This window comes from Kitasatospora sp. NPDC101235 (genome assembly GCF_044767505.1).
GTDB lineage: Bacteria > Actinomycetota > Actinomycetes > Streptomycetales > Streptomycetaceae > Kitasatospora.
Map to the genome: position 1 here is coordinate 112,096 of NZ_JBIWNZ010000009.1, position 54,582 is coordinate 166,677.

Consider the following 54,582-nt stretch of genomic DNA (forward strand, 5'->3'; position numbering starts at 1 on the left):
GCCTGGTCCGGTGCGTACTCCCGCACCCATGGCGAGTTCCCACCACTGGCCCCCGCCGCCGAGATCCGCTCCCGGGAGATGACCGCCCGGGAGCGGGCCGCGTACGAGCAGTCGCTCAAGGGCCACATCGCGGGCACCCCGGAGCATGCCGCCGCCGAGCTGGCGGCGCTGGTCGAGCGCAGCGGGGCGGACGAGTTCCTGGTCACCACCAGCACCTACGACCGCACCGCGCTGCTCGACTCCTACCGGCTCCTCGCCGAAGCCGTCGGCCAGGCCTGAGCGGGCGGAGGAGGAGCCTGGCCGTCGCCAGGGATCGGCCGTCACCGGGGCCGGGCCGTCACCGGCCCCGGGCCCGGTTCGTCACATCCGGCGCCGTGTGTCACCGGGCCGCGTGCCGCCGATCAGCCCGCGTCGACCTCGGTCGTCCCGAGCCGCGCGTAGACCTCCGGCCGCCGGGCCCGCAGCCGCAGGGCGATCCCGACGCCGGTCAGGAACACCACCGGCACGATCGCGACCAGCGGCCAGTTGACCTCCGGGCCGGCGCCGGTGAACAGGTCGAGCCGCCACACCACCAGCGCCGTGGCCCCGCACAGCAGCACGGTGGCGGCGAGCGGCGCCACGACGGTACGGAACACCCCGGTGCTCGCGGCGGCCGCCCGGTTGCGGCGGAAGAAGGCGAACACGGCGAGACCGGCCAGCGCCTGGAGCACCAGGATGCCAACCACCCCGGGTGAGTTCACCCAGAGGAAGAACTGGTTGTACGGGTCCGCCCCGATCAGCGCCGCCACCCCGACGGCCGCCGCCGCCAGCACCGACTGCGCGATGCCGCCGATCCACGGCGAACCGTGGCGCGGGTGGATCCGGCCGAGCGCGGCCGGAGCGGCCTGCTCGGTGGCCAGCGCGTAGCCGTACCGGGTGATGGTGTTGTGGAAGGCGAGCAGCGCCGCGAGCAGGCTGGTGACGATCAGCACCCGCTGCACGTCCGTCGCCCAGCCGCCGACGTAGTCGGTCATCGCGGTGAAGAACATCCCGGCCGGGTCGGCGGTGGCGGTCGCGACGGCTTCGGTGTCACCGAAGGCCTGCACGATCATCCAGGTGACGAAGGTGTAGAAGAGGCCGAGGAAGGCGATCGCGGCGTAGGTCGCGCGCGGCACGGTGCGGTGCGGCTGCCGGGCCTCCTCGCGGTAGATCGCGGTGGCCTCGAAACCGATGAAGGCGGCGAAGGAGAGCCCCAGCACCCCGCCCATCCCACCGGAGAACACGTGCTCCGGGGCGAACGAGGACAGGCTCAGCCCGTGCGCCCCGCCCTTGACCAGCACCGCCACCGCGAGCAGCAGCAGGATTCCGGTCTCGGCGATCAGCAGCGCCCCGAGCACCTTGGCACCGAGGTCTATCGAGCGGAAGCCGAGGAACCAGACCACCGCGACCCCGAGCAGCGCCCAGACCGGCCAGGGCAGGTCCAGCCCGAGCAGATCGGCGGCCGTCGTGTGGGCGAAGAACCCGAAGGCCCCGAACATGCCGATCTGGATCGCGTTGTACGAGAGCACCGCGAGCAGCGCCGTGCCCAGCCCGGCCGCCCGGCCGAGGCCGCGGGTGACGTAGGCGTAGAAGGCACCGGCGTTGCGGACGTGTGCGGTCATGGCGGTGAACCCGACCGCGAAGAGCGCCAGCACCACGCCGGTGGCCAGGTAGGCGACCGGCGCGCCGATGCCGCCGAAGGAGATCGCGAACGGCGCCACGCCGGCCATCACGGTCAGCGGTGCGGCGGCGGCCACGACGAAGAAGACGATGTCACCGGTGCCCAGCACACCGCGTCCCAGACCGCCGGAGGAGCCCGGGGCGGCCGGGGCGGCCGGGGCGGCCGGGGAAGCCGAGGAGCCCGGGGAGGCGGCAGGACCGGCAGCAGCGGCGGAGCCGGGGGCGCGGTCGGGGGGACGGAGGGCGGAGGAGGAGGCCGCGTCGGAGGGCAGGTTCATGGGGGAGCTCTCCTGGGGTCGTACGAACGAGGGTGGGGCGGTCGGCGGCGGACACGCGTCGGCCACTGACCGGGGGAACGAGGCACGGCCGCCGTGGGGGACGGCCGGAACGGGCCGGGAAGTCCGTCAGGGCGGGCAGTCGCGTCGCTTCAGCGCGTCGAGCGGTCGCCGCCACCGGGCGGGCCACCGTGGGTGCGCCGCCCGCCGAGCCAGGTGCCGGCCACCTCGATCGAGGCCAGTTCACCGGCCGGCACCGCGTACGGATCGGTGGCCAGGTGCACCAGATCGGCGCGCATGCCCGGCCGCAGCACACCCCACTCGGCCTCCTCGAAGGCCTGGTGCGCCACGCCCGCCGAGTACGCCGCCAGCGCCTCGGTGAGCCCGATCCGTTCCTCGGGCAGCCAGCCGCCGTCCGGCAGGCCGTCCGCGGTCTGCCGGGTGACGGCGGTGGCCAGCCCGGCCAGCGGCTCGTAGCGGGTGACCGGCCAGTCGCTGCCGAAGGAGACCCGGGCGCCACCGCGCAGCAGGGCGGCGATCCGGTACTGCCGGGAGCCGCGCTCCGGGCCGATCCGGGGCAGGGTGAGCTCGGTCATCAGGGGGTCGGTCTGCGCCCACAGCGGCTCGAAGTTGGCGATCACGCCGAGCTCGGCGAAGCGCGGCAGGTCGTCCGGGTGGACCAGCTGGACGTGCGCGATCACCGGCCGGCGGGGGCGCGCCCCGTTGCGACGGGTAGCGGCCTCGACGGCGTCCAGCGCGATCCGCACGCCGCGGTCGCCGATGGCGTGGATGTGCGGCTGGAAACCCAGCGCGTCGACGGCGGTGACGGCCTCCGCCAGTTCGGCGCCGGTCCAGTTGGCGACGCCGTGGGAGTGCGGGCAGTCGCTGTACGGCTCCAGCAGCGCGGCCGTCCCGGACTCGATGACGCCGTCGGCGAAGAACTTGACCGCCCGTGCGCTGAGCCGCCCGCGCCCGGCGGCCGCGACCCGGTCGCGGTCGGCGGCCAGCCGGGGGAGCCGCGCGCGCCAGCCGTCCGGTTCGAGCAGCAGGGCGAGCCCGGCCCGGACCGGCAGGTCCTCCTCGGCGACGGCCGCCAGCCAGGTGTCCACCTGCGCGGCCTCGACCCAGGCGTCCTGGAGCCAGGTGAGCCCGGCGGCCGCGAGCGCGGCGGTGCTCTCCCGCAGCGCGGCGACCTGTCCGGCCAACGGCGGCGGCGGGACGAGTGCGAGGACGGGGTTGAGCGCACCGAACTCGCGCAGGGTGCCGAGCGGGCTGCCGTCCGGCCGGCGGACGATCTCACCGCCCACCGGCTCGGGCGTGTCCGGCCCGTACCCGGCCCGGCGCAGCGCCTCGCTGTTGGCCCAGCCGGTGTGGTGGTCCATGGTGCGCAGCAGCACCGGCCGGTCCGGGACGGCGGCGTCGAGCAGCCGGGCGTCGAACAGCCCGCCCTCGGCCAGCCACGGGTTCACGGCGTCGCCGGTGATCCACTCGGCCTCGGGGTGCCGCTGCGCCCAGTCGCGGACGGCCGCCACGACCTGCTCCAGGCTGGTGCAGTCGCGTACCGGCACGCCGCGCAGGCCGATGCCGCCGAGCAGCGGGTGGACGTGGCCGTCGCCGAAGGAGGGCAGCAGGGCGCCGCCGTCGAGGTCGACGGTCTCGGTGCCTCCGTCGCGCAGGGCGAGGGCGGCGTCGCCGAGGGCGGCGATCCGCCCCGCGCTGACAGCGAGGGCGTGGGTGCGGGGGAGGGCGGGGTCTCCGGTGTGGATCCGGCCGCCGGTGAAGATCGTTTCGGCGCGCATACGGGGGTGTGCGTCCTCTCCGGGGCAGGGCAGGCCGACGGGTGCGCGGCCTGCCTAACCGAATGGGGTTCGGTTACCGTAGGCGCGGCACCGGCGGGTGCGGAAGAGTTTTACTGAAAGCCGTTCAGTAACGCTTGGATAACGACGATCTTGGTCTGTCGGGGCCGACGGGCCGCTCGGCGACCCGAAGGTGAGGAGCCGGGCATGCCCAGGCCGCGCACACCCCTACTGGACCGGCAGCGCATCGTGGACACCGCGTTGCGGCTGGTCGACGAGGCGGGGGACCTCACCATCCCCGCCCTGGCCGGTGCGCTCAAGGTAAGCCCCTCCGCGCTCTACCACCACGTGGCCGGCCGGGCCGAGATCGTCGCCCTGATGCGCGCCGAGCTGGTGCGCACGATCGGTGAGCAGTCGATGTGGGACCAGTCCTGGGACGCGGCGCTGTGCACCTGGGCGCACGCCTACCGGGACGCCTTTGCCGAACACCCCGGCATCGTCCGGCTGCTCGCCACCGCGCCGCTTGCCGAATCGTTCATGCACGAGCTGTACGAGCGGGCCGTCGCCACCCTGGAGGACGCGGGCTTCGCCGCGCAGGACGTGATGGGCCTGATCACCGCCCTGGAGAGCTTCATCCTGGGCTCGGCGCTGGACCTGGTCGCCCCGGACGTCATGGTCGACGCCGTCGACCGCGCCGTCACCCCGCGGCTGGCCGACGCCCTGGACGCCGTCCCCGCCGGGCGCGAGCGTGCCGACCGGGCCTTCGGGCTCGGGCTCACCGCCCTGATCGAGGGCTACCGGGCGTTGCTGGGCTGACCGTCCCGGTCCGTTCCGGGGCTCCGGCCGCGATTTCTGACCAGGCGTGATGACCTGCTAGTGTTCTTCGTGTCGAGAGGAAGTGATCTTCCGGGAAACGGAATCTCGAACAGGCGTCAGCGGTGCTACCAGAGCACGCCCTACTTTCAGTAGGGAGAGTCCGTGCGACCCGGGCCTGGCGCTCCAACCGAAGGGGCTCGTTCCATCCAGTGGAACGGGCCCCTTCGTCGTGTCCGGACTCCGCACCTGCCGCCGGTGCCGGCCCCCGCCGTCCATGGCTGCGCCCTCATATCGCACATCCGGTCCCGAAACCCTCCTGCACGGCCCGGTATCGGCCAAGGTCTCGTGCCAGGTGGCCGGTGAACGCCACTCCAACCCTCCTGGTCCGCCGGTGGCACTGCCGGGTCCTCGGGGCTGATGCACCGTCATAGATTGGCTGGAACTGGGCGCCATTGGTGTGAATATGCCATTGGAGTGTTCGTCATATGGAATGCGGCAGTAGCCTTCCGTGTCGACCTAGCCACTGCTGGTGGTGAACCGGTCGGCGTCGCGCTGCGTCCGACCGCCCAGACCCCGCGAAGGAGCCGGTGTGCCCGGTATCGACGAATGCCTCTCCGGAGCGATGGCGATCGCCGGGGCCCGAGCCGCGAGCCTGGTCGACTGGAGCAGCGGGCTCGCCCTCGGCAGCCTCGGAGACAGTCCGACCGGAGAGCACGAGACCTCCGCCGCCGAGGCAACCGACCTGGTGCGGGCGGCCGTTGAGAGCCAGACCTTCACCGTGGCGGAGGACCGGCGGGCCCCGCTGGAGGACATCATCGTCACCGCCGGCCGCAGTTACCACCTGATCCGCTTCATCGACACCGTCTTCGACAGCAGGCTCGTCCTGCACCTCTGGCTGGACCGCGAGCAGGGCAACCTCGCCGTCGCCCGCTTCCGCCTCCAGGCGCTCGCCGAGGAACTGGTGCTGGGGTGAGCGCGTGACCGCCGCAACCGGCACCGCGCCTCCGCCCCCGGCGGGGGCCGCCACCCCGAGGACCCCGGGCGAGGCGCTCGCCCTGCTCGCCGACCGGCGCGCCACCGGCGCCCTGCACGGACCGCTCGGCAGCCTCCACCTGGTTGACGGACAGGTGACCGCCGCCGAGTCCTCCCGGGCGCCCGGCCTGGCCGACCTGCTCATCGGCTGCGGCCGGATCGCCCCCGAGGACTGGGCGGAGCTGCTCCGGGTCCACGGCCCGCGGTCGGAGGTCGGCGAGGCGCTGGTCGAACGTCGGCTGATCACCCGGGGAGAGCTCGAACTCGGCCACCTGGGAACGCTGTTCGATGCCGCGTTCTTCGTCCTCGCCGACCCGTCCGGCGGTGTCTGGAGGTTCGAGGCCGGGGCCCGGCACTGGCTCGGACCGGTCGCGGAGGTCGACCCGGCCCGGATCCGCCGCGAGGTCGAACGCCGTCGGCAGCTGCTCGACGGGATCTGGCCGTGGGCGCAGCTCGACACCGCTCCCGTCCGTCCGGCGGAGCACGGCCGTCGGCCGTCCCGCCGTCCGTGCGGCCGCCGGCGCCGCGAGCTGCTGGACCACGCCGACGGCCACAGGACCCCGGCGGACCTGGCCCGGTTGCTCGGCCGCTCCGGCTTCGGCGTGACGGCCGACATCCGACGGCTGGCCGCCGTCGGACTGCTGGACGCCCTGCGCCCGCCAAACGCGCCGACGGCGGCCCCGGTGCCCGATGTTCCGCCGACGGCCGCTCCGGCGGCCGAAGTTCCCCCACCGGCCGAGAGTGGACCGGCCGGAGGGCTGCACCGCCGGGTCCCCGGCGCCAGTCTCCGGGGTGCCGGACTCCCCGGCGCCCCGGTCACGGCTGCCCCGGCCGCAGCCCGGCCCAGGGCCGAAAGCCCCGCCGGAACCGACGCCCCCGCCGGAACCGACGCCCCCGCCGGAACCGACGCCCCCACACGCTCCGAACACCCGCCCACCACGGCAGCGGCCCACCCGCTGACCGTCCCCGACCCGGACATCGCGCTGCTGACCCGGATCCGAGACCTTCTGGAGGCCCGACTTTGACCGACTCCCCGCCCGCGACCCCGCCGTTCCGGCCATGAGGCGGGCGCTCAAGCAGCGTGTCGGAAGGAGACAACTGATCGCCTTGGAGGCCGAGTTGCTCGCCGAACTGCGCGCCGTCAAACACCGCGTCCCGCACCTCGCGGGTGGCCTGGTCGCCAGCGTGGACGGCCTGTTGGTCGCACACGACACCCATGGCACCGAGCCCTCCGGCCTCGCCGCGATGACGGCGGCCTCGCTCTCACTGGCCCAGCGGCTCGCCGACACCACCGGCCAGGGCGAGTTCCGCGAGTCGCTGGTGCGCGGCGAGAACGGCTACGTCGCCACCTACGCGGCCGGCGGCAGCTGTGTGCTGACCCTGCTGGCGCACCCGGACGTCAACGTCGGCCGGCTGCACCTGGAGGCCCGCCGCAGCGCGCAGCGCATCGCGGCACTGCTCAACGACGCCCTCGTGCCCAAGGAGCCGCGCGACGCGGTCTGACCCGGACCAGCCGCGACTCCACCGCGTCGCCGTACCACGTGAACCCTGAACCGCCCACCACCGAAAGAGAGTTACCAAGATGACCGACGCAGCCGGCGCACTCAAGCAGGCCATGACCAGCATCGAGGGCGCCATCGGCGCGGCCCTGGTGGACTACAACAGCGGCATGGCGCTGGCCACCCTCGACGGCCCTGGCGGCCTGGACCTCAACGTCGCCGCCGCCGGCAACACCGACGTGGTGCGCGCCAAGATGCGCACCATGGACATGCTCGGCCTCCAGGACGGGATCGAGGACATCCTGATCACCCTGACCAGCCAGTACCACCTGATCCGCCCGCTGACTGGCCGCACCGGCAAGGGCCTGTTCCTCTACCTCGCGCTGGACAAGTCGCGCGCCAACCTGGCGATGGCCCGCCACCAGCTGACCAGGATCGAGGCCGACCTGGAAGTCTGACGCACTGCCCTGACTCACTGCCCTGATGCGCCGCTCCGGCGCTCAGGCACTCGGACGCTCAGGGGCCCGGACGAGGCGCCGGCGGCGGATCAGACGCCGCGGGGCCTCGTCCGGCGGACCTCGCCGCCCGGCAGGCCGGAGGCCCGGTCTCAGCCCTGCGGCAGGTCCGGTCCCACGGTCCGCCCGCGCACCAACTCGACCGGCCCGCCCGACCGCCCCCGGGCGGTCAGCGCGGCGGCCGTACGGTCCCAGGACGGGCCGGTCAGCAGCGCCCGCGCCTCGGCCGGATCGCAGAGCCGCCACTCCACCAGCTCCTCCTCCGGCAGCGCGATCGAGCCGAGCATCCGCTCCGTCACCGTGCCCCCGTCGAACACGTACACCAGGACGGCGGTGTCCCGGCCGGTCGCCGGGTCCGCCTCCGGGTCGGCCGCCGCGCCGGGCTGCCAGTCCAGCGCCAGCAGCGGCCCCGGCTCGACCTCCCAGCCGAGCTCCTCGCGGATCTCCCGCCGGGCCGCCGCCCGGGGCATCTCCCGGTCCGCCTCGACCCCGCCGCCCGGCAGCGTCCAGTGCGGCACCTGTCCGCGCGGCCCGTCCCACGGCCGCAGCCGCACCAGCAGCACCCGGCCGGCGGCGTCGGTGAACAGCGCCCGCGCCTTCGCCCGGATGCGCGGCCGGGTGGCGTAGTAGGTCTCCCGGTCCATGGGTGGCTCCGGCGGCTCCTCGGCCGACGGCGTCAGGCCCGGTGCCGCGGCCAGTCCGGCGTACTCGGGCACCGGCCCGTCGGCGGGCAGCCGCCCGAGCGTGTGCCCGGCCGGTCGGCTGTCCTCCAGCTCCAGCGGCCCGGCTTCGCGCGGGGCCCGCAGACAGGCCGTCACCCGGCGCGACAGCCGCGGTGGCAGTGCGTGCCCGGCCTGCTCCGGCGTCAGCCAGGTCCAGCCGCCGACCTCCGCCGTGTCCGGCCGGAACGCCGCCGCCTGTTCGGCCGTCAGCGGCTCGGCCCAGTACAGGTACGCGACGATCGGCCGGTCGCCCTCGCGCAGCAGCGCCCAGTCCACGCAGGCCAGTGGCCCCAGCCGGGGCGTGAAGCCCAGTTCCTCGCGGACCTCCCGCAGGGCGGTCTCCCGGGGCGACCGGTCCGCCGGCTCCCACCCGCCGCCCGGGATCGCCACCGGATGCCTCCGGTCGTACGGCAGCCGCACCACCAGCACCCGCCCCGCCCCGTCCGGGAACAGCACCCCCGCCGCCGCCAGAACCTCCCGCCCGACCGTGCTCGTGCTCTCCACCCCGGCTCCCTCCGTCACGCTCTCCCCGGACACGACAACCCGGGCCACCCGGATGGTTCCCGCACGGCGGCACCGCCGATCACCACGATCGGGCGACCCCCGGTCCCCGCCGTCCCACCGCCTCGTCGCTCCGGCAGGCTCGCCGGCGCGGCTGTCTCAGCCACCGCCGTGGAGCCGTCGCCCCGGCGTCCCGGCGGGCCCGCCACCCCGGCGGCCCCGTCACCCCCGCTGCCTGGGCGGCCCCGCTGCCCGGGCGGGCCCGGCCCGCCCGTCACCGTTCCAGCGCACCGCTCACCCCAGCGAGGCCAGCGCCTGCGCCGCGGCCCGCGCCATCTGCTCGTCGTGCCTCCCGCTTCCGCCGCGCAGCCGGGCCACGCCCTCCGCGGCGGCCAGCACGAGCAGGCCCGGCAGTAGGTCGGTGCTGCGGGCGGCGAGCCAGCGGGTGCCCTGGGTGGCCATCCACCAGAGGTCGGCGGCCAGGCCCGGTGGTGGTTCGGCCGGGGCGGCGGTCGGGGGCGAGCCGAGCGGGTGGCCGGCTTCGGTGAGCAGGTCGTGGAACCGCCGGGCGATCAGGTGGTGGCCCTCGGCGCTGGGGTGCAGGCGGTCCACGCTCAGCAGTCGGCGCTCCGCCGGCCACGGCAGCTCGGCGATGTGCAGGTGCACCGCCCGGTGGCGTTCGGTGAGGGCGTGCACCACGGCGTTGACCGCCCGCATCCGGCGTGCCAGTGGACGGGCGAGCGGTGCCGGGAGCCGGAGCAGGCTGCCCGGGTCGGGCAGGCAGGCGGTGAGCAGCCTGGCTCCGTGGCCGGACAGTTCGCCCATCGTGGCGTCCAGCTCCAGCGTGGTGCGGCGGATGTCGAAGCCCGTGCGCAGCGTGTCGTTGCCGCCGACCACCACCGCCGCCAGCTGTGGCCGCAGCGCCAGCGCCGCAGGTAGTTGACGGTGCGTCAGATCCGTGGTGAGTGCCCCGCTGTACGCCAGGTTGGTGAACTCGACGTCCCGTCCTGCGGGCGCCAGTGAGCCGGCGAGGACGGCGGCCCAGCCGCGCCGGACCTCGCCGACCTGGTCCCCGACCCCCTCCGTCAGCGAGTCCCCGAGCGCAACGAAGCGCAGCAGTTCGCCTGCCGCGGACCGCTCCTCCGCCGCCCGGTCACGTCCGGCTTCCAGCATGCCCGTCCCGACCCCCGTCCACCGCCTCGTCGTTGCGCACGCCGTGTGCCGCCAGGAACGCCGTCACCGCCGCCGGCCAGCCGTACCGTTCGGCCTGCGCCCGGGCGGCGGCCCGTCGCAGTTCCTCCGGCCGTTCCAGCAACTGCCCTACCGCGGAGGCGAATCCGCTACCGGTGTCGGCGGCCGCCACCCCGGCTGGCCCGACCAGGCCGGGCAGTGCGGAGGAGTGGCTGACCGCCACCGGGGTCCCGCAGGCCAGCGCCTCCATCGCCGCCAGTCCGAAGGTCTCCACCGGGCCGGGCGCGAGCACCACGTCCGCGCAGCCCAGCAGCCGGGCCAGCTCCGCGCGCCCGCCCAGGTGGCCGAGGAAGCGCACCGGCAGCCGCAGCCGTGCGGCCCGGGCCGCCAGCCGTTCCCGCAGCGGGCCGGTCCCGGCCACCACGAGGACGGCGGGCCTGCGCCGGGCCCGTAGGGCGGCGAGTGCCTCGATCGCCCGCTCGGGCCGTTTCTCCGCCGAGAGCCGGGAGCAGAGCACCAGCAGCGTCTCCTCCGGGGCGGCGTACCGTGCCCGCTCGGCTGCCCGTGCGCTCGGCGGCAGCGGGTGCATCGTGTCCAGATCCACTCCCAGCGGGGCCCGGACCAGGTTCGGGGTGCCGATCCGCCGGAACTCCGCCGCCGCCCAGTCGGTGGTACAGAGCACCGAGTCGTAGCCGCGGGCCGTGGCCGCGTTGAGCCGGTCGGCCGCCGCGCCCGCCAGCGGGCCGGGTACGCCCCAGGTGCGCAGCACCCCGGCGGCGCTCTCGTGCGAGACCATCACCGAGCGCACCCCGTGGCGCCGTGCCCAGGCGCCGGTCCAGCGCAGCGTGGTGCGGTCGGACACCTCCAGGCGGTCGGGGGAGAACCTGGTCAGTTCGGCGGCCACCGCCCGCCGGTCGGTGAGCAGCCGGTAGCCGCCGCCGGCCGGCAGCACGGGGCCGGGCAGGGTGGCCACCACGCCCTGTTCGGTCTCCTCCTCGGAGCGCCGCTCGCCGGGGACGATGAGCACCGGACGGTGCCCGGCCGCCCGGTACCCGGCGCCCAGGTGGCGCAGCGCGGTGCGCAGGCCGCCGGAGACCGGGGTGACGAAGTTGGCGAGCCGGACGATCGTCAGCGCCCCGCCGTCGGGAACGGAGGTCATGCCGGCAGCTCCTCCGGCAGGACGGGCGCCACCGGCTCGGCCGACGCCGGGGGAGCGGGCGGCAGCGGCCGTCCGTGGTGCTCCGCCACCACCTCGGCGTAGTGCAGCAGCAGCAGGTCCCCGACCGCTTCCCAGGTGCGCGCGGTCACCTCGGCCCGGCCGGCCTGCCCGTACGCGGCCCGCCGCGCCGGGTCGGCGGCCAGCTCGGCCACCGCCCGGGCCACCGCCGTGCCGTCCCGGGGCGGTACCAGCAGGCCGGTGCGGCGGTGGGCGACCAGGTCCAGCGGGCCGCCGGCCGCCGGGCCGATCACCGGTACGCCGCTGGCCATCGCCTCCTGGATGGTCTGGCAGAAGGTCTCCAACGGGCCGGTGTGCACGAAGACGTCGAGGGTCGCGAAGCAGCGCGCCAGCTCGTCACCGGTGCGCCGGCCGAGGAACACCGCGCCCGGCATCGAGGCTTTCAGTCCGGGTGCCGAGGGGCCGTCGCCGACGACCACCACCCGCACCCCGGGCAGCGCCGAGGTCGCCGCCAGCAGGTCGACCCGCTTCTCCGGCGCCAGCCGTCCGACGTACCCGACGAGCACCTCCCCGCCCGGGGCCAGCGCCCGGTGCAGTGCCTCGTCCCGGTGCCGGGGGTGGAACCGCGCCGAGTCCACCCCGCGCGGCCACTGTTGCACCCGCGGCACCCCGTGCGCGGTCAGGTCCTGGGCGGCGGGGGTGGAGGGCGCCAGGGTGCGGGCGGCCGCCCGGTGCACGGCCCGGATCCGCCGCCAGGCGGCGGCCTCCCCGAGCCCGCGCCCGGCCCGGTAGGCGTGCGCGTACCCGGCCAGGTCGGTCTGGTACACGGCCACGGCGGGCACCCCGAGCCGCGCCGCGACCTGCATTGCGCGCGCGCCGAGCACGAACGGGCTGGCCAGGTGGACGATGTCCGGCCGGTGTCCGGCGACCGCGGCCGCCAGCTGCCGACTGGGCAGGGCGATCCGCACCTGCGGGTACCCCGGCAGCGGCATCGACGGGATGCGCACCACGGGAATCTCCCCCGCCGCGGCACCGCCGAAGGCCTCCGGCGGGCACTCGGCGCCCCGGGCCGGCGCGGGGGTGACGACAAGGGGCTGGTGGCCCCGGCGGACCAGATGCTCGGCCGTCCGCAGCACGCTGTGGGCGACTCCGTTGACCTCGGGCGGGAAGGATTCGGTGACGATGACGACGCGCATGCCAGTGTTCTCTCCGCATCCGGCATGCACCCGGCCAAAGGGATCTGTCGTACAGACGAACGCGGGTCGGCGATTTGCACCACCGACCCGCGCTCCGGAGCACGCCCGTCAGACCGACCCGGCGGTCTCCTTGAGCTCCGCGTACGGCGCGAGCTTGCGGATCGACTCGATGCTCTTCAGACAGTCGTCCTTGCTCTCCTGCGGGTCGCCGGTCACCACGATCGCCCCGTTGCTCGCCTTGAGCCGGAACCGGTGCATGCCGCCCTCGTCCACGTACAGCTCGAATTTGCCAGCCATGCCAGAAACAGCCTTCCGCTCGGATAACCCCCTCGCACCGCACCGTAGGCTCAAATCCCTTACGCGGCACGTCAGATGACCCATCCGGGTGGACCGGATCGGGTACGGGCGGGGCGGTCGGGTCAGGCGCGCGGCTCGCCCGCTCCGGCGGCCAGTCCGGTGATGGTGGCGGTCAGGATGCGGGCGAGCCGGGGTTCGACCTCGATGACGGCGTGGGCCAGCCGGGGATCGGTGCGGTAGAGGGCGGCGACCTCGCTGCCCGGGTTCGCGATCTGCCACATGGCACCGGCCAGTGAGACGGCGGTGGCGACCAGGTCGACGACGTCCTGCTCGTCCAGTGCGGGCAGCTGCTCGCGGACGGCGGCGCCGATCGGTTCGCGGGCGGCGTGCGTGGCGAGCTTGAAGTCGCGTACCGCGGCGAGCGAGACGTTGCGTTCGAGGTTCAGCGGGGCGTGGGCGAGCAGGTCGCAGAACATGCCGCGGGCCGCGAGGGTGGTGGCGAACGCCCGGGCCACGGTGGCCGGGCCCGGATCCGCGCTCTCCCGCAGCCGCGCGGTCAGCGCGTCCGACCACTCCGCCCAGCCCTCGGCGGTCAGCCGCAGGAAGATCTCCTCGCGGGTCTCGAAGTACCGCAGCAGCGCCGACTTGTGCATCCCCACCGCGGCGGCGATGTCGGTCAGGGTGACGTCCCTGATGCCGTGCTCGGCGCCGAGCGACCGGGCCGCCGCCAGGATCGCGGCCTCGCGCCGGCGCTTGGCCTCGGGCGAGCGTGCGCGCTGGAACTCCGATGCGTCATCCACTCGCCCATGGTAGGGCAACGGCGTTGCCGTAATATCGCAACGCCGTTGCACTAATAACGCAACGGTGTTTTACTAGCGGCATGGAGCGGAACAAGGAACAGACCTGGTTCATCACCGGCAGCTCACGCGGCTTCGGCCGCGCCCTGGTCCGTGCCGCGCTCTCAGCCGGCGACCGGGTGGCCGCGACCGCCCGCCGGCCCGAGCAACTCGCCGATCTTGCCGAGGAGTTCGGTGACCGCATCCGCCCGATCGCGCTGGACGTCACCGATCCGGCGGCCGCCCGTGCGGCCCTCGCCGAGGCGCACGCCGCCTTCGGCCGGATCGACGTGCTGGTGAACAACGCCGGCTACGCCAACGTCTCGCCGATCGAGACCACCGAGGACGCCGACTTCCGCGCCCAGTTCGAAACCAACTTCTGGGGCGTCTACCACGTCACCAAGGCCGCGCTCCCGCTGCTGCGCGAGCAGCGGGGCGGACTGGTCGTGCAGTTCTCCTCGATGGGCGGGCGGGTCGGCGGCTCCCCGGGCATCGCCTCGTACCAGGCCGCGAAGTTCGCCATCGACGGGTTCAGCCGGGTGCTGCGCGCCGAGACCGCGCCGTTCGGCGTGCGGGTGCTGGTGGTCGAACCCAGCGGCTTCCGCACGGACTGGGCCGGCGCCTCGATGGTCGTCCACGACGTTCCGGAGGCCTACGACGAGACGGTCGGCGCCGTGAACAGGCGGCTGCGCCAGGGCGGCGACGGCGCCGCGGGCGACCCGGTCCGTGCCGCCGAGATCCTGGTCCGGGTGGCCAAGCGGCGTGACATCCCCCATCACCTGCCGCTCGGGGTCAACGCGGCCGAGGGCTCGATCGCCATGGACCGGCAACTCCTGGCGGAGGACACCAGGTGGCGTGCGGTTTCCCGCTCGGCCGACTTCGCCGAGGCCTACCCGGTCGCCTTCCCGCCGGACTCGACCGACTGACCGGTCCGATGCGCACGGCACTGCGGCCCGGCGCGGGGTGAGCGCCGGGCCGCAGGGGCCGCCGGGTTCAGCAGTTGTTGAGGATGCCGGTGAGTGCGCTCTTCTCGGCGCTGTCCACGCTCAGGCCGTAGTACTGCTTCACCTGCACCCAGGCGCGGGCGTAGGTGCAGCGGTAGGAGGCCTGGGGGAGCCACTCGGCCGGGTCGCGGTCGCCCTTGGAGCGGTTGCTGCTCGCGGAGACCAGCAGCAGCTGGGGGCGGGTGACGTCGTTGGCGAAGGCCTGGCGCTGGGAGGTGGTCCAGGCCCAGGCGCCGGAGGCCCAGGCCTCGGAGAGCGGCACCAGGTGGTCGACGTCGAAGGAGGAGGCGTTGGTGGTGGTCGCGTTGTCGTAGGGCGAGGACCAGTTGCCGCTGGTGGCCTTGCAGGAGGTGTCGGTGGCGACATTGCTGCCGTCCCGCTTGACGATCCACTCGCGGGTGTCGCAGGTGCCGCTGATGGTGATCCAGGCCGGGAACAGCGTGCGGTCGTAGGTGTCGCCGTGGGTCTCCGCGGTGGCGGGCATCGCGGCGAGGTAGCTGCGGGCGGTGGCTGCGGAGATCGGGGTCGGCAGGGCGGCTTGGGCAGGGGTCCCGGCAGTGACCACGGTCACGGCGGCGAGGGCGGCGGCGGCCGGTATGCAGGACAGGAATCGGCGCGCGGGTGCGGAGGGGGCCATGGCGGACGCTCCATCATCAGATCGGATGAACTGCTGAATTGCGTGCGCCAGTGTGGCGACCCGGTCACCTACGCGGGTAGATCCGGGAAGTGAAATCCTCGTGCACATCGGACGTGCACCGGACAAGTCCGGCGCACGTCACGGTGGTTCGCGAGATTCACGGCGATTTGAGGGGGTTCACGGGATGGCCCCCGGGCATCCGGCTGCCGCCGGGGATTCAGTCGCGGCGGCGGCCCGCCATCCAGACGTAGACCAGGATGCCCGCGAACAGGAACAGGACTCCCTGGTAGACGGCGGCGTAGCCGGCCCCGGCGAGCAGCCAGAGCGAGAAGCCGAAGGCGCCCAGGCCGAGGACGGCGTCGCGCACCAGCCGCCCGCGGTCGACCTTCTCGCCGGCCCCGCGCACCAGCCAGTACAGCTGGGCGGCGGTGGAGAGCAGGTACGGCACGGTGGCGGTGAAGGTGGTGACCAGCACCAGCATGTCGAAGGCGCCCTTCGCCCCGCTGGCGAAGTTGAGCACGGTCAGCGCCGAGGCCAGCGCCACGCTGACCAGCACGCCGAAGGTCGGCACCCCGCGCCGCTCCTTGCCGAAGGCCGCCGGGAACAGGCCGTCCTTGGCGGCCGCGTACGGGGCCTGGGCGGAGAGCAGGGTCCAGCCGTTGAGGGCGCCGGTCATCGAGACCAGCGCGGCGACGGCGATCACCGTGCCGCCCCAGGTGCCGCCGAACATGGCGTCCACGGCGTCCGAGAACGGCGCGGCGGAGTGGACGAGCTGCTGGTGCGCCACGGTGCCGAACACCGCGATCGTGCCGAGCAGGTAGACCACCGCCGCACCGGTGGTGCCGAGCACGCTGGCCCGGCCGACGTTGCGCTCCGGGTCGCGGACCTTGCCGGCGCTCATCGCGGCCGACTCCACACCCAGGTAGCTGAACAGCAGGATCGCCGCGGCGGCGCTCATCCCGCCCGCCCAGCCCTGGCCGCTGGCGTCGAAGGGCCCGAGGTTCTTCGGGTCGAAGAAGAACAGGCCGCCCACCGAGACCAGCAGCAACGGGATGAACTTCAGTACGGTGGAGACGAGTTGGACCACCCCGATGTAGCGGGTGCCGGCCAGGTTGGCCAGCGCGGGCAGCCACTGGAAGGCCAGTGCGGCGGTGATCTCCAGCGGGATGGAGTGGTGGAGCGGCAGCAGCACGTCCAGGTACCCGACGGCGGCCACGGCGAGGGCGGCGTTGCTGACCCAGGTGGTGATCCAGTACGACCAGGCCGACAGGAATCCGGCGAAGTCCCCGAAGGCTTCACGGGCGTAGACGTACGGCCCGCCGGTGCGCGGGCTGCGGCGGGCCAGCTGCCCGAAGACCAGCGCCAGCGCGATCGCGCCCACGGTGAGCACCGCGAAGGCGACCAGGCTGACCGTCCCGAACGGGGCCACGGCGGCCGGGATCATGAAGATGCCGCCGCCGATGATGTTGCCCATCACCAGGGCGGTGGCGGTCACCAGCCCGAAGCGGCGGCCGGTCTTCTGCGGCGTAGGGCCGACCGGTGCGGAGCCGGCGGGCGGGGAGCCGACCTGCGCCGGGGTCTCCGGGCCGCTCGGTCGGGCCGCCTGCCGGGGTGCGGCGGGACTGGTCTGCATGAGGGTGGTGCGCCTTTCGTGGTGCTGCTCCTGCTCCTGCGCGCGTTCGGTGGAGCGCCCTGGAGCCACCGTTCATGCTCGGACCGGGTGGTACCTTGCGCCAAATCGACGGGATTTGTTCAGTTCGCCCGGTTCATCACCGCAAGTCTTGCGGTCACGGGGCGCCCGGACGGGCACTCGTCCGGTGCCCCCCGCCCGGCAGTTCGACCGGATTCACGGATGTGCGCCCAGGTTCGTCCGGCTGGGGGAGTTGCTTCACCCGAATGCCTCAGCCCGGTTGCGGCGCGCGCCCGAAGGTGCGCGTTCGTGTGCAAACGTGGGCGCGGCGCCTCCCCGGTGGGGCGCCGCCCGGCCCGTCGGGCGGCCGAACCGGCCGGTCGGGGCGCGGGTTGAGGACCAGAGACGAACCAATAAGGACATCAGATGTCGCTTCGTGGGAAGATCCGCAAGCTCGCCGTGATCGTCGCCGTGGCCGGTGCCGTGGTGGCGGTCCCGACCTCGGCCATGGCGGGGGGCTTCGGTCCGACGCAGTCGGAGGGGCAGAGCCTGGAGTCCGGCTCCGCGGGCGTCGGCCTGGTCGGCCCGCACGCCACCTGGCTCAACTTCGCCGAGCACAGCGAGAGCGACTGCGGCTGCTGATCCCCTCGGCACCGGAGCCCGGAGGCCGTCCGTCGGCCCCCGGGCTCACGACTGTCCCGCGCCGGACGGCTCCCGCGCCGCCTCCGGGCGCCGCCCGCCTCCCCGGGCCCGGACCGTCGCCCGGTCCCGCAGTTCCTTCAGCACCGCGATGTCCATCGCGTGCCCGGTGCCGTCCCCGCCGTGCTTGCGGTCCGGGGTCTCCACCACCAGGGGCACCCCGGCCGTCTCCGGGTGCTCGAACAGCTCGCGGAACGGCTCGGAGCCGATCATCCCGGCGCCGATGTTGGCGTGCCGGTCCTTGCGGGCGCCGACGACGTCCTCGGAGTCGTTGGCGTGGATCAGCCGCAGCCGGCCCGGACCGGCCGCGGCGGCCAGGGCGTCCAACGCGGCCGTCACCCCGCCCGGCTCCGCCAGGTCGTGCCCGGCCGCGAAGGCGTGGCAGGTGTCCAGGCAAACTCCCACCTTCGGGTGATGGTCCAGCGCCTCGACGTACTCGGCCAGCTCCTCCAGCCGCGAGCAGAGCGAGCTGCCCTGGCCCGCCGTCGGTTCCAGCAGCAGCCACGGCGCGTCGTCGCCCAGCCCGTCCAGCTCCTCCAGCAGCGGCCGGACGTCCGACCGGACCTGCGCCATCGCCTCGGCCCGGCGCGAGCCGCCGCCGGGCGCGGCGCCCACCGCCGAGCCGGTGTGCAGGACGACGCCGAGCGCGCCGATGGCGTGGCCGCGGCGCAGCGAGTGCCGCAGCGAGTCGGCCGAGCGCTCGCGGGTGGCCGGGTTGTCCGAGCCGAAGTTGATCAGGTACGGGGCGTGCACCCAGGCCGGGATGCCCTGGCCGGCGCAGGCGGCGCGGAACTCCTCGTCCTGGGCGGGGTTGCCCGGGGGAGTGGCCCAGCCGCGCGGGTTGGCCACGAACACCTGCACCGTCTCCGCGCCGACCCGGCCCGCGTACGCCAGGCCGGTGCCGGCCAGCCCGCGACCGGCCACCGGGACGTGGGCGCCGATCGGGTTGCGGACGGCGGCGACGGGCGGTAGGGGCGCGGTGGTCATGGCCCCGAGCATGCCACGCACCCGGACCCGGGCGTCGGGCGGGCCGGTCCTGGTCCCGGAGGTCCGGATTGCGACGAACCGGAGAAAACGATCATCCGCCGACCGGAGGAAACGATCCTCTGTGCTCGATCGAGTGAATCCGGCCCGGAAACCGGGGCTCGCGCCACCCGTCTCCGTCACGATCCATGACCAGTCGGACCTCGCGACTCCTGAGGAGGCAGCCGTGACCACCGTCGAACCGGTCGAGACCGTCGACCTGCGTGCCGACCACCTGATCCGCGACCCCTTCACCGCCTTCGCCGAGCTGCGCGAGCGTGCCCCGCTCGCCCGCGCCACCATCCCCGGCGTGGAGCCGTTCTGGATCGCCGTCCGCTACCAGGACGTCCGCACGGTGCTGTCCGACCCGCGCTTCGTCAACGACGTGAACGCCGTGAACGGCCCCGTCACCGCCGACGGCCCCGTCACAGCCGGGAGCCCCGCCACCCCGGGCGGCCTCGCCGTCCCCGCCGTCCTCGCCACCGCGGCCGGCACGGCGGACGAGGCCGCTGCAGCCCTCCCCGCGCACCGCACCGAGCAGGTCTGGCGCGCCCGTGGCATGCCGCCCGAGTGTGCGGAGTACCTGCGCGCCGGGATCTTCGGCGCGGACGGCGCCCGGCACCGCCGGATGCGCGGTCTGGTGCACCCCGCCTTCACGGCCGGCGCGGTGGAGCGGCTGCGGCCCCGGATCGAACGGCTCGCCGAGGAGTACGCCCGGGCGCTGCCCGAGCACGCCGGCCCGGACGGCGTGGTCGACCTGGTCGCGAACTTCGCCTACCGGTTGCCCGTCACGGTGATCTGCGAACTGCTCGGCATCCCCGAGTCCGACCGCCCGCAGTGGCGCCAGTGGAGCTCCTACCTCGGCCGGGGCGCCGGGCCCGGCCTGGACGAGGCACTGCGCGCCATGGTGGCCGCCGCCCGCGAGCTGGTCGAGCGCTGCGGGGCCGAACCGGCCGAGGGCCTGCTCTCCCGGCTGGCCGCTGCGGAGGGCGACACCCTGACTCCGGTGGAGACCGTCTCGCTGATCCTCAACCTGATCGTGGCCGGCCACGAGACCACCGCCATCCTGATCGGCAACGGCACGGCCGCGCTGCTCGCCCACCCCGAACAGCTGGCGCTGGTCCGGGCGGATCCGGGCCTGCTGCCCGCAGCCGTCGACGAGCTGATGCGCTGGTGCGGTCCGACCATCGGCGGGGTGCCGCGCTACGCGACCGAGGACCTCACCCTGGCCAGCACCCCGGTCCGCAAGGGCGAGGCGGTGATGCCGATCCTCGCCGGGGCCAACCACGACCCGCGGGCCTATGCCGAGCCGGAGCGCCTGGACGTCTGCCGGGCCGCCACGCCGGACCGCGCCGGGCACCACGAGGCGCACCTGGGCTTCGGCCACGGCACCCACCGCTGCCTGGGCGCGGCGCTGGCGCACCAGGAGGCGGTGGTCGCCTTCGGCGCGCTGCTGCGGACGTACCCACAGCTGGCCCTCGCGGTCGGCCCGGAGGCCGTCGAGCGCGGCCCGAACCCGGCCGCCTGGCACCTCGCGGCGCTGCCCGTCCGCCTCGGGCAGCAGGCCCCGGCCGCCGGCTGACCCGGACCGCCGAGCCGCCGCCCGGCGCCGCCCGACGCGCCCGACGCGCCCGACCACCCGCCCCCGCGCCACCCCGGCCACCCGTCGCACGCCACGCCCGACCGTCCACCACCGCGCCACGCCGAGCGACCCGCCTCCGGTCGACGCGCCGTCAGTCCCGCAGCCCAGCTCTGGTGGCGGGCCCACCCGGCCGCCCATACGGTCGACACGGCCGCACCCACCAGCCGTCACCGCCCGCGCACAGCGCGTCAGCCCACACCGCTGGACCGTGCGGGAGACCACGACACCAGCACGTATTCCGTGCGCGCCGAAAGAAACAGGTCACCGCCCATGCCCACGCGACGGGTCCACCACCTGGCCGCGGCCACTGCCGCCGCCACCGCCCTGACCACCGCCCTCGCCGCGCTGGCCGCCGCCCCGGCGGCCCGCGCCGACATCGGCGACCGGCTGCACTTCGTCCAGCCCGGCCAGTCGATCCAGCGGGCCGTCGACGCCGCCCAGCCCGGCGACATCCTCCAGCTGCTCCCCGGCACCTACCGGGGCAGTGTCCGCATCACCACCCCCGGCCTCACCCTGCGCGGCTCCGGCGCGGACAGCGTGATCACCCCCGGGGCCGGCACCGAGAACGCCTGCGCCACCGCCGGGCACGGCATCTGCGTGGTCGGCACCGAGGAGCACCCGCTGTCCGGCATCACCATCGACAGCCTCGCCGTCGCCGGCTTCCGCAAGAACGGCATCGACGCCAGCGGCACCACCGGCCTGACCGTCAGCGGCACCTACGTCCACGACAACGCCCAGCAGGGCATCAGCCAGGAGATGTCCACCCGGGCCGTCATCCGCGGCAACCGCTCGACCGACAACGGCCAGTCCGGCGTCTTCCTCGCCAACTACGCCTACCGCGAGGGCGGTTCTCCCGACACCGGCGGCACCGTGGTCGAGGGCAACCGGCTGACCGGCAACCGGATCGGCGTCACCGTCCGCCGGCTGCGCGGGCTGGCCGTCCAGGACAACGGGATCAGAGGCAACTGCGCCGGTGTCGTCGTGGTCGGCGACGAAGGCGTGCCCCGCGCCGGGGACCTCGACGTCCGGCGCAACACCGTCGTCGCCAACAACAAGTTCTGCCCGCCCAACCCGCGCCTGGGCGCCATGCAGGGCGCCGGGATCGTGCTCACCGGCACCGAGGACACCCGGGTGACCGACAACGAGGTCCGCGACAACACGGGCACCTCGGACTTCTCCGGCGGCATCGTCCTCTTCAAGAGCGTCGTCGGCGCCCCCAACGCCCGCGCCGTGATCACCGACAACCGACTGAGCGGCAACGGCCCGGCCGACCTCGCCGACCGCGACACCGGCGCCGGCAACACCTTCGCCCGCAACACCTGCGAGCGCTCCGAGCCGGCCGGTCGCTGCTGATCCCCGGCCCCTCGCCGCCCGCTGCCCCAGGAACTCCCAAGGACCCGAGGAACCCAGCCATGACCACCGCACCCGCCCACACCAGTCCCCAGCCCGCGATGCGCCTGCGCGAGCTCGTCTTCGGCGCCGCCTGCGCCGCCGCCGTCCGCGCGGCCGCCCGGCTCGGCGTCGCCGACGCGCTCGGCGACACCCCGGCGACCGTCACCGACCTCGCCGCCGTACTCGACACCGAGCCCCGACAGCTGCGCCGTCTGCTGCGCGCGCTCACCTGCTACGGGATCTTCGTGGAGAGCGGCGACGACCGCTTCGAGCACACCGAGATGTCCCGGTTGCTGCGGGAGGACGCCCCCAACTCGCTGCGCTACATCTCCCTCTGGTGCACCGAGCCGTGGACCTGGGAGGCCTGGCCGAGACTTGACGAGGCGGTCCGCTCCGGCCGCAACGTCTTCCCCGAGCTGTTCGGCAAGGAGTTCTTCGACTACCTGCACAGCGACGCGGGTGACTCGGCGAAGGTCTTCGACAAGGCGATGACCACCTCCAGCCGGCAGTCCGCCGAGGACTTCGCCGAGTACCTGGACCTCACCGGCATCGACTCGGTGGCCGACATCGGCGGCGGCCAGGGCCACGTGCTGGCAAGTCTGCTGGAGAAGCACCCCGCGCTGCACGGCACCCTGCTCGACCTGCCCAAGGTGGTGGCCGGCGCCGACCCCCGGCTCCAGAAGGGCGGCGTGTTCTCCGCCCGGGCCCGACTGGTGCCGGGAGACTGCCGGGTGGAGATCCCGGTCCGTGCCGACCTCTACATCATCAAGAACATCCTGGAGTGGGACGACGACAGCACCCGCCGCACCCTCACCAACGTGGTGAAGGCGGCCGGCTCCGGCGCCCGCGTCGTGGTGGTGGAGAACCTGGTCGACAACAGCCCCTCGATGCGCTTCACCACCGCCATGGACCTGATGCTGATGCTCAACGTGGGGGGCGCCAAGCACTCCGAGGAGAGCATGGTCGGGCTGATGACGGAGGCCGGGCTGACGGTCGTCGCGGTCCGCCCGGTCAACCCCTACCTGCACGCCTTCGAGGCCACCGTGAACGGCTGAACCACCGCCGTACGCACGGACGACCGCCGGTCCCCGACTCACGGGGCCGGCGGTCGTCCGCGTCAGCCGGGTCAGGCCTTGTGCGAGGACTCCAGGTGCGCGAAGACCACCACGTTGTCCCGGTAGTCCCGGCGCTTCTTGTCGTAGGCGCCGCCGCAGGTGATCAGCCGCAGCTGGGCGTCCGGCACCTTGCCGTACACCTTCTGGTCGGGGAAGGCGTCCTTGGCGAAGATCTCCACCGAGTCCACCGAGAACACCGCGACCGTGCCGTCCATACGGTTGACCTCGACCTTGTTGCCCGGCCGCAGCAGCTTCAGCAGCAGGAACACCGCCGGGCCCTTGGCGGTGTCCACGTGCCCGGCGACGATCGCGCTGCCGCGCTCGCCCGGGGTGACGCCGTCCCGGTACCAGCCGACCAGGTTCTTGTCGTCCGGTGGCGGCGCGTTGAGCCGACCGGCCGGGTCCAGGGTCAGCTCGGTGAACGGCGCGTCGACGGCGATCTGCGGGATCCGCAGCCGGGTCGGTTGGGCGCGCCCCAGCACCGGCGCCTGCGGCACGGCAGCTGGTGCTGCCGGTGCTGCCGGCACTGCTGGTGCTGCCGGGACCGGGTGCACGGCATCCGGCGGCCCGGGGACGGCCGGTGCGGCGGCAGCCGGGGGAGCCGGCTGGCTCTCCGCCCGGTTGGTGCCCGGCCCGGTGTCCACCGAGTTGAAGATCAGCAGTAGTCCGACCGCTGTCGCGCCCATCCCCACGCGCAGCAGTCGGGGAATTCCAGTGGCGGAACCGTCCGTCATTCCTGTCCTCCGCTCAACCGGTTCCACGACGGGCCCGCCGCCCCCGGCTCGCCCGCCCCGTCTGGGGTGGCGCCCGGAGGCGGCGGGAGCAGGACGTCAGGCGTCAGACGACCGCGCCGGAGGTACGGCGGCCGCGGCGCAGGGCGTACGCGCCGACTCCGAGGCCACCGAGCAGCAGCACCGCGCCGGAGGCGAGCCCGCCGCCGGTCGACGCCGTACCACCGCCACCGGCGTGCACGCCGCCGTGCGGGGACTTGTTGTCCTCGCCCCGGCCTTCGTTGCCGCGGCCTTCGTTGCCCCGGCCCTCGTCGCCGCGTCCCTCGTTGCCGCGGCCTTCGTTGCCGCGTCCCTCGTTGCCGCGGCCTTCATTCCCGCGGCCTTCGTTGCCACGGCCTTCATTCCCGCGGCCTTCATTCCCGCGGCCTTCGTTGCCACGGCCTTCATTGCCGCGTCCCTCGTTGCCACGGCCTTCATTGCCGCGTCCCTCGTTGCCACGGCCTTCGTTGCCACGGCCCTCGTCGGAGCCCTTGTGTTCGTTGCCGCCCTTGTGCTCCTCGTCGCCCCCGGAGGCTTCGGACTTCTCCTGCCAGGTGAGGTTCTTGTCCTGGGTTGGGGCGCCGTCGGCGAATGCCATGGGGGTACCGACGGTCAGGACGGCGGCGACGGCCGCCCCGGTGAGCAGCGTGCGTGTAGAACGCATGAGGATGATCCTTCCGGCGCGCAGGACCGCGACCGCCGGCACGATGCCGGACAAAGGGACCCGCGGAGGAGGCGCCTGATTTACCGTCACCCACTGCGCGGCCGCCTGCCACCGGAGCGTGGCCGTAGCGGCACGGAGCGTGCGCCCTTTGGGTGGAGTCCCGGGTGTGTTCACTCGGGTGCCGAGCGCGATCCGGGTGAATCCGATCCGCTCCCCGGCCGGTCGCGGGGCGTCCACGGGCCGGAGCGCATACATGGGCCCGCCCCCGGCGCACTGCCGGGGGCGGGCCCATCGGGGAGTCGCCGGATCAGCGGTCCCAGCGGTAGAACTCCCGCGCCATCGCGTCCTTCGGCTCCCGCCAGGTGGCCGGGTCGTATGCCTGGACGTAGGCGGTCAGACGGTCGCTGACGGTCCGGAACTCGGGGTGCCCGACGACCTTGGCGACGGCCGGGCCCGGCGGGCGGTCCGCCTCGATCAGATGCAGGTAGACGTCGCCGAACTGGAAGAGGCTGCGGCCGGTGACACCGATCAGGTGCGGCAGCTCGCCCTGGTCCGACTCGGCGAACACCTCGGCGATGTCCGGCGCGGCCTCGGGCTTCATCCGGGCGACGATCAGCGCCCGGTGGACGCCGGTCACAGCTCCGCCGCCCGCTTCTCGACCTTCTCCCGGATCAGCTGCATCTGGACCTTCGAGTTCCGGTTGATGTGCTTGACCATGCCCTCGGTGTCGACCGGGGCGGTCGGCTTCATCGCGAAGTCCTGGATCCAGCGCATCTTCGTGCCGGCCGGCACCTCCGCGTACTCCCAGCGGATCTCCATGAACTCGAACGGGCCGGGCTCGACCCGGCGGGCGCGCACCGAGAGCGCGTCCCGGTCGGTCTCCCGCTCGGAGACCCAGCTCCACACCTGGCCGTTCTCGTCCGGGTGCATGGTGAGCCGGAACCGGACGAGGTCGCCCCGCCGGTCCAGCACCTCCACCGAGGCGTACTCGCTGAACAGCTGTGGCCAGTTCTCCAGGTCGTTGGTGATCTCCCAGACCAGGTCGAGCGGGGCGGCGATGACGATCTCGTTGTCGGTGTGTCCGGGCATCTCAGGCACCAGCCTTCGCGGTGAGGGAGGAGTTGACCAGTTGCAGGAACTCGGCCGGGGTCTTGGCCGACTCGGCGCCCGAGGTGACCTTGAGGCCGTGCCGGTTCTCCAGCTCGCCGACCACGCCGAGCAGGCCGAGCGAGTCGATGCCGAACGCCTCGAACTCCGCGCCCGGCCGCGCCAGGTCGCCCGGGTCGACGGCGACCCCGGCCCGGACCTGGAGGAGGGTGGCGAGCTCGGGATAGTTGAGGGTGCTGTTCACAGGGTGTCCCTTCGAAGATGTGACGGGTGGTTCAGGGTTGCGCGCGCCGGAGCACCAGCGCGGAGTTGGAGCCCATCAGCCCGCGGCTGAGCACCAGCGCGGTGTTCAGCTCGGTCGGGCGGGCGCGGTCGGTCACCAGGGCGAGGTCGTGGCAGACCTTGGTGACGTTGGGGGTGGGCGGCACCAGGCCGTCCTCCATGGCCAGTACGGCGGCTGCCACGTCGAGCATCGGGGCGCCGCAATAGGCCCGCCCCGTACCGGTCTTGGGTGCGGTGACCGGGACCTGCTCGGCAGTCGGGCCGAGCGCGTCGACCAGCGCCAGGGCCTCGGCCCGGTCGGCGGCCGGCACCCCGAGGGCGTCCGCGAAGACCACGTCGATCTCCTCGGGCGCGACGCGGGCCTCGTCCATCGCGATCCGGATCGCGGCCGCCAGTCCCTCCCGGGACTCCTCCCAGCGGGAGGCCCCGGTGAAGGTGGCGGCGTGCCCGGCCAGCAGCGCCCGGACGCTGGCGCCGCGCAGGCGGGCCGTCCGTTCGTCCTCCAGCAGCAGCATCGCGCCGCCCTCGGCGGGGGAGAACCCGCAGGCCTGCTCGGTGAACGGCAGGTACGCGCGCTCGGCGTGCTCGGCCAGGCTGATCTCGGGGTAGCCGAGCTGGCAGACCATCGAGTACGGCGCCAGCGGGGCCTCGGCGGCGCCGACCACCACCGCGTCGGTGCCGCGCTCGATCGACCGGGCGGCGTGCGCGAGGGCGTCCAGCCCGCCGGCCTCGTCGCTGGCGACCACCCCGCACGGGCCCTTGTAGCCGCCCCGGATCGAGATCTGGCCGGTGCTGGCCGCGTAGAACCAGGCGATGGACTGGTACGGGCCGACGAACTTCGGTCCCTGGCCCCAGAGTTGTTGGAGCTCGCGCTGGCCGAACTCGCCGCCGCCGGAGCCGGCCGCGGTCACCACGCCGACCGCGAAGGGCTGTTCCGGGTCGGGCCGGAACCCGGCGTCCGCGACGGCCAGGTCGGCGGCGGCCATCGCGTAGTGCGTGAACCGGTCGGTCTGCACCAGGAAGCGGTTGTCGATCGCCGACTGCGGGTCGAACCCGTTCACCTGGCCTGCGATCCTGAGCGGCAGCCCCGTGCAGCCCTCGCGGGATATCCGGTCGAGGACGCTCACGCCCTGCCTGGTGGCCTTCCAGAAGGCGTCGGCTCCGACCCCGTTCGGCGCCACCACGCCGAGGCCGGTGACCGCGGCCCGGCGGCCCTGCTGACGTGACGTCATGGAACTCACCCCGTTCTGTTGAGCACGACGGCGGACTGGAATCCGCCGAATCCGCTACCGACCGAGAGGATGTGGCTCAGCGGCAGCTCGCGCGCGGTGCGCGGCACGTAGTCGAGGTCGCACTCCGGGTCCGGAGTCTCGTAGTTGGCGGTCGGTGGCACCACGCCGCGGGCGAGCGCCAGGGTGCAGGCGACGACCTCGATGGCGCCGATGGCGCCGAGCGAGTGCCCGACCATCGACTTGATCGAGCTCATCGGCGTCTCGAAGGCGTGGCCGCCCAGCGAGCGCTTGACCGCGGCGGTCTCGTGCCGGTCGTTCTGCTTGGTACCCGAGCCGTGCGCGTTGACGTAGTCCACCTCGGTGCGGTCCACCCGGGCGTGGGCGAGCGCGTGGTCGATCGCCCGGGACATCTCCAGCCCCTCCTTGGTGAGGCCGGTCATGTGGTAGGCGTTGCCGAAGGTGGCGAAGCCGCCGATCTCGCCGTAGATCCGGGCGCCGCGGCGGCGGGCGTGCTCCAGCTCCTCCAGCACCAGGACGGCGCCGCCCTCGCCGAGCACGAAGCCGTCCCGGCCGGCGTCGAAGGGGCGGGAGGCGTGCTGCGGGTCGTCGTTGCGTTCGCTGGTGGCCTTGATGGCGTCGAAGCAGGCGACGGTGATCGGCGAGATCGGGGAGTCGGAGGCGCCGGCGACGCAGATGTCGGCGCGCCCCTCCTCGACCGCCTGGAAGCCGTAGCCGATCGCGTCCAGGCCGGAGGTGCAGCCGGTGGAGACGGTCTGCACCGGGCCGTGCGCGCCGGTCCGCTCCGCGACCGCGGAGGCCAGCGTGCTGGGCGCGAAGGCCCGGTGCAGCTGCGGCTCGGCCTGCCGGTGGTCCACGTCCCAGCGGGCGCCGGCCGAGCTCACCAGGGCGTAGTCGTGCTCCAGCCGGGTGGTGCCGCCGACGGCGGTGCCGAGCGAGACGGCGACCCGCCACGGGTCCTCGGCGGCCAGGTCCAGACCGGCGTCGGCGATCGCCTCGTCGGCCGCGACCATCGCGAACTGCACGTAGCGGTCGGCCCGTTGGATGTCCTCCGGGCCCAGCCCGTGGGCCGCCGGGTCGAAGTCGACCTCGGCGGCGATCCGGGAGCGGAACCCGGTGGGGTCGAAGAGCGTGATGCCCCGGGTCGCGGTGCGGCCGGAGGTCAGCAGGTCCCAGAACGCCGGGACACCGACCCCGCCGGGTGCGACCACGCCGATCCCGGTGACGGCGACGCGCCGGGTCACGAGCCCACCTTGGCGTGTTCCGGCGGCCCGGAGGCCGCGGTCCCCTCGGTGCTCACGTGGCCGAGGTCGGGGCGCGGGGCGAGCGGGCCGAGGTGGAAGACCATCCGGGCCTCGGTGTCGCCGACGTTGCGGAAGCGGTGGCGCATGTTGATCGGGATCATCAGGCCCTGGTCCGGCTTGAGCGGCCGGGTCTCCCCGTCCAGGTCCACCTCCAGGTCGCCGCAGACGACGAACACGAACTCCTCGGAGTACGGGTGGTAGTGCTCGCCGATCCGCTCGCCGGGCTTGACGATCGCCAGGCCCATGAAGCCGCTGGTCGCGCCGCAGGTGGTCGGGGTGAGCATGGTGCGCAGCTCGGCGCCGTGGCGGCGGTTCTCCGGCGCTTCGTGGACGCTGACGATCCGTGGGTACTGCGTGGTCATGGTGGGCTCCTCCGGGGGCCGTGAGGTGACGGAACGTCAGTTGGTGGTCGGGTCGGCGGAACGGCGGTCGGTGACCGGGTTCATGGCGCGGGCGGCGAGGAAGGCACCGAGCCCGGCCGCGGTGCGCAGGTCGCCCTGCGGGCCGAGGTCGAGCAGCCCCGCGAGTACGGCCGCCTGCCGGTCGTCGGCCACGCCCAGGGCGGCCGCCGGGTCGGCCTCGGCCGGCACCCGCAGGTCGACCAGGCGCACCACCACGTCCTCGCGGTGGAAGACGGTGGCCGCCGCGACCGGTCCGGTCGGGTCGGCGGTGGCCAGGTTGTCGTGCTCGGCCAGCAGCTCGGCAACGGCCTGCCCGTGGCCCGGACGGACCGGGTAGAGCACGGCGTGCCGGTGCAGCCGGGCGGAGTTGGGGGAGCTGGCGATCGCCTGGTGCCGGGCGGGCAGCGCGGCCTTGGCGAAGAAGGCCCGGGCGGCCTGCGGGTCGCCGAGCTGGCGGGCCTCCTCCAGGTGCGGGTTGAGCGCCTCCTCGACGGCCCGCACCTCGGGCTGCATCGCCACGTGGCGCAGTGCGTCGCCGAGGTCGCCGATCACCTCGACGGCGCGGACCACCCGGTTGCCGAGCATGAACAGCGAGGTGCGGCGCAGCCGGGTGTGCTCGTCCACCTCGGCCCGGGGGGAGGCGTAGCCGGAGAGGATGCGGGCCACCTCGGGCTCGCTGCCCGGCTTGACGGTGAAGGTCAGCGCGTGGCGGACCACGCCGTCCGGGCCCGGGTCGGCCTTGGGCGGGCCGGCGTGGCCGGCCGGGGCGGTGCGCGGCAGGCCGGGCGGCACCTCCATCGGTGCCCGGGTGCCGGTCGAGCCGGCCGCCGAGGTCTCGCGCAGCACGGCGTAGCGAAGCGAGCGGAAGCTGTCGCTGACGCAGCCGTGCATCGGCTTGACCATCTCCCGGTGGGCCGGGCTGTCCACCCACTCCAGGAAGGTCTCCTGGTCCTCCCACTCACTGGTGATCAGCCACTGGCGCGGGTCGTTGATCGACTGGCACAGCTGGTCCCTGACGTGGCCGGGGACCGAGGCCACCTGGTGGCGCAGTTGCTCGTACACGTCGAGGAAGCGCTGCTGGGCGCCGTCCTGGATCTCCAGCATGAGCACCACCCGCAGCCGGGTGTCGACCTCGTCCTGTTGCTTCGGCTGGGGTTCGGACAGAGTTGTCATGATCCACTTTCTGCTCTGGGCCGCACGCTGCGGGCCGTGTCGGCCGTGCCCGGCGGGTGCTCCCCGGCCTGGGAGGGCGGTGCGACGGCGGTTCGGCCGGGCGAGTCGGCGCCAGGCCTGAGGTCGATCGTGGGCGGCGCACCGGGCGCGGCGCGAGATTTGCGGGCCATCCGGGCGAAGGGACGGCACGGGCCCCCTCGCGCGGGGGCCGGCGGGGGATGGAAGAGCGGGGCCCCGGCTGAGCGGGCCCCGTCGAGGGCGGCGCCGAGCCCAGTCGCCGGGCCGCGGAATCCCCTGACAGGGCGGAGCAATTGATGAATCCGAAGGTTGACGACCGGGTGCCGGTCCTGATCGTGGGCGGCTCGCTGGTCGGGCTGTCGGCCTCACTCTTCCTCGGTCGGCTCGGGGTCAGACACCTGCTGGTCGAGAAGCACGCCGACACCTCGCATCACCCGCGAGGGCGCGGCAACAACGTCCGCACCATGGAGCTGTACCGGGTGGCCGGGATCGAACCGGCGATCCGCGAGGCGGCCTCGATCCTGGCCCCCAACCACGGCATCCTCCAGGCGCCCTCGCTGACCGGCGCCGAGCAGGAGTGGCTGTTCCGGGAGATCGACCCGGGCGGCAGGCTGGCCCGGTTCAGCCCCAGTTCCTGGTGCCTGTGCAGCCAGAACGACCTGGAGCCGGTGCTCCTGCGGGCGGCCCGAGAGCTCGGCGGCGGCCTGCGGTTCAGCACCGAGCTGGTCTCCTTCGAGCAGGACGCGGCCGGCGTCACGTCGGTGCTGCGCAGCCGGGAGAGCGGGGAGGAGCGGGTGGTGCGCTCGGAGTTCCTGATCGCCGCGGACGGCCCGCGCAGCCCGGTCCGGGAGCGGCTGGGCATCGGCCAGACCGGCAAGGGCGAGCTGTTCCACAACGTCAGCATCACCTTCCGGGCCAAGCGGCTGGCCGAGGTGGTCGGCGACCGGCACTTCATCGCCTGCTATCTGACCAACCCGGAGGCGGACGGCGCACTGCTGCCGGTGGACAACCAGGAGGAGTGGGTCTTCCACGCGCCCTGGCACCCCGAGCACGGCGAGCCGCTGGAGGCCTTCACCGACGAGCGCTGCGTGCGGCACATCCGCACCGCCGTCGGGCTGCCGGAGCTGGACGTCGAGGTGACCGGCCGGGCGCCCTGGCACGCCGCCGAGCGGGTGGCGGAGCGGTACGGCACCGGGCGGGTCTTCCTCGCCGGGGACTCCGCCCACGAGATGTCGCCGACCGGGGCGTTCGGTTCCAACACCGGCATCCAGGACGCCCACAACCTGGCCTGGAAGATGGCCGCCGTCCTGTGCGGCTGGGCCGGGCCGCGGCTGCTGGAGACGTACGGGCAGGAGCGCCGCCCGGTGGCCCTGGTGACCGGCGAGCGGGCCTCGGCCCGCTCCGCCGAGCACAGCCACCCGGGCTACTCGGTGGTGCCGGGCGTCGGCCGGCAGGCCGGGGTGCTGGCGGTGGCGCTCGGCTACCGGTACCCGGTGGGCGCGGTGATCGGCGCGGACCGGAGCGGGCCGGTGGTCCCCGAGCAGTTCGAGGCGGCGGGCGAGCCGGGCAGCCGGGCCCCGCACCAGTGGCTGCTGCGGGCGGGGGTCAGGCTCTCCACCCTGGACCTGTACGAGCAGGCGATGGTGCTGCTCACCGGCCCCGAGGGCGGCGCCTGGCAGGCGGGCGCGCGGCGCGCGGCCGACCGGCTGGCGGTCCCGCTGGACGGCTACCGGATCGGCGACGGCGCCGAGGACGACCTGGCCCCGGAGCCCGGGGCGGACTTCGCCGCCCTGCACGGCATCGGCCCGCAGGGCGCCGTGCTGGTCCGCCCGGACGGCTTCGTCGCCTGGCGCTCGCCCGGCCCGGCGCAGGACGCGGAGGCCGAGCTCACCACGGCGCTGCGGACGGTGCTCAGCCTCTGACGCATGCGCAAGGGCCCGCCGGTCGCACGGCCGGCGGGCCCTTCCTGTCGGTCGTCGGTGCTCAGTGGCCGCCCTCGTCGACCACCTCGACGTCGGAGACCTCGTGCTCGATCGCCTCGGCCGGCAGCGCCACCCGGATCGCCCAGAAGTAGATGACCAGCGAGAACACCGCCACCAGGGCCATGTCGTCCCACATCGGGATGTTGCCGGTGCCGTCCCCGAAGCTGCCCTGCCAGGAGATCAGGCCGAGGCCCACCAGGTAGGGCGGCAGCCACTGGGCGGACTTCCAGCTCAGCCGGGGCGCGTTCGGCAGGCCCTTCCTGATCGCGTACGCGGCGTAGCTGCCGAGGAGGACGTAGCCGAGCACGATCGCGATGCCCAGGCGGGAGAGGGTGTGCCAGCCGGACCAGTAGATGATCAGGCTGGAGACCACGAACGCGGCCGGGGAGATCAGCTCGCCGGCCGGCAGCCGGTAGGGGCGCTCGCGTTCGGGCAGCCGGCGGCGCAGCGCGCCGAAGGCCAGCGGGGCGCCGGCGTACATCAGCACGCTGGCGGAGGTGATGAAGCCGACCAGCTCCTGCCAGCTCGGGAAGGGCAGGAAGCAGATCACGCCGGTGACGAAGGCGATGGCCAGGCCGAACCACGGCACGCCGTTCTTGTCCAGCTCCTCGAACTTCTGCGGGGCGTAGCCGTTGCGGCTCAGGCCGTAGGAGATGCGCGAGGTCGAGGTGGTGTAGATCAGGCCGCTGCCGCCGGGGGAGATCACGGCGTCCATGTAGAGCACCCAGGCCAGCCAGCCGAGGCCGACCACGGTGGCGAGGCCCGCGAAGGGGCCGTCGATGCCGGGGAAGTCGAGCTTGTCCCAGCCGTTGGCGAAGGCGCTCAGGGGCAGCGCGCCGATGAAGACGATCTGGAGCAGGGTGTAGATCAGGCTGCCGATGGCGACCGAACCGAGCACGGCGCGGGGGATGTCGCGCTTGGGGTTGCGGCTCTCGCCGGCGAGCTGGATGGCCTGCTCGAAGCCGAGCAGGGCGAAGATGATGCCGCTGGTGCTGATCGCCGCGAGCACGCCCTTGGCGCCGAACGGCGCGAAGCCGTGCGAGGTGAAGTTGGAGCCGTGGAAGTTGGTCACGGCCAGCACGAAGATGGTGAGCAGCGGGACGAAGATCTTCAGCCAGGTGGCGATGTTGTTGGTGCGGGCCAGGACGCGCACACCGAGGAAGTTCACCGCGACGAACACGGCCATGAGGACGGTGGCGACGGCGAAACCGCTGGCGGTGAGGGTGTTGTTGTCGTTGAGCAGTCCGCCGGCCCAGGGCCAGTGCCGGGCGTAGCCGATCATCGCTTCGACCTCGATCGGCGCGACGGTGGCCGCCTGGAGCCAGGAGAACCAGCCGAAGGACATCCCCGCGAGGCCGCCGAAGGCGTAGTGCGGGTAGCGCGCGGTACCGCCCGAGACCGGGAACATGCTGCCGAGCTCGGCGTGCACGAGCGCGAGCAGCACGATCGCGACCGTGCCGATGCCCCAGGACAGCACGGCGGCCGGGCCGGCCGCCACCACGCCCTCCTTCGCGCCGAACAGCCAGCCGGAGCCGATGATCGAGCCGACCGAGGCCCACATGAGGCCGACGAGGCCGACGTGGCGGCGCAGCGACCGTTGGGGGGTCCCGTCGGGGCCGGTGCTCTGGCCGGGCGGGGAGGAGACCTGGTTGAGGGAAGCCATGAACGATCTCTCTGTGGGTGGGGGCTCCGAGGTGGGTGGAGCGCGGAGAGTTGCCACACAGTAGGTCTATTCATAGAGGTCTGCACAGATTTCATTACTGAATGTTTACGTTCTTTGCCGGATATCCGTGCAGGTAGGGGGCCTTCCGCTCTCGTGCGCATTACGTGACTCGCGAGTAGGTTCAGCACTTGAGCGTGAATTGAGCTTCGCTGCCGACTCCCGGCACTATGGGGCACCCATTCGTTCGTGGAAGTGGCGGGTATCGCACGGTGATGCTGCCGATACCCGCCGCGGCGCCGCACCGGGCGACCCGCTGCGCATCACACCGGACCGCCGAGTGGCCGCTGCTGGGCCGCTCGGCGGACGTCGCTCACAGGATGGGTGCGTAAACTTGTGGAAGACTGCTCATGTCGGTGCCCCGGCCCGATTACGGCGGGCCGGGGCTCCACGTTATGCCGTTGTGTCGTTATGCCGTTGGATCAGCGCTTCCCGCCCTCGCCGTAGCCCTCGCCGCCCTCACCGCGGCCTTCGCCGTAGTGGTGCACGACCCGGAAGCTGCCGACGACCCCGTTCTTGACCTCGATGCCCTCGTGGTGGTGGAGGTGCTTCGGGCGCACGCCGTCGCTGGAGCTGCGGGGCCCGACGGTGGCGATGGGGGCGCCGTTGTCGCAGACCGCGCCGCTGAAGACCTCGACGGTCCGGTGGCTGTCGTTGCGGATGTTCAGCGTCTTGGCACCCAGGCCGCTGACCACGGTGATGCAGCCGAAGTCGTCGGCGGAGTACGAGCGCTCGTTGACGTGGATCACGCCACGGTGGTGGCGCTTGTGCTCCCGGTGCTCCCGGCGCTCCTCGCCCCTGCCCTCGTTGCCCTTGCCCTCGTTGCCCTTCGAGCCGCCGTCGAGCGGCGCCAGGGCGGGAGCGGCCGCCGGGGCAACGGCTGCCGGAGCAACCGCCGCCGGAGCGGCCATCGGGGCCGCCTTCTGAACGACCGGGGCCGCCTTCGCCACGGGCTCGGGAGTGGCCGACGCGTAGGTGATACCGGTCACGGCGACGGCCGCCGACGCCGCGAGGACAATGGCGGTGGTCATCTTGTTCATGGACCTTCTCCTGTTTCTGGACTGGATCGGCTTGGTGCCGACATGAATGAACGTACCTACTGGCTAAATGACTGTCATATCAATCCGTGCCAAATGGTTGACGCCTAGGGCCGAACGGGTGGTCAAGTGCGTCATCGAACTGCCCTCAGAATCGATTCGGCCGGTTGTAAATACTTCTCAAATCGCCTGACAGTCGGGGGAGTTGACGGCGCGGACTGGATCGTTCAGGTGGCGCCGAATCCTGCTCACTCATTTGGAGTGCTGCCGGCCTTGTCGGCGGCGGCGGGGTCGGAATGACGGGGTGCCACATTGCGGGTCGCCGCTGTTCGCGCCGAGGGCCTGTGCCGGGTCGGGTGGCCGAGCCGTGGCTGCCGGCTGCCGCCGTCCGGGAGGGCGCCGGGCCCGGCCTGCCCGCGCGGCCCGCCCTCGGTGCCGGTGCTCGCTTGCCTGGCCATCAGTAAAACGAATTCACTTGGCAGCAGGCAGAGTTGACTGTTTGCCTGGCTTCTTCCACCAGGCCTGACGGGTCGACGTCGGCTCCGCGCGGCAGGACGGCGATGCACTCGCCGTCCACCTGGTCCGGCGCGGTCGAGCCGGCCGTCCTCGCGGGCGCCGGCTGGAGCGGCCCCACCCTCTGGGTCCGGGGCGGCGGCTCGGCCCGGGTCGGCACCCGCGCAGTCACCACCGGCCCGCTCTGCCTCCTCCCGCTTGCGGCCGTCCCGGGCGTCCACGGCGTCCTGCCGGCGGGCTCGGCGCTGCTGTTCGCGGCCATCGCGGCACCGGGGCGGGAGGAGCGGATGACGGCCGGCCCCCGGCGGCCACCCAGGCGGGCGCCCTGTGGTCGCCGGGGGCCCGGTGGCGTGCTGTGGTGGTCCGCATGAAGAGCTCACTCCCGGCCCGGGTGGCCACCGCGACCGCCTCCGTCCTCCTGTTCACCGCCGCCGTCGGGACCGTGGTCGCCGTCGCCGGACCGGCGGCCGCGACCGGGCGCCGGGACGTCACCGCGGACCAGTGCCGCAGCGCGGGCGGGCATGTCGAGGGCAGCGGCTACTGCGTCGGCGCGGCCGGCGACGACGCCTGGGGCCAGCCGATCGACGGCCAGGCGATCAACCCGGACCCGCGGCCCGGGGAGGAGTGAGCGCGGTCGGGCGCCCCGACCCCGGACAGGGGAGCGGGGCGCCGGGCCGATGCCGGTCAGGGCACGGGCCGCAGGGTGACGGGGGCCGGGGTGAGAGCGCGCAGGACGAGGTCGATGTGCACCCGGGCGGCGCCCGCGCGGTACAGGGCGGCGGCGATCGTCCGTAGCTCCTCGGGGCCGGTGCAGGCGAGCCGCAGTTCGAGGTCGGCCTCGCCGGCCAGGGCAAGGCCGCTCCGGACGGCCGGGAACTCCGCCGCGAGGCGGTCGAAGTCGAGCGGGACCGGGCCGTGGCTGATCCGGGCGATCGCGTGCAGCGCCCGGGCCGGCTGAGCCCCTCCCGCCGGAGCCGGACCGCCCGGGACGAGCTGGAGCGGGGCCGTCACCGGTGCTGGAACCGGACGGTCGGTGCCGGGGCGGGCGGTGCGGCGGGGGCGGCACCGGGCGGGGCGGTGACGCACGGGACGGTGACGGAGGGAGCGACCAGCCGCGGGTCCACCACCAGGGTGTCGATACCGAGCGGGACGGTGAGGTCGCGGAGGGCGGGCTCGCCGAGTTCGATGTGGCCCTGGTCGGGCCCGAGGAGGGCGACGAGGGCCTCGGGGCTGGAGAATCCGACCGCGCAGCGGCGGCCGTCGCGCAGGTGGAACAGGCGGAGTGCGGTGGTGCCTCCGGTGCCGGAGGCGGTGACCGGAACGTGCCAGACGACGCGGGCCATGCGGGTGCTCCCGAGTGGGGTGGTGGTGCCTGCCGGGACTGACTGCCTCGACGCTAGGACGGCCCGGCCCGGGTGCCGCCGGTCCTGACGCGGCGTTGACCGAATGGGGACGTGCGTTGACGCAGTCCTGACGCCCGGCTCACCCGACCGGACCGCACCACCGGTCGAGCGCTCCGCTTGCCCCGCGCCCCGAGCCGGACGACCGTGGAGTTCGTCCCTGCTCACGCCCCCGTCGGGACCGCCGTCACTACCGCCGGAGCGCCCCCGACGCGAGGGCCGCAGCGCCCGTCGACCGGGCCGGTGTGCGCCCTGGGGCGGGGGGAGGTGGAGCCGGGGGCCCGTGACGAGATATCTTGACGTCAAGACGTTGGAGACGTGAAGCGGAGTACCGATGACTGACTCGACCATCATCTATACGCACACCGACGAGGCTCCGGCCCTGGCGACCTACTCGTTCCTGCCGGTGGTCCAGGCGTACGCCTCGACCGCGGGTGTGCGGGTGGAGACCCGCGACATCTCCCTGGCCGGGCGGATCATCGCGAGCTTCCCGGAGCGTCTGACCGAGGCGCAGCGGATCGGCGACGCCCTGGCCGAGCTGGGAGAGCTGGCCAAGACCCCGGGTGCCAACATCATCAAGCTGCCGAACATCTCGGCCTCGGTGCCGCAGCTCAAGGCCGCCATCGCCGAGCTCCAGGCCCAGGGCTACGCCCTGCCGGACTACCCGGACGACCCGCAGACCGACGAGGACAAGGACGTCCGCGCCCGCTACGACAAGGTCAAGGGCAGCGCCGTCAACCCGGTCCTGCGCGAGGGCAACTCGGACCGCCGCGCCCCGCAGTCGGTCAAGAACTACGCCAAGACCCACCCGCACCGCATGGGTGCCTGGACGGCCGACTCCAAGACCAACGTCGCCACCATGGGCGAGAACGACTTCGCGAGCACCGAGAAGTCCGCCGTGATCGCCGCCGACGGTGCGCTGCGCATCGAGCTGCTCGGCGAGGACGGCACCACCACCGTGCTGCGCGAGAAGGTGCCGGTGCTGGCCGGCGAGGTCGTCGACGCCTCGGTGATGCGGGCCGCCGCCCTCAACGAGTTCCTGGCCGCGCAGGTCGCCCGTGCCAAGGCCGAGGGCGTGCTGTTCTCGGTGCACCTGAAGGCCACCATGATGAAGGTCTCCGACCCGATCATCTTCGGCCACGTGGTCCGCGCCTTCTTCCCGAAGACCTTCGCCAAGTACGGCGAGGTGCTGGTCGCCGCCGGCCTGAACCCGAACAACGGCCTCGGCGGCATCCTGGCCGGCCTCGACAACGTGCCGCACCTCGGTGCCGAGATCAAGGCCTCCTTCGAGGCCGAGCTGGCCGAGGGCCCGGCCCTGGCCATGGTCGACTCCGACAAGGGCATCACCAACCTGCACGTGCCGAGCGACGTCATCGTCGACGCCTCGATGCCGGCCATGATCCGCACCTCCGGACACATGTGGGGCCCGGACGGCGAGGAGGCCGACACCCTCGCCGTGCTGCCGGACAGCAGCTACTCCGGCGTGTACCAGGCCGTCATCGACGACTGCCGCGCCCACGGCGCCCTGAACCCGGCGACCATCGGCTCGGTGCCGAACGTCGGCCTGATGGCCCAGAAGGCCGAGGAGTACGGCTCGCACGACAAGACCTTCGAGATCGACGCCGCGGGCACCGTCCGCCTGGTCGACACCGAGGGCAACGTGGTGCTGGAGCAGGCCGTCCAGCCGGGCGACATCTTCCGCGCCTGCCAGACCAAGGACCTGCCGATCCAGGACTGGGTCAAGCTGGCCGTCACCCGCGCCCGCGCCACCGGCGTCCCGGCGGTGTTCTGGCTGGACGAGCACCGCGCCCACGACGCGGTGCTGATCGAGAAGGTCAAGAAGTACCTGCCGGAGCACGACACCACCGGCCTGCAGATCGAGATCAAGTCCCCGGTCGAGGCCACCAAGTTCTCGCTGGAGCGCATCCGCCGCGGCGAGGACACCATCTCGGTGACCGGCAACGTGCTGCGCGACTACCTGACCGACCTGTTCCCGATCCTGGAGCTGGGCACCAGCGCCAAGATGCTGTCGGTCGTCCCGCTGATGGCGGGCGGCGGCCTGTTCGAGACCGGCGCCGGCGGCTCCGCCCCGAAGCACGTCCAGCAGCTGGTCAAGGAGAACTACCTGCGCTGGGACAGCCTGGGTGAGTTCTTCGCGCTGGCCGCCAGCTTCGAGCACCTGGCCAGCAGCACCGACAACGCCCGCGCCCAGGTGCTGGCCGACACCCTGGACCGCGCCACCGGCACCTTCCTCAACGAGGACAAGTCGCCGAGCCGCCGCCTCGGTGGCATCGACAACCGCGGCAGCCACTTCTACCTGGCCCTGTACTGGGCCCAGGAGCTGGCCAAGCAGACCGCCGACGCCGAGCTGGCCCAGGCCTTCGCCGGCCTGGCCGCGGCGCTGACCGAGCAGGAGTCGGCCATCGTGGACGAGCTGATCTCCGTCCAGGGCTCGCCGGTCGACCTCGGCGGCTACTACCAGCCGGACCCGGCCAAGGCCGCCGCCGTGATGCGCCCGTCCAAGACCTTCAACGAGGCGATCGCCAACCTCGGCTGAATCCAGCCGAGTTGAGGCACCGGGAGGCCCCCGGGTCCGTCCGTACGGACCCGGGGGCCTCCTCCGTGCTCAGGCGTCGGCCGACCGCCGGCGGCCGAGCAGGCCGTTCTCGTGCAGGAGGACCAGCTGCCCGCCCCAGACCAGCACGGTGGCGACCAGGCAGGCGAGTGCGACCAGGATGCCCGTACCGATCCTGACCGGCCGGTGCTCGGCCACCTCGCCGGTCGAACCGTCCGCCCAGACCTGCTCCTGGTGGCCGTCCGGGTGGTTCCCGCCGGGGGAGCGCCGGACCTGCTCCCAGTCCTGCCCGGCGGCCGTCCAGTGGTAGGTGCAGCTGTAGACGTCGACCGCGCCGATCGGTCCGCGGTCGGTTTCCAGGGTCTCCGAACCGGAGACGTGGCAGCCGCTCAGGGTGGCCGTCACCGCCCGGTCGCTGCGCATCCAGCTCCGGATGTCGTACGTGGCGGACGCCGTCATCAGGACGCCGAGCAGCGGTGGCACGAGCAGGAAGAGACCGACGCCCACGACCGCACCGGGGGTGAGCTCGTCCCGCAGGAACGGCCCCGAGGCCGCCGCGCCCGTCAGCAGGGCGGCCCCGAACGCCCACCCGTGCCAGGACAGCCACCCCGGGTCGTCGAACACCCACTGCCAGGCGGCCGTCCCGCCCACCGTCGCCGCGACCAGGACGGCCGCCAGGCCCACCCGCACGCCGGCCCGTTGCAGGGCGCTCCACTCGTACACGCTCGGTGCCCCCTCCGCACTCGTCTCCGTCCCCATCCTGACGGAGGGGTGCGACGTGATCCAGATCCCGGCTCCGGGACCGGCCCTCAGGCGCGGCCGAGCAGGGCGAGGGCGGTGCCGACGGCCTCGCGCAGCAGGAGGTACGGGCCGTGCGCCAGCGGGCCGTCCGCGCCGAGCACGGCGGCGGGGGCGCCGGCCCGGCGGGCGGCCAGCGCGGAGCGGACGGTGTGGAAGCCGTTGGTGACCACCGTGCAGCGGTAGCCGGGGCGCTCGGCGGCCATCAGGGCGGCGCTGAAGCGCAGGTTCTCGGCGGTGTTCACGGCCCGCTCCTCGCGCCGGATCCGTTCCTCCGGGACGCCCCGGGCGACCAGGTAGCGGGCCATCGCGGCGGCCTCGGTGCAGTCCTCGTGCGGGCCCTTCCCGCCGGTCACCAGGACCAGCGGGGCGTACCCGGCGGCCTCCTCGACGGCGAAACGGTCCAGCGCGGCGTCCAGCCGGGCCGCCAGCGGGGGCGCGGGCTCGCAGCCGTCCAGCGCGGCGCCCAGGACCACCAGGTAGTCGGAGCCGGCCGGCGCGGGCCGGCGGCGGTGGTACAGCGCCAGGCCGAGGAAGCCGAGCAGCCAGAGCAGGACGTACCCGCAGAGCAGGACGGCGACGATCGGCAGGACGTGCATGTCCGTTCGAACGCATCCGGCGGAACGACCGTTCCGGCGCCCGGTGGAACCCCCGTTCCGTGGTGGGCCGGAAACGGCGGAACCCCCGTTCCGGAGGTGGAACGGGGGTTCCCGGGAACGGGGGCTCCGCGGTGGGCGGCGGTGGGCTCAGCCGGCGTCGGCCACCGGGGCTGCACCGGTGGCCGGGGCGGCCGGGGCCGCGCCCGCGCGCCGGTCGCGCTTGTGCAGGGAGGCCAGGTAGGCGTTGTACGCCTCCAGCTCGGCGTCGCCGGAGCGCTCCTCGGCACGGTCGGTGCGGCGGGCCTGCCGCTGCTCGGAGCCCATCCACTGGTAGACGAGCGCGATCAGCACGATCGCGGTCGGGATCTCGCCGAACGCCCAGGTGATGCCGCCGGCCAGCTTCTGATCCTCCAGCAGGTTCGTGCCGGGCGGCGCGCCCTCCGCGGTGAAGGTGGTGACCAGCGGGTGGCCGGCCATCATCACCGCCACGCCGAAGAAGGCGTGGAACGGCATCCCCATGAACAGCTCGATGATCCGCATCACGTGGCCGGGACGGTGCGGGCCCGGGTCCACGCCCATGATCGGCCAGAAGAAGGCCAGGCCGGTGAACAGGAAGTGCACCATCATGAAGATGTGCCCGAGGCGGTACTGCATCAGGAAGTCGAACAGCGGGGTGAAGTAGACCCCGTAGAGGCTCGCGATGAACATCGGGATGGTGAACGCCGGGTGCGAGATGATCCGGACGTACCGGCTGTGCAGCAGCGCCACCAGCAGCTCGCGCGGCCCGCGCGGACGACCCTTGCCGGCCGGGCGCAGTGCCCGCAGCGCCAGCGTGATCGGGGCGCCGAGCAGCAGCAGGATCGGTGTCAGCATGGAGAGCACCATGTGCTGGATCATGTGCGCGCTGAACAGCACCATGCCGTAGTCGTTCAGCCCGGTGCAGGTGACCAGCAGCAAGCTGGCGACACCCGTCGCCCAGCCGACCATCCGGCCGATCGGCCAGCGGTCGCCGCGCCTGTACAGCCGCACCACGCCCGCCGCGTACAGCCCCAGCACGACCAGGCCGCCGAGCAGGAACACCCAGTCCGGGGACCAGGTCCAGACGTTCGACAAGGTGAACGGGCCTAGCTGGGTCATCCCGCCGTGGTGGTGCATTCCTGACATTCCGTCGCCCATCGGCGGGTCCTGCTTTCCGTCCTCGTGGTCCCTGGTGCGGGTCCGGTTCGCCCGTTTTGCTTGACATACAGCCTAGGTGGGCCTTACCTCGGGCCACCCCCCGCCCCCTCCGTACGGGTGCCTCCCCACCGGGGCGCCTCCTGGCTAGACTGACCGGCCGGTCGGCAGGGAGGTTCGGAGATGGCGGCGGAACACGGACCCGCGGCGCGCCCCACGGTCGCGCTGACCGGGGCGACAGGCTTCATCGGCTCCGCCGTGCTGGCGGCCCTCGCGGCGCGCGGCGTCCCGGTGCGCGCCCTGGCCCGCAAGCCGCCGCAGAGCGCCGTACCGGGCACCGCCTGGGTGCCGGGCGACCTCGCCGACCCGGTGGCGCTCACGGAGCTCTGTACGGGCGCCGGGGCGCTGGTGCACCTCGCCTCCCGGGTCGACGGCGGCGCCGAGGAGTGCGAGGCGGTGAACGACCGGGGCACCGCCGCGCTGATGGCGGCCGCCACCCGCGCCGGGGTGCGGCGGATCGTCCACCTCTCCACCGCGGCGGTCTACGGCGAGGGCCCGCACGCGGGCATCGAGGTGGACGAGGTGCCGCCCGCCCCGGTGTCCGAGGCCAGCCGCACCCGGCTGCTCGGCGAGCGCCACGCGCTGGCGGCCGGCGGGCACGTGCTGCGCCCCGGGCTGGTGACCGGGAGCGGCGACCGCTGGGTGGTGCCCGCGCTGGCCGAGCTGGTCCGCCGGGTGCCGGTCCGCTGGGAGGGCGGCAGCGCCCGGCTCTCGATGGTGGACCGCACCGATCTGGCCCGGCTGATCACCGTGCTCGCCCTGGACGGGCACGCCGCCGCGCCGGGCGTCCACCACGCCTCGCACCCCGAGCCGGTCCGCGGCGGCGACCTGCTCGCCGCCCTGGCCGCCCTCGGCCTGCTGCCCGCCCCGGACGGCCCGGCCGTGCCCTGGGAGGAGTGCCGCCGGCTGTTGGCCGCCGCGCCCGGCCGGGTCTCCGAGCGGCAGTTCGGCCTGATCGCCCGCGATCACTGGTACCGCAGCGAGCGGATCTGGCGGCTCGCCGCCTGCCCGCCCGGTCCGGGCCCGCTGGCCCGGCTCCCGCAGGCCGCCGCCTGGTACCGCGAGGCGCTGGGTTAGGCCGGCGGCACGGCCGGGACCAGGGTGTCCTCGTTGCGGCGGCCAGCGGCCGGCGGCGATGGTGCGGGCGGTGGCGTCGGTGATCCGGCCGACGGCGGCGCGGGCGAAGTGAGAGCCATCCGTGCACGTGCGGTCGCCATCGACCGGACAGCGTGGCCGCCGGAACGGCGCCGCCGTGCCGCCCGGGGATCGGGCGGCACGGCGGCGTTCGGGGCGGTGCGGGGTCAGGCCGTGAAGTAGCCGTTCAGGTCGGCGATCACGTGCGTGTCACCCCACTGGTTGAAGAGCGCCACCCGGCCGTCCACCACTGGGACGACGACCAGGTCGGCCCTGGTCTGCCCGGCCGTGAAGGTGAGGTTCGCCGCGTCCGGGCGGGCGGTCCCGTGCGGGTGGACGGTCAGTCGGCTGTCCGCCGTCGGCTCGGTGACCGTGACGTTCAGGACCACGGCGGTCACACCGGTGGCCGGGGGACGTGCACGTGCGACGGAGCGCGGGTTCCGGCGGACGCGCGCCGATGGCTTCCAGGTCGCGGACGCACGTCGACGGTGTGTCCGGAACGTGCTCGACAAAGGAATACTCCTGACGTCAGGAGGCACAAGGGCATGTCCTTTCGGCCAACGTTGGGCGAGCGGACTTTGCCGGTTAGGACAAACCCTCCGAGCAGTCGTGGCTGAGAGTCTGTGGCGCATGGGCATCTCAACAACATTGTCCGAGGTCGTGGGCTTGGCGGTACGCCCGGGAGACCCGGGACTGTCCGTCGGGATCTACACCGACGGGAAGCTGATCCACCATGCATCGGCGGGGCTGGCGAGCGTGGAGTTCGAGGTGCCGGTCGACACCCGGACACGGTTCGACATCGCTTCCATGAGCAAGCAGTTCACCGCCGCGGCGGCGTTGCTGCTGTGCCGGGACGGGCGACTGTCGCTGGACGACGACATCCGGACGCACCTGCCCGAGCTGAAGTTGGCGGTGCCGGTGACCGTCGGTCAATGTCTGCGGCACACGGGCGGTCTGCGGGACTGGCTGGCCCTGACGACGATCGCCGGCCGCCCGCTGACGAGGATCACCCAGGATCAGACGCTGGCCTTCGTGGCAGGGCTGACCGAGGTCGACTTCGAACCGGGGACCGCGTTCTCCTACTCCAACACGGGGTACGTCCTGGTCGCCTCGCTCGTGCGGCGGCTCACCGGTCGCACCCTGGGGGAGTTCACCACGGACCGGATGTTCACACCGCTGGGCATGAACGAGACCGTGTTCCGCGAGGACAGCCAGGAGCCGTTGCCGCGATTCGCCTACGGGTACGATGTCACCCGCGGTGCCGTCCGGCGCGCAGACACCGAGGAGTCCGCGGTCGGCGACGGCGGCCTGGCCACCAGCGTCGCCGACCTGGCGCCGTGGTTCGGGTTCCTGCAGGACGGCCGGGTCCTGGGCACCGACATCCGCGACGGGCTGTTGCGGCGGGTCGACTCCGGGGACGGGGAGGAGTGGCCGTACGCGCTGGGTCTCTACCACACGACGATCGCGGGCCACCCGGCGTTCGGCCATGCCGGCGGTGTCCCCGGGTACCGGTCCCAGCTGCTGTTCATGCCGGACGCCGACCTCGGCGTGGCGCTGCTGAGCAACAACTCCTCGATCGACTCCCCGAAGCTGGCCACTCAGGTGCTCCGGCTGGCCGCCGGGCTGCCCGAGGACGATCCCGTCGAGCTGATGGCGGACCCGGTGGCCGCCGAGCCCGCTGCTCGGCTGACGGGGGACTGGCTGGATCCGCGATCCAGCCTCACCCTGCGGATCGACGCCGTGGGCAACGGTCGGATCCGCATCTACGGTGCGCCGCCCGCCGGCGAGTTCGCACCGGCCGTCGACGGCAGCTGGCAGGGCCTGGAGGACAGCGCCGGCTTCTGGCTGCGGGCGTCGTCCGGCACGATCAGGATCGGATCGGTGTATCGCCCCGGCCGCGCCACGGAGTACTGGCGCTGTCCCCCCACGGCTGCCGGTGCCACGCTGCCTCCGGCCGTCTATCGCAGTCCGGAGCTCGGCATCCTGGCGACGGTCACCCGGGACGGCACGCTCGAACTCGGCCTGGAGTTCGTCGGGACGATCGAACCGGCACCGGACGGCGCGTTCCGTGCGGGCGGCCTGATCAGCCTGCGCCCCAGCGGCGACGACCTCCTGATCAGCACGCACGGTGTCCACCGGATGCGCTTCGTCAGACAGCCCGACGACGCCGCCCCCCTGGGACCTCTCCCCGGCCCCGACCTCGCCACCTGACGGCCCCCAGTGGTGCAGTACGCGATCCTGGAGTCGCCGGCGACGAGGGACGAGAACGGCAAGGTCGTCCCGCAGTCGGCGGAGTCGTGGACCGAACCGGACCCGGTCACGTACGTGTTCAAGCTGCGCAAGGGCGTGGTGTTCTCCGACGGCTCTCCGATGACCGCCGAGGATGTCGCGTTCTCACTGGCGCGGCACACCGATCCGAATCGCGGAGGTCGGCATCGACGAGCCGCACGTGGCCCAGCGGTACCCGTTCCAGCTGTCCGGCGGGATGCGGCAACGGGTGGCGATAGCGGCGGCGCCGGCCGGGGATCCCGAGCTGCTGATCGCCGATGAGCCCACCACGACCCTCGACGCCACCGTTCAGCACGAGATCATGCGGCTGCTCGCCAGGATTCAGGCGGCCCGGGGGACGGCCGTGCTGCTGATCACGCACGATCTGCGCGTCGCGTTCGCGCTGTGCGACCGGGTCCAGGTGATGTACGCCGGCCGGGTGCTGGAGGCGGGCCGCGGCCAGGCCATCGCCGTCGCCCCGGGCCACCCGTACACCGCCGGGCTGGGGCTGGTCGGCCTGCCTCCCGCTTACTCCGGGTTGCGGCCGCACCGGCTGTCGGGCGGTCAGAAGCAGCGGGTCGCGATCGCGCGGGCGCTCGCCGTGCGTCCCGCGCTGTTGATCTGTGACGAGCCGACCGCCTCGCTGGACGTGTCGGTCCAGGCCCACATCCTGGAACTGCTGCGCCGCGTCAACAACGAGCTGGGCACCGCCCTGCTGTTCATCACGCACGACCTGGCCATGGTCCGGCAGATCACCGACCGCACCATCGTGCTTCTGCACGGCCAGGTGGTCGAAGCGGGCGACACCGAGAAGGAGCTCGACAACCCCGCCCACGCGTACACCCGCCGCCTGGTGGCCTCCGTGCCACCGGCGCCTACCGGAAAGACAGCCCATGCATGACCTGATCATCTCCGGCGGCGAGGTCCACGACGGATTCGCCTCCGACCCCGTCACCGCCGACGTCGCCGTCACCGCCGACCGCGTCATCGCCGTGGGCAAGGACCTCGGGGCGGCCAGACGGACCATCGACGAGACCGGACTGGTGACAGCCCCCGGGTTCGTCGATCCGCACAGCCACTCCGACAGCGTTCCGTTCCTGCCCGACGCGCAGCCCTTCAAGCTGATGCAGGGCGTCACCACGGAGGTCGTCGGCAACTGTGGCTTCTCGCTGCCTCCCGAGGCATGCGAGGGCAACGTGGACGCGCTGCGCGCCAGGCTCCTCGATCCGCAGACCCGGGCGGCGATCAGAGCGACGGCCGAGGGACCGGGGCCGGGGACCGGCGGCGGGTTGTGGCGGGAGGTCCACCCCGAGGACATGCAGATCCTTAGGCACACCGATCCGTCGGTGAAGGGGCGTCGGCTCGCCGACGTGCCGGCCGGACGGGAACCGTGGGACGTGCTGTGTGAGCTGCTGATCGCCGACCCGCACGCGTACGTCGTCTGCCACACCATGGACGAAGGCGATGTGCGGGCGATCATGGCCGATCCGCTGGTCGCCATCGGGTCGGACAGCGACATTCCGATCGGCCCGAACCATCCCCGTACCTTCGGCACCTTCCCCACCTTCCTCGGCGGCTATGTGCGGGACGGCGGCGTGGTGGATCTGGCCGAGGCGATCCGGAAGGTCACCTCCGCCACCGCGAGCCGGTTCGGGCTGTCCGACCGTGGCTGGATCGGCCGCGGCTCGGTCGCGGACCTGGTGGTCTTCGACCCCGCGCGGATCGGCCACGCCGGGACCTACGAGCATCCCGAGCTGCGGCCGACCGGAATGACACATGTGTTCCTGGCCGGTGAACAGGTGATCGCCGACGGTGAGTTCACCGGAGAGCGCCGGGGCCGGATGCTGCGATCGGAGCGGCGATGACAGCCCCCGCCGGGATCACCCTCGGGGTCGTGCTCGACAGCCTGGGAACCGATCTCCTACGGCCGCTCGCGCTGCCACAAGGCCGGGCGGTCGCCGTCGGGGCGCCCACGATCCATGACACCGACGCCCCCGGGACAGGGCTGACCGACGCGATCGTCCTGGTACCCGGCCGGCTGACCGCTGACGTACTGGAGTGGGCTGCCGAGCACCACGCCAAGGCGGTGGTCATGCGAGTCGGCACCACGGACACGGCAGCGCTGACACAGGCAGCCGAACGGACCGGGGTGGCGCTCCTGGAGCGCAGTGCCGAGATCTCCTGGGGGCAGCTCTACACCTTGATCGACGCGCTGCGTGCGATCACGAGCCCGGTATTCGAGCCGAACAGGCATCGGTCCACCGACCTGTTCGCCCTGGCCAACGACATCGCCGTACGCGCCGGCGGCGCGGTGGCGATCGAGGATCTGTCCATGCGCGTGCTGGCCTACTCCACGGTCCCGGGCCAGCTGGTCGACGACCCGCGTCGTGACGGGATCCTCGGCCGCCGGGTGCCGGACCACCCGACCCACCCCGAGGAGTACGCCGCTGTCCTGCGGTCCGACACCGCGGTTTGGAGCTACGAGCCGAAGGAGTACCGGCCGCGCCTTGCCATCGCCATCCGGGACGGTGGCGAGGCGCTGGGCACCATCTGGGTGCTCCAAGGTGATGAGTCCCTGGCGGAGGAGGCGGCAGATGTCCTCGCCGAGGGCGCGCGGCTGGCCGCGCCCCACCTGGCCCGGGTCAGCCTCGCGGCGGATGCCGAGCGCCGGCAACGAGCCGAGCGCCTGGGCTGGTTGCTCCGCGGCCTGGGGGTGACCCGGGAGCTCGCCGACTCGTTCGGGATACGCTTCGACGCCCCGGCGACCGTGCTGGTGATCGGCCGCTTTGGCGACCCGGCCGGTCACGCGCGAGGCGTGTCGCTGGATTCCGCCGCCGAGTACGTCGGCGACCTGCTGCGGATGGGGCTCTCCGCCTACCGGCTGGGAGCCGCCGCGGGAGCGCTGGACGGTCAGGCCGTGGCGGTGGTCGACACGGCGTCCGACGCGCCCGTGATCCAGCTGATCATCGCGACGGTGCTGGCTCGGGCGAGGGACACCCTGGGCGGCGGCTGGCGGGCGGGGATCAGTCGCACCCTTCCCGGCCTCGCCGACATCTCGACAGGGCTGAGCCAGGCCAGGCAGGCACTCAAGGTGGTGTGCGGACCGTTCGGCAAGGCGGAGATCGGACGGCACGACGAGCTGGCCGCCCCGATATTCCTGCGGGACGTGTACGAGGCGCTCCGGTACCGTCCGGCCCTGGACGCGGAGCCTCTGTCGACGGTGCTCGACCATGACGCCCGGCACGGAACGGAGTACGAGAAGACGCTGCGCTGCTGGATCGCCGGGCACTACGACGTGCCACGGGTCGCGGAGGCCATGACGCTGCACCCCAACACGTTGCGGCACCGGTTGCGCCGGCTGGCCGAGCTGATCGACATCGATGATCCGGACCTGCGGTTGGCGCTGGCGCTGCAGCTGCGGCTACGGCTGCCGGACATCGGCACAAAGGAGGCCAGGTGAACTTCGGCCTGGACGCCAATGGCCCGGGGAGGTCCGCCGAGCAGACTCGTCACATGGTCGAATTTCCTTCCGCCGTCGCGGAACGGGCGGACGTCCGAATCCAGTTGCTTCGGACCGTACCCGAACTTCAGCAGGCCGACGCGGTGCTGCGTACCGTGTGGAACACCCCGGACATCGCCGAGCCACCGTTGGCCCTGGACGTGATGTGCGCGCTCGCGCACACCGGCGGCTACGTCGCGGCGGCGTATCTCGGGACGGCGATGGTCGGCGTGACCGCCGGGTTCCGGACCGTCGGGGACAGTCTGCACTCGCACGTGGCCGGCGTGGTGCCGGGAATGCACGGGCGCGGGATCGGCACGGCGATGAAGTCGCACCAGCGGGAGTGGGCCGCCGAGGCGGGCCTGTCGTCGATCTCGTGGACGTACGATCCGCTGATCCGCCGCAACGCCTACTTCAACCTGCACCGGCTCGGGGCGGTCGCGGAGGCGTACCTGCCCGACTTCTACGGGCCGTTGGACGACGGCATCAACGACGGCGACGACTCCGACCGGCTGTTCGTCAGTTGGCCGGTGCACGTGACGCCGCACGCACCGGCACCGTTGCCGGACCTGGCCGCGGCGGAACCCGTGCTCGAAGCGGACGGCAACGGCGAGCCCGTACCGCGCGCCGCGACCGGCGGCGTACTGCGTTGTGTCACCCCGGTGGACGCGGAGTCCCTGCGGCGAAGGGATCCGGCCGCCGCCCGGCGCTGGCGGTCCGCGATGCGCGAGGCGCTCGGTGGCGCCCTGGAGAACGGTTATCGGATCGACGGGTTCGACCGGTCCGGGTGGTACGTCCTGCGACGGAAGGAAGTATCGGAATGAAGCTGCAGCAGGTGGAGTTGCGTGAGGTGGCCCTGCCCCTGGTCGCGCCGTTCCGGACCTCACTGGGAACCCAGGAACACCGGAACTCGCTGCTGGTCAAGGTGACCACGGCCGACGGAGCCGTCGGCTGGGGCGAGTGCGTGGCCGACGACGATCCGACGTACAGCGCCGAGTACCTGGCCGGGGCCCGGGAAGTGGTACGTGAGTTCCTGCTGCCCCGTTTGTCCCGGGCTCCCGAGCTGACCGCGGCGCTGGTGCCCGAGCTGCTCCGGCCGATCAGAGGGAATCCGATGGCCAGGACGGCCGTCGAGATGGCGGTACTGGACGCCGAACTGCGGACCGCCGGCATCAGCCTCGCCCAGTACTTCGGGGCGACGCGGACCGAGCTCGCGGTCGGCGTGTCGGTCGGCATCACGGACACCGTCGATGAGCTGATCAGCGCCGTCGACGGCTATCTCCGCGCGGGCTACGCCCGGATCAAGCTGAAGATCGAACCAGGCTGGGACATCGAGCCGCTGCGAGCGGTCCGGGAGACGTTCGGCCCGGACATCGCCCTGCAGGTGGACGCCAACACCGCCTACGGTCCGGCGGACCAGCCCCACCTGCGCCGGCTCGACGCCTACGGGCTGACGCTGATCGAGCAGCCGTTCGCCCCGGACGACCTGCTCTCGCACACCCGGCTGGCGGCTCGCATGGACACCCCGATCTGCCTGGACGAGTCGATCACCTCGGCCCGGGACGCGGCCACCGCCATCCGGCAGGAGGCGTGCTCGATCGTGAACATCAAGCCCGGCCGGGTCGGCGGGTACCTGGAAGCCCGCCGGATACACGACCTGTGCCTGGCGAACGGCGTACCGGTGTGGTGCGGCGGCATGCTGGAGACCGGGCTGGGACGGGCGGCCAACCTGGCGCTGGCCGCGCTCCCGGGCTTCACCCTGCCCGGCGACATCTCGGCCTCGGCCCGCTACTACACCCGCGACATCACTGACCCCTTCGTCCTCCACGACGGCCGCCTGACCGTCCCCACCCGCCCGGGGATCGGCATCGTCCCCGACCCCGACGCCCTGCAAGCCGCCACCACCTTCACGGAGCTCCTCGCTGTCTGACCAGTCGTAGGGCCTCGGGCACCGCCGTGTGGTGCCCGAGGCAGGGGACTCCTCCCGTGTCCAGGCTCGTCGTCGTGACGAACAGGTATACGCCGCAGCACCTTCCTGCGGACGTCATCTGGGAGCGGCTCGCCGAGACATACGCGAGGGTCGCACGCTGAGCCACGTTCGGTATGTCACGGAGCTGTCGACAGCAAGGGGTCATGACGCTCGGTGAGGAAGCGCACCTTGACTACGAAGTCGACCTGGGCCCCGTGGATGGCTGAACCCCAGTACGGGAGGGGTTGGCGGGCGGTGATCCCATGGCCGTGCCCAAGCGCAAGACGTCTCGCAGCAACACCCGGCACCGCCGCGCCCGGTGGAAGGCGAGCGGACCCCAGCTGGTGGCGATCACCGTCGACGGGCGGGAGCACCTGGTGCCGCGCAACCTGGTCCGCGCGTATGAGCGCGGGCTGATCAAGCCATGAACGCGAGGGGCCGCAGCGCATGCGCTGCGGCCCCGAACCCTTCTCCGGCCAGGACACGGTGGGAGCGGTGTCGTCGATCACGAAGCTGGCCTGCAGCCGGCTGCCCTGGTGCTGGTGAATTTGACGGTGTCCGTCTGGCTGGCGAAGGCCGAGAGAGCGTAGCTGCGCAGGGTGCGGTGTTCGCCACGTCGAGGTTACTGAAGGCGGCCAGGCGGGTGGAGCCGGCCTGGACGGTCAACTTGTCGTACGCGGTTGTGCTGGTGGTCTCGCTGGTATCGATGTGCAGGTAGAAGCTGAGGGTGGCCATGCAAACGGCCGGGATGGTCACCGGCGGGGAGAGGGTGTAGTCAGGCCTTCGGGACCAAGGTGTTCTCGTTACGGACGCCGGCGGCGAAGTCGTCGATGTTGCGGGCGGTGGCGTCGATGATCTGGCCGACGGCGGTGCGGGTGAAGTACGCCTGGTGGCTGGTGACCAGGACCTGGGGGAAGGTGACGAGGCGGGCGAGGACGTCGTCGGTGATGCCGTGGATCGAGCGGTCGGTGAAGAAGACTCCGGTCTCCTCCTCGTAGACGTCGAGGCCGACGCCGGAGAGGCGGCCGGCGCGGAGGGTCTCGACGAGGGCGGCGCTGTCGATGAGGCCGCCGCGGCTGGAGTTGATGAGGATCGCGTCGTCCTTCATCCGGGCGAGTGCGGCGCCGTCGATCAGGTGGTGGGTGGACGGCAGCAGGGGTACGTGCAGGCTCACCAGGTCGGCGCGGGAGAGCAGTTCGGGCAGCTCGGTGTACGTCATGCCGAGCTCCAGGCAGGCCGGGTTCTGCGCGATGTCCCAGCCGAGCAGCTCGGTGCCGAAGCCGGCCGCGATGCGGGCGAAGCACTCGCCGATCTTGCCGGTGCCGATCACGCCGACGGTCATGCCGTGGACATCCCGGCCGAGCAGGCCGTCGAGGCGGAAGTCGAACTCGCGGGTGCGGTTCGCGGCGCGGTTGAGGCGCCGGTTGACGGCCAGGGCGAGGGCCCAGGCGTGCTCGGCGACGGAGTACGGGCTGTAGTGCGAGACCCGGGCGACGGTGAGGCCGAGTTCGGCGGCGGCGTCGAGGTCGATGTTGTTGAAGCCGGTGGAGCGTTGGGCGATCAGCTTGGTGCCGCCCGCCGCCAGGACCGCGAGCGTCTCGGCGTCGAGGACGGCGTTGACGCTGCTGCTGACGGCCGGGTAGCCGGCGGCCAGCGGGGCGGTGTCGCGGTTGAGGAACACGTCCAGGCAGCGCAGCCCGTGCCGGCCGGCGAAGGCCTGCTCCAGCAGCGGCCGCTCGTCGGCCTGCACCCCGTACGCGAGGATCTCCATGCCCGGTCCCTCCAGTCGGCTCCTGCGGCCACGCTAGCGGGCGGGGCCGGGCGCGGGCCACCGGACGTCCCGGATGTGCGCAGGCCCCCGGAGCGCGCGGTGCGGTCCGGGGGCCTGCGGGAGGGCGCAGGGCGGTCAGATGACCGTCTCGGCCTCCAGGTAACGGTTCTGCGGCACGGTCTTCAGCTCGGCGACCGCCTCGGCCAGCGGCACCAGGTTGATGTTGGTGCCCTGCAGCGCGGTGATGTGCCCGAAGGCGCCCTTGTGGACGGCCTCGACGGCGTGCCAGCCGAAGCGGGTGGCGAGCACCCGGTCGTAGGCGGTCGGGGTGCCGCCGCGCTGGGTGTGGCCGAGGATCACCGGCCGGGCCTCCTTGCCGAGGCGGTGCTCCAGTTCGCGGGACAGCTGGGTGGCGATGCCGGTGAACCGCTCGTGGCCGTAGATGTCCTTGGTGCCCTCCTCCCAGTGCATGGTGCCGGGCTCGGGCTTGGCGCCCTCGGCGCAGACCACGATGGCGAACTTCTTCTGCCGGTCGAAGCGCTCGCGGACGACGGCGGTGAGCTTCTCGATGTGGAACGGGCGCTCCGGGACGACGATGGCGTGCGCGCCGGCCGCCATGCCCGCGTTCAGCGCGATCCAGCCGGTGTGCCGGCCCATGACCTCGACGACCATGACCCGCTGGTGGGACTCGGCGGTGGTCTTCAGCCGGTCCAGCGCCTCGGTGGCCACCGAGACGGCGGTGTCGAAGCCGAAGGTCACGTCGGTGGCGGCGATGTCGTTGTCGATGGTCTTCGGCACACCGACGATCGGCAGGCCCGCGTCGCTCATCAGCTTGGCGGCCTTCAGGGTGCCCTCGCCGCCGATCGGGATGACCGCGTCCAGGCCGAGGTCGGAGCAGTACTTCTTGGCCCGCTCGACGCCGTCCCGCAGGTGGCTCGGCTGGACCCGGGAGGAACCGAGGATGGTGCCGCCCTGGGCCAGGATGCCGCTCACCGAGTCCAGGGTCAGGGGGCGGTGGTGGCCCTCCAGGAATCCGCGCCACCCGTCCTCGAACCCGATGATCTCGTCGCCGTGGTCGACCACCCCCCGGTGGACCACGGAGCGGATCACCGCGTTCAGGCCGGGGCAGTCACCGCCGCTGGTCAGCACTCCAATACGCATTAGCTTTGCAACTCCCGAGCAGAACCGAGGAACGGCCGGACTACAGGCTGGGACGACGAGCCGACACCGTAACGGGGCGCTCCCGCACCGTGGTGGCGGGGAGGTGGCCGTGGGGTGAAGGACCGGCCGATCCGGACAGAACGCCCGAAAACGGCCGCGAAGTCGAGCATACGGCCCCTGGTCCGGCCGGGCAGGAGCCGACGCGGGAGCGGCGCCGTCGGCGCCCCCGCGCGGAATTGCAGCCTGCTGCCGAGGAGGGTGTGCAGTAGGCAGCCCCCATTGTGGTACGTCCGGGGCCGCCCGCGGACCGGGTGACCGCATGGCGGGCACCCGACCGGGGCGTACGGATGTACTACTGGGGGCGCGTCGCGGCCGCGATGCGCTCGGCGCGCAGCGCGTCGTACCAGGTGGTGTCGGCCGGCGGCAGGGCGCTGACGTCCAGCGCCAGCTTCAGCAGCATGTCGGCCACGGCGGGGTTGCGGGCCAGTACGGGGCCGTGCAGGTAGGTGCCGAACACGGTGTCCCGCCAGGCGCCCTCGGTGCCGTCACCGGTGCCGTTGCCCCGGCCGACGGAGACGTTCGCGAACGGCTGGACGCCCTGGCCGAGGTGGGTGACGCCCTGGTGGTTCTCGAAGCCGGTCAGCTGCGGCAGGCCGAGCCGGGGGTCGACGTCGGCGAGCACGTCGCCGACGCAGCGGGCGCCCTCGCCGCGGGTGGTCCAGACGTCGAGCAGGCCCAGGCCCGGCTCGCGCTCGCCGAGGTCGTTGATGAACTCGTGGCCCATGATCTGGAAGCCGGCGCAGACGCCGAAGATGATCGCGCCGTTCTCGGAGGCCCGCACCAGGCCGCTGTCGGCGCGCAGCCGCTCGGCGGCCAGGCGCTGCGGGCGGTCCTCGCCGCCGCCGATCAGGTAGATGTCGCCGCTGGTGGGGATCGCCTGGTCGGAGCGGACGTCGATCCGGGTCACGTTGAGGTGGCGCTGGCGGGCCCGGCGCTCCACGACCAGGGCGTTGCCCCGGTCGCCGTAGGTGCTGAGCAGGTCCGGGTAGACCCAGACCACGCGCAGGCTGCTCTCACTCATCCTCGAAGGCCTTCCGTCACGTAAAGACTGGTGTGCGGGCGCGGCATCAGCCGGCCACGACCTTCCGCAGCTGCTGGAAGGCGGTGTAGTTGGCGATGGCCTCGATCCGGCCGGGCGGGGCCATCCGGACGGCCTGCTCCAGGGTGTCGACCACGTGGAACTGGAGCCCGGCGACCTCCA

The 54,582-nt window shown here is 73.2% G+C and carries 55 protein-coding genes and 1 pseudogene (2 of these 56 cut by a window edge); 24 read left to right on the forward strand and 32 right to left on the reverse strand.

Going from position 1 to position 54,582, the window contains the following annotated elements:
- Positions 1-279 carry the 3' portion of an MsnO8 family LLM class oxidoreductase gene (locus ACIRRH_RS17455; RefSeq protein WP_403067939.1) on the forward strand. Its footprint begins 729 nt before the window's first position, so only the last 279 of its 1,008 coding nucleotides appear in the window; its start codon lies off the left edge, out of view; its stop codon occupies positions 277-279.
- A 122-nt stretch (positions 280-401) separates the two neighbouring features.
- Here the strand turns inward: ACIRRH_RS17455 and ACIRRH_RS17460 are convergent, their stop codons facing one another.
- Both ACIRRH_RS17460 and ACIRRH_RS17465 read right to left on the reverse strand, forming a co-directional pair.
- On the reverse strand, positions 402-1,976 hold the full coding sequence (locus ACIRRH_RS17460; protein WP_403067607.1) for an APC family permease: 1,575 nt from the start codon (positions 1,974-1,976) through the stop codon (positions 402-404).
- A gap of 149 nt (positions 1,977-2,125) precedes the next feature.
- Positions 2,126-3,772, reverse strand: a complete 1,647-nt coding sequence (locus tag ACIRRH_RS17465; RefSeq protein WP_403067609.1) for an amidohydrolase — start codon at positions 3,770-3,772, stop codon at positions 2,126-2,128.
- A 204-nt stretch (positions 3,773-3,976) separates the two neighbouring features.
- Between ACIRRH_RS17465 and ACIRRH_RS17470 the strand changes: the two genes are divergently transcribed.
- The 5 genes from ACIRRH_RS17470 (at position 3,977) to ACIRRH_RS17490 (ending at position 7,574) form a co-directional block, all read left to right on the forward strand.
- Positions 3,977-4,585, forward strand: a complete 609-nt coding sequence (locus tag ACIRRH_RS17470) for a TetR/AcrR family transcriptional regulator C-terminal domain-containing protein (protein WP_403067611.1) — start codon at positions 3,977-3,979, stop codon at positions 4,583-4,585.
- Between the two features lie 589 nt (positions 4,586-5,174).
- Complete coding sequence (locus ACIRRH_RS17475; RefSeq protein WP_403067613.1) at positions 5,175-5,558, forward strand: hypothetical protein; 384 nt, start codon at positions 5,175-5,177, stop codon at positions 5,556-5,558.
- 4 nt (positions 5,559-5,562) lie between these two features.
- Complete coding sequence (locus ACIRRH_RS17480) at positions 5,563-6,642, forward strand: hypothetical protein (protein WP_403067615.1); 1,080 nt, start codon at positions 5,563-5,565, stop codon at positions 6,640-6,642.
- A gap of 82 nt (positions 6,643-6,724) precedes the next feature.
- Positions 6,725-7,120: a roadblock/LC7 domain-containing protein gene (locus ACIRRH_RS17485; protein WP_403067617.1), complete on the forward strand. Its 396-nt coding sequence runs from the start codon at positions 6,725-6,727 to the stop codon at positions 7,118-7,120.
- Positions 7,121-7,199: 79 nt separating this feature from the next.
- Positions 7,200-7,574, forward strand: a complete 375-nt coding sequence (locus ACIRRH_RS17490; RefSeq protein WP_403067619.1) for a hypothetical protein — start codon at positions 7,200-7,202, stop codon at positions 7,572-7,574.
- 149 nt (positions 7,575-7,723) lie between these two features.
- Here the strand turns inward: ACIRRH_RS17490 and ACIRRH_RS17495 are convergent, their stop codons facing one another.
- From ACIRRH_RS17495 to ACIRRH_RS17520, 6 genes are all read right to left on the reverse strand, one after another.
- Positions 7,724-8,857 carry an NUDIX hydrolase gene (locus tag ACIRRH_RS17495; protein WP_403067621.1) on the reverse strand — a complete coding sequence of 378 codons (1,134 nt, stop codon included), beginning with the start codon at positions 8,855-8,857 and terminating at the stop codon, positions 7,724-7,726.
- Between the two features lie 291 nt (positions 8,858-9,148).
- Positions 9,149-10,027: an SGNH/GDSL hydrolase family protein gene (locus ACIRRH_RS17500; protein WP_403067623.1), complete on the reverse strand. Its 879-nt coding sequence runs from the start codon at positions 10,025-10,027 to the stop codon at positions 9,149-9,151.
- Positions 10,008-11,204 carry a glycosyltransferase gene (locus ACIRRH_RS17505; RefSeq protein ID WP_403067625.1) on the reverse strand — a complete coding sequence of 399 codons (1,197 nt, stop codon included), beginning with the start codon at positions 11,202-11,204 and terminating at the stop codon, positions 10,008-10,010. Before ACIRRH_RS17505 ends, ACIRRH_RS17500 begins: the two co-directional genes overlap by 20 nt.
- A complete protein-coding gene (locus ACIRRH_RS17510; RefSeq protein ID WP_403067627.1) occupies positions 11,201-12,418 on the reverse strand; it encodes a glycosyltransferase family 4 protein in 1,218 nt (405 codons plus the stop codon). Before ACIRRH_RS17510 ends, ACIRRH_RS17505 begins: the two co-directional genes overlap by 4 nt.
- A 108-nt stretch (positions 12,419-12,526) precedes the next feature.
- Positions 12,527-12,715 carry a DUF1508 domain-containing protein gene (locus ACIRRH_RS17515; RefSeq protein WP_224283924.1) on the reverse strand — a complete coding sequence of 63 codons (189 nt, stop codon included), beginning with the start codon at positions 12,713-12,715 and terminating at the stop codon, positions 12,527-12,529.
- A gap of 122 nt (positions 12,716-12,837) precedes the next feature.
- Positions 12,838-13,515: a TetR family transcriptional regulator gene (locus ACIRRH_RS17520; RefSeq protein WP_403067629.1), complete on the reverse strand. Its 678-nt coding sequence runs from the start codon at positions 13,513-13,515 to the stop codon at positions 12,838-12,840.
- Between the two features lie 80 nt (positions 13,516-13,595).
- On the opposite strand from ACIRRH_RS17520, the gene ACIRRH_RS17525 reads away from it, so the two are divergent.
- Entirely contained in the window at positions 13,596-14,477 is an 882-nt protein-coding gene (locus ACIRRH_RS17525; RefSeq protein ID WP_403067631.1) for an SDR family NAD(P)-dependent oxidoreductase, read from the forward strand.
- 67 nt (positions 14,478-14,544) lie between these two features.
- Here the strand turns inward: ACIRRH_RS17525 and ACIRRH_RS17530 are convergent, their stop codons facing one another.
- Positions 14,545-15,192, reverse strand: a complete 648-nt coding sequence (locus tag ACIRRH_RS17530; RefSeq protein WP_403067633.1) for an HNH endonuclease family protein — start codon at positions 15,190-15,192, stop codon at positions 14,545-14,547.
- A gap of 217 nt (positions 15,193-15,409) precedes the next feature.
- On the reverse strand, positions 15,410-16,825 hold the full coding sequence (locus ACIRRH_RS17535; protein ID WP_403067635.1) for an amino acid permease: 1,416 nt from the start codon (positions 16,823-16,825) through the stop codon (positions 15,410-15,412).
- Positions 16,826-17,248: 423 nt separating this feature from the next.
- Here ACIRRH_RS17535 and ACIRRH_RS17540 point away from each other — a divergent pair, with 423 nt between their 5' ends.
- Positions 17,249-17,464 (forward strand): hypothetical protein, encoded by a 216-nt coding sequence (locus tag ACIRRH_RS17540; protein ID WP_403067637.1) that lies wholly within the window; start codon positions 17,249-17,251, stop codon positions 17,462-17,464.
- Between the two features lie 45 nt (positions 17,465-17,509).
- On the opposite strand, the gene ACIRRH_RS17545 is transcribed toward ACIRRH_RS17540, so the two are convergent.
- Positions 17,510-18,508, reverse strand: a complete 999-nt coding sequence (locus ACIRRH_RS17545) for a deoxyribonuclease IV (protein ID WP_403067639.1) — start codon at positions 18,506-18,508, stop codon at positions 17,510-17,512.
- Between the two features lie 223 nt (positions 18,509-18,731).
- On the opposite strand from ACIRRH_RS17545, the gene ACIRRH_RS17550 reads away from it, so the two are divergent.
- The 3 genes from ACIRRH_RS17550 to ACIRRH_RS17560 all read left to right on the forward strand — a co-directional run bounded on the left by ACIRRH_RS17550 (position 18,732) and on the right by ACIRRH_RS17560 (position 22,633).
- The gene (locus tag ACIRRH_RS17550) at positions 18,732-20,126 is read left to right on the forward strand and encodes a cytochrome P450 (RefSeq protein WP_403067641.1); all 1,395 of its coding nucleotides are present in this window, start codon (positions 18,732-18,734) and stop codon (positions 20,124-20,126) included.
- Positions 20,127-20,456: 330 nt separating this feature from the next.
- Positions 20,457-21,539 carry a nitrous oxide reductase family maturation protein NosD gene (locus tag ACIRRH_RS17555; RefSeq protein ID WP_403067643.1) on the forward strand — a complete coding sequence of 361 codons (1,083 nt, stop codon included), beginning with the start codon at positions 20,457-20,459 and terminating at the stop codon, positions 21,537-21,539.
- Positions 21,540-21,598: 59 nt separating this feature from the next.
- Positions 21,599-22,633 carry a methyltransferase gene (locus tag ACIRRH_RS17560; protein ID WP_403067645.1) on the forward strand — a complete coding sequence of 345 codons (1,035 nt, stop codon included), beginning with the start codon at positions 21,599-21,601 and terminating at the stop codon, positions 22,631-22,633.
- Positions 22,634-22,704: 71 nt separating this feature from the next.
- Here ACIRRH_RS17560 and ACIRRH_RS17565 read toward each other — a convergent pair whose 3' ends face one another.
- The 9 genes from ACIRRH_RS17565 to ACIRRH_RS17605 all read right to left on the reverse strand — a co-directional run bounded on the left by ACIRRH_RS17565 (position 22,705) and on the right by ACIRRH_RS17605 (position 29,644).
- Positions 22,705-23,427 (reverse strand): class F sortase, encoded by a 723-nt coding sequence (locus ACIRRH_RS17565; protein ID WP_403067647.1) that lies wholly within the window; start codon positions 23,425-23,427, stop codon positions 22,705-22,707.
- Between the two features lie 103 nt (positions 23,428-23,530).
- Entirely contained in the window at positions 23,531-24,127 is a 597-nt protein-coding gene (locus ACIRRH_RS17570; RefSeq protein ID WP_403067649.1) for a hypothetical protein, read from the reverse strand.
- A gap of 307 nt (positions 24,128-24,434) precedes the next feature.
- Positions 24,435-24,764: a TcmI family type II polyketide cyclase gene (locus tag ACIRRH_RS17575; protein WP_224282871.1), complete on the reverse strand. Its 330-nt coding sequence runs from the start codon at positions 24,762-24,764 to the stop codon at positions 24,435-24,437.
- On the reverse strand, positions 24,761-25,216 hold the full coding sequence (locus tag ACIRRH_RS17580; RefSeq protein WP_403067651.1) for an SRPBCC family protein: 456 nt from the start codon (positions 25,214-25,216) through the stop codon (positions 24,761-24,763). Before ACIRRH_RS17580 ends, ACIRRH_RS17575 begins: the two co-directional genes overlap by 4 nt.
- Before the next feature lies 1 nt (position 25,217).
- The gene (locus ACIRRH_RS17585; protein ID WP_403067653.1) at positions 25,218-25,478 is read right to left on the reverse strand and encodes an acyl carrier protein; all 261 of its coding nucleotides are present in this window, start codon (positions 25,476-25,478) and stop codon (positions 25,218-25,220) included.
- 31 nt (positions 25,479-25,509) lie between these two features.
- Positions 25,510-26,748, reverse strand: coding sequence for a ketosynthase chain-length factor (locus tag ACIRRH_RS17590; RefSeq protein ID WP_403067655.1), 1,239 nt, complete (start codon positions 26,746-26,748; stop codon positions 25,510-25,512).
- Between the two features lie 5 nt (positions 26,749-26,753).
- Positions 26,754-28,010: a beta-ketoacyl-[acyl-carrier-protein] synthase family protein gene (locus ACIRRH_RS17595; RefSeq protein ID WP_403067657.1), complete on the reverse strand. Its 1,257-nt coding sequence runs from the start codon at positions 28,008-28,010 to the stop codon at positions 26,754-26,756.
- Positions 28,007-28,432 (reverse strand): cupin domain-containing protein, encoded by a 426-nt coding sequence (locus tag ACIRRH_RS17600; protein ID WP_403067659.1) that lies wholly within the window; start codon positions 28,430-28,432, stop codon positions 28,007-28,009. The genes ACIRRH_RS17595 and ACIRRH_RS17600 overlap by 4 nt, the downstream gene beginning before the upstream one ends.
- Positions 28,433-28,468: 36 nt before the next feature.
- Positions 28,469-29,644, reverse strand: a complete 1,176-nt coding sequence (locus ACIRRH_RS17605; RefSeq protein ID WP_403067661.1) for a SchA/CurD-like domain-containing protein — start codon at positions 29,642-29,644, stop codon at positions 28,469-28,471.
- 314 nt (positions 29,645-29,958) lie between these two features.
- Here ACIRRH_RS17605 and ACIRRH_RS17610 point away from each other — a divergent pair, with 314 nt between their 5' ends.
- The gene (locus ACIRRH_RS17610; protein WP_403067663.1) at positions 29,959-31,584 is read left to right on the forward strand and encodes an FAD-dependent oxidoreductase; all 1,626 of its coding nucleotides are present in this window, start codon (positions 29,959-29,961) and stop codon (positions 31,582-31,584) included.
- A gap of 61 nt (positions 31,585-31,645) precedes the next feature.
- On the opposite strand, the gene ACIRRH_RS17615 is transcribed toward ACIRRH_RS17610, so the two are convergent.
- On the reverse strand, positions 31,646-33,307 hold the full coding sequence (locus ACIRRH_RS17615; protein ID WP_403067665.1) for an APC family permease: 1,662 nt from the start codon (positions 33,305-33,307) through the stop codon (positions 31,646-31,648).
- Positions 33,308-33,786: 479 nt separating this feature from the next.
- Positions 33,787-34,404 carry a hypothetical protein gene (locus ACIRRH_RS17620; protein WP_403067667.1) on the reverse strand — a complete coding sequence of 206 codons (618 nt, stop codon included), beginning with the start codon at positions 34,402-34,404 and terminating at the stop codon, positions 33,787-33,789.
- A 557-nt stretch (positions 34,405-34,961) separates the two neighbouring features.
- Here ACIRRH_RS17620 and ACIRRH_RS17625 point away from each other — a divergent pair.
- The gene (locus ACIRRH_RS17625; protein WP_403067669.1) at positions 34,962-35,285 is read left to right on the forward strand and encodes a hypothetical protein; all 324 of its coding nucleotides are present in this window, start codon (positions 34,962-34,964) and stop codon (positions 35,283-35,285) included.
- Positions 35,282-35,542, forward strand: coding sequence for a hypothetical protein (locus ACIRRH_RS17630; RefSeq protein WP_403067671.1), 261 nt, complete (start codon positions 35,282-35,284; stop codon positions 35,540-35,542). The genes ACIRRH_RS17625 and ACIRRH_RS17630 overlap by 4 nt, the downstream gene beginning before the upstream one ends.
- Before the next feature lie 56 nt (positions 35,543-35,598).
- Here the strand turns inward: ACIRRH_RS17630 and ACIRRH_RS17635 are convergent, their stop codons facing one another.
- The gene (locus ACIRRH_RS17635; protein WP_403067673.1) at positions 35,599-35,925 is read right to left on the reverse strand and encodes a hypothetical protein; all 327 of its coding nucleotides are present in this window, start codon (positions 35,923-35,925) and stop codon (positions 35,599-35,601) included.
- Positions 35,922-36,257 carry an SAV_915 family protein gene (locus ACIRRH_RS17640; protein WP_403067675.1) on the reverse strand — a complete coding sequence of 112 codons (336 nt, stop codon included), beginning with the start codon at positions 36,255-36,257 and terminating at the stop codon, positions 35,922-35,924. Before ACIRRH_RS17640 ends, ACIRRH_RS17635 begins: the two co-directional genes overlap by 4 nt.
- Before the next feature lie 391 nt (positions 36,258-36,648).
- Here ACIRRH_RS17640 and ACIRRH_RS17645 point away from each other — a divergent pair, with 391 nt between their 5' ends.
- A complete protein-coding gene (locus ACIRRH_RS17645; protein WP_403067677.1) occupies positions 36,649-38,871 on the forward strand; it encodes an NADP-dependent isocitrate dehydrogenase in 2,223 nt (740 codons plus the stop codon).
- Between the two features lie 69 nt (positions 38,872-38,940).
- Here the strand turns inward: ACIRRH_RS17645 and ACIRRH_RS17650 are convergent, their stop codons facing one another.
- The 3 genes from ACIRRH_RS17650 to ACIRRH_RS17660 all read right to left on the reverse strand — a co-directional run bounded on the left by ACIRRH_RS17650 (position 38,941) and on the right by ACIRRH_RS17660 (position 41,441).
- Entirely contained in the window at positions 38,941-39,612 is a 672-nt protein-coding gene (locus ACIRRH_RS17650) for a hypothetical protein (RefSeq protein WP_403067679.1), read from the reverse strand.
- 86 nt (positions 39,613-39,698) lie between these two features.
- The gene (locus tag ACIRRH_RS17655) at positions 39,699-40,286 is read right to left on the reverse strand and encodes a YdcF family protein (protein ID WP_403067681.1); all 588 of its coding nucleotides are present in this window, start codon (positions 40,284-40,286) and stop codon (positions 39,699-39,701) included.
- 147 nt (positions 40,287-40,433) lie between these two features.
- Complete coding sequence (locus tag ACIRRH_RS17660; protein ID WP_403067683.1) at positions 40,434-41,441, reverse strand: cytochrome c oxidase assembly protein; 1,008 nt, start codon at positions 41,439-41,441, stop codon at positions 40,434-40,436.
- A gap of 201 nt (positions 41,442-41,642) precedes the next feature.
- Here ACIRRH_RS17660 and ACIRRH_RS17665 point away from each other — a divergent pair, with 201 nt between their 5' ends.
- A complete protein-coding gene (locus ACIRRH_RS17665; RefSeq protein WP_403067685.1) occupies positions 41,643-42,596 on the forward strand; it encodes an NAD-dependent epimerase/dehydratase family protein in 954 nt (317 codons plus the stop codon).
- Positions 42,597-42,820: 224 nt separating this feature from the next.
- Here ACIRRH_RS17665 and ACIRRH_RS17670 read toward each other — a convergent pair whose 3' ends face one another.
- Positions 42,821-43,042: an N-acetylmuramoyl-L-alanine amidase gene (locus ACIRRH_RS17670; RefSeq protein ID WP_403067687.1), complete on the reverse strand. Its 222-nt coding sequence runs from the start codon at positions 43,040-43,042 to the stop codon at positions 42,821-42,823.
- 220 nt (positions 43,043-43,262) lie between these two features.
- Here ACIRRH_RS17670 and ACIRRH_RS17675 point away from each other — a divergent pair, with 220 nt between their 5' ends.
- The 8 genes and pseudogenes from ACIRRH_RS17675 to rpmF all read left to right on the forward strand — a co-directional run bounded on the left by ACIRRH_RS17675 (position 43,263) and on the right by rpmF (position 50,817).
- A complete protein-coding gene (locus tag ACIRRH_RS17675) occupies positions 43,263-44,864 on the forward strand; it encodes a serine hydrolase domain-containing protein (RefSeq protein ID WP_403067689.1) in 1,602 nt (533 codons plus the stop codon).
- Between the two features lie 114 nt (positions 44,865-44,978).
- Positions 44,979-45,035 (forward strand): annotated as a pseudogene (locus ACIRRH_RS17680) (hypothetical protein); the annotation flags it as partial.
- 1 nt (position 45,036) lies between these two features.
- Positions 45,037-45,822 carry an ATP-binding cassette domain-containing protein gene (locus ACIRRH_RS17685; protein WP_403067691.1) on the forward strand — a complete coding sequence of 262 codons (786 nt, stop codon included), beginning with the start codon at positions 45,037-45,039 and terminating at the stop codon, positions 45,820-45,822.
- On the forward strand, positions 45,815-46,786 hold the full coding sequence (locus ACIRRH_RS17690) for an amidohydrolase family protein (RefSeq protein ID WP_403067693.1): 972 nt from the start codon (positions 45,815-45,817) through the stop codon (positions 46,784-46,786). Before ACIRRH_RS17685 ends, ACIRRH_RS17690 begins: the two co-directional genes overlap by 8 nt.
- A complete protein-coding gene (locus tag ACIRRH_RS17695) occupies positions 46,783-48,381 on the forward strand; it encodes a PucR family transcriptional regulator (protein ID WP_403067695.1) in 1,599 nt (532 codons plus the stop codon). The genes ACIRRH_RS17690 and ACIRRH_RS17695 overlap by 4 nt, the downstream gene beginning before the upstream one ends.
- 53 nt (positions 48,382-48,434) lie before the next feature.
- Complete coding sequence (locus ACIRRH_RS17700; protein ID WP_403067697.1) at positions 48,435-49,244, forward strand: GNAT family N-acetyltransferase; 810 nt, start codon at positions 48,435-48,437, stop codon at positions 49,242-49,244.
- The gene (gene menC, locus ACIRRH_RS17705) at positions 49,241-50,350 is read left to right on the forward strand and encodes an o-succinylbenzoate synthase (RefSeq protein WP_403067699.1); all 1,110 of its coding nucleotides are present in this window, start codon (positions 49,241-49,243) and stop codon (positions 50,348-50,350) included. The genes ACIRRH_RS17700 and menC overlap by 4 nt, the downstream gene beginning before the upstream one ends.
- Before the next feature lie 302 nt (positions 50,351-50,652).
- Entirely contained in the window at positions 50,653-50,817 is a 165-nt protein-coding gene (gene rpmF, locus ACIRRH_RS17710; RefSeq protein ID WP_403067701.1) for a 50S ribosomal protein L32, read from the forward strand.
- A 347-nt stretch (positions 50,818-51,164) separates the two neighbouring features.
- Here rpmF and ACIRRH_RS17715 read toward each other — a convergent pair whose 3' ends face one another.
- The 4 genes from ACIRRH_RS17715 to ACIRRH_RS17730 all read right to left on the reverse strand — a co-directional run.
- Positions 51,165-52,160: a 2-hydroxyacid dehydrogenase gene (locus tag ACIRRH_RS17715; RefSeq protein ID WP_403067703.1), complete on the reverse strand. Its 996-nt coding sequence runs from the start codon at positions 52,158-52,160 to the stop codon at positions 51,165-51,167.
- A 135-nt stretch (positions 52,161-52,295) separates the two neighbouring features.
- A complete protein-coding gene (locus ACIRRH_RS17720) occupies positions 52,296-53,321 on the reverse strand; it encodes a 6-phosphofructokinase (RefSeq protein WP_403067705.1) in 1,026 nt (341 codons plus the stop codon).
- A 352-nt stretch (positions 53,322-53,673) separates the two neighbouring features.
- The gene (locus tag ACIRRH_RS17725) at positions 53,674-54,402 is read right to left on the reverse strand and encodes a type 1 glutamine amidotransferase (protein WP_403067707.1); all 729 of its coding nucleotides are present in this window, start codon (positions 54,400-54,402) and stop codon (positions 53,674-53,676) included.
- A gap of 46 nt (positions 54,403-54,448) precedes the next feature.
- On the reverse strand, positions 54,449-54,582 hold the final stretch of the coding sequence (locus ACIRRH_RS17730) for a MurT ligase domain-containing protein (protein ID WP_403067709.1). It continues 1,129 nt past the right edge of the window; only the last 134 of its 1,263 coding nucleotides appear in the window; its start codon lies beyond the right edge, outside the window — the gene reads right to left on this strand; it ends in the stop codon at positions 54,449-54,451.

What these genes read in the sequence shown, in the direction of transcription:
- ACIRRH_RS17540 (WP_403067637.1), top strand. Translation starts at nt 17,249, where the DNA reads ATGTCGCTTCGTGGGAAGATCCGCAAGCTCGCCGTGATCGTCGCCGTG.
- ACIRRH_RS17515 (WP_224283924.1), bottom strand. Translation starts at nt 12,715, where the DNA reads ATGGCTGGCAAATTCGAGCTGTACGTGGACGAGGGCGGCATGCACCGG.
- ACIRRH_RS17535 (WP_403067635.1), bottom strand. Translation starts at nt 16,825, where the DNA reads ATGCAGACCAGTCCCGCCGCACCCCGGCAGGCGGCCCGACCGAGCGGC.
- ACIRRH_RS17590 (WP_403067655.1), bottom strand. Translation starts at nt 26,748, where the DNA reads ATGACGTCACGTCAGCAGGGCCGCCGGGCCGCGGTCACCGGCCTCGGC.
- ACIRRH_RS17630 (WP_403067671.1), top strand. Translation starts at nt 35,282, where the DNA reads ATGAAGAGCTCACTCCCGGCCCGGGTGGCCACCGCGACCGCCTCCGTC.
- ACIRRH_RS17715 (WP_403067703.1), bottom strand. Translation starts at nt 52,160, where the DNA reads ATGGAGATCCTCGCGTACGGGGTGCAGGCCGACGAGCGGCCGCTGCTG.
- ACIRRH_RS17640 (WP_403067675.1), bottom strand. Translation starts at nt 36,257, where the DNA reads ATGGCCCGCGTCGTCTGGCACGTTCCGGTCACCGCCTCCGGCACCGGA.
- ACIRRH_RS17665 (WP_403067685.1), top strand. Translation starts at nt 41,643, where the DNA reads ATGGCGGCGGAACACGGACCCGCGGCGCGCCCCACGGTCGCGCTGACC.
- ACIRRH_RS17655 (WP_403067681.1), bottom strand. Translation starts at nt 40,286, where the DNA reads ATGCACGTCCTGCCGATCGTCGCCGTCCTGCTCTGCGGGTACGTCCTG.
- ACIRRH_RS17605 (WP_403067661.1), bottom strand. Translation starts at nt 29,644, where the DNA reads ATGACAACTCTGTCCGAACCCCAGCCGAAGCAACAGGACGAGGTCGAC.
- ACIRRH_RS17565 (WP_403067647.1), bottom strand. Translation starts at nt 23,427, where the DNA reads ATGACGGACGGTTCCGCCACTGGAATTCCCCGACTGCTGCGCGTGGGG.
- ACIRRH_RS17505 (WP_403067625.1), bottom strand. Translation starts at nt 11,204, where the DNA reads ATGACCTCCGTTCCCGACGGCGGGGCGCTGACGATCGTCCGGCTCGCC.
- ACIRRH_RS17685 (WP_403067691.1), top strand. Translation starts at nt 45,037, where the DNA reads ATGTCGCGTTCTCACTGGCGCGGCACACCGATCCGAATCGCGGAGGTC.
- ACIRRH_RS17560 (WP_403067645.1), top strand. Translation starts at nt 21,599, where the DNA reads ATGACCACCGCACCCGCCCACACCAGTCCCCAGCCCGCGATGCGCCTG.
- ACIRRH_RS17460 (WP_403067607.1), bottom strand. Translation starts at nt 1,976, where the DNA reads ATGAACCTGCCCTCCGACGCGGCCTCCTCCTCCGCCCTCCGTCCCCCC.
- rpmF (WP_403067701.1), top strand. Translation starts at nt 50,653, where the DNA reads ATGGCCGTGCCCAAGCGCAAGACGTCTCGCAGCAACACCCGGCACCGC.
- ACIRRH_RS17620 (WP_403067667.1), bottom strand. Translation starts at nt 34,404, where the DNA reads ATGAACAAGATGACCACCGCCATTGTCCTCGCGGCGTCGGCGGCCGTC.
- ACIRRH_RS17600 (WP_403067659.1), bottom strand. Translation starts at nt 28,432, where the DNA reads ATGACCACGCAGTACCCACGGATCGTCAGCGTCCACGAAGCGCCGGAG.
- ACIRRH_RS17510 (WP_403067627.1), bottom strand. Translation starts at nt 12,418, where the DNA reads ATGCGCGTCGTCATCGTCACCGAATCCTTCCCGCCCGAGGTCAACGGA.
- ACIRRH_RS17530 (WP_403067633.1), bottom strand. Translation starts at nt 15,192, where the DNA reads ATGGCCCCCTCCGCACCCGCGCGCCGATTCCTGTCCTGCATACCGGCC.
- ACIRRH_RS17570 (WP_403067649.1), bottom strand. Translation starts at nt 24,127, where the DNA reads ATGCGTTCTACACGCACGCTGCTCACCGGGGCGGCCGTCGCCGCCGTC.
- ACIRRH_RS17615 (WP_403067665.1), bottom strand. Translation starts at nt 33,307, where the DNA reads ATGGCTTCCCTCAACCAGGTCTCCTCCCCGCCCGGCCAGAGCACCGGC.
- ACIRRH_RS17720 (WP_403067705.1), bottom strand. Translation starts at nt 53,321, where the DNA reads ATGCGTATTGGAGTGCTGACCAGCGGCGGTGACTGCCCCGGCCTGAAC.
- ACIRRH_RS17465 (WP_403067609.1), bottom strand. Translation starts at nt 3,772, where the DNA reads ATGCGCGCCGAAACGATCTTCACCGGCGGCCGGATCCACACCGGAGAC.
- ACIRRH_RS17580 (WP_403067651.1), bottom strand. Translation starts at nt 25,216, where the DNA reads ATGCCCGGACACACCGACAACGAGATCGTCATCGCCGCCCCGCTCGAC.
- ACIRRH_RS17490 (WP_403067619.1), top strand. Translation starts at nt 7,200, where the DNA reads ATGACCGACGCAGCCGGCGCACTCAAGCAGGCCATGACCAGCATCGAG.
- ACIRRH_RS17660 (WP_403067683.1), bottom strand. Translation starts at nt 41,441, where the DNA reads ATGCACCACCACGGCGGGATGACCCAGCTAGGCCCGTTCACCTTGTCG.
- ACIRRH_RS17700 (WP_403067697.1), top strand. Translation starts at nt 48,435, where the DNA reads ATGGTCGAATTTCCTTCCGCCGTCGCGGAACGGGCGGACGTCCGAATC.
- menC (WP_403067699.1), top strand. Translation starts at nt 49,241, where the DNA reads ATGAAGCTGCAGCAGGTGGAGTTGCGTGAGGTGGCCCTGCCCCTGGTC.
- ACIRRH_RS17610 (WP_403067663.1), top strand. Translation starts at nt 29,959, where the DNA reads ATGAATCCGAAGGTTGACGACCGGGTGCCGGTCCTGATCGTGGGCGGC.
- ACIRRH_RS17470 (WP_403067611.1), top strand. Translation starts at nt 3,977, where the DNA reads ATGCCCAGGCCGCGCACACCCCTACTGGACCGGCAGCGCATCGTGGAC.
- ACIRRH_RS17500 (WP_403067623.1), bottom strand. Translation starts at nt 10,027, where the DNA reads ATGCTGGAAGCCGGACGTGACCGGGCGGCGGAGGAGCGGTCCGCGGCA.
- ACIRRH_RS17645 (WP_403067677.1), top strand. Translation starts at nt 36,649, where the DNA reads ATGACTGACTCGACCATCATCTATACGCACACCGACGAGGCTCCGGCC.
- ACIRRH_RS17690 (WP_403067693.1), top strand. Translation starts at nt 45,815, where the DNA reads ATGCATGACCTGATCATCTCCGGCGGCGAGGTCCACGACGGATTCGCC.
- ACIRRH_RS17625 (WP_403067669.1), top strand. Translation starts at nt 34,962, where the DNA reads ATGCACTCGCCGTCCACCTGGTCCGGCGCGGTCGAGCCGGCCGTCCTC.
- ACIRRH_RS17545 (WP_403067639.1), bottom strand. Translation starts at nt 18,508, where the DNA reads ATGACCACCGCGCCCCTACCGCCCGTCGCCGCCGTCCGCAACCCGATC.
- ACIRRH_RS17555 (WP_403067643.1), top strand. Translation starts at nt 20,457, where the DNA reads ATGCCCACGCGACGGGTCCACCACCTGGCCGCGGCCACTGCCGCCGCC.
- ACIRRH_RS17695 (WP_403067695.1), top strand. Translation starts at nt 46,783, where the DNA reads ATGACAGCCCCCGCCGGGATCACCCTCGGGGTCGTGCTCGACAGCCTG.
- ACIRRH_RS17725 (WP_403067707.1), bottom strand. Translation starts at nt 54,402, where the DNA reads ATGAGTGAGAGCAGCCTGCGCGTGGTCTGGGTCTACCCGGACCTGCTC.
- ACIRRH_RS17525 (WP_403067631.1), top strand. Translation starts at nt 13,596, where the DNA reads ATGGAGCGGAACAAGGAACAGACCTGGTTCATCACCGGCAGCTCACGC.